The sequence below is a fragment of the Metapseudomonas boanensis genome, from assembly GCF_042232855.1.
GTDB classification, from domain to species: domain Bacteria; phylum Pseudomonadota; class Gammaproteobacteria; order Pseudomonadales; family Pseudomonadaceae; genus Metapseudomonas; species Metapseudomonas boanensis.
On sequence record NZ_CP113889.1, the window covers coordinates 1 to 57671 of the forward strand.

The 57671-nt window shown below is 61.3% G+C and carries 43 protein-coding genes and 7 pseudogenes (1 of these 50 running past the window's edge); 24 read left to right on the plus strand and 26 right to left on the minus strand.

Translation table 11 applies throughout. The features are described from left to right. Position 1: 1 nt before the first annotated feature. Positions 2-779 (plus strand): annotated as a pseudogene (locus OXH74_RS00005) (protein BatD); the annotation flags it as partial. A 374-nt stretch (positions 780-1153) separates the two neighbouring features. Here the strand turns inward: OXH74_RS00005 and OXH74_RS00010 are convergent. From OXH74_RS00010 to OXH74_RS00025, 4 genes and pseudogenes are all read right to left on the minus strand, one after another. Next, positions 1154-3530 (minus strand): annotated as a pseudogene (locus OXH74_RS00010) (RND family transporter). Between the two features lie 18 nt (positions 3531-3548). Continuing rightward, positions 3549-4636, minus strand: a pseudogene (locus tag OXH74_RS00015) (WD40/YVTN/BNR-like repeat-containing protein). 377 nt (positions 4637-5013) lie between these two features. After that, positions 5014-6398, minus strand: a pseudogene (cysS, locus tag OXH74_RS00020) (cysteine--tRNA ligase). After that, a complete protein-coding gene (locus tag OXH74_RS00025; protein WP_375739552.1) occupies positions 6398-8065 on the minus strand; it encodes a glutamine--tRNA ligase/YqeY domain fusion protein in 1668 nt (555 codons plus the stop codon). The pseudogene cysS and the gene OXH74_RS00025 overlap by 1 nt, the downstream one beginning before the upstream one ends. Positions 8066-8186: 121 nt before the next feature. Here OXH74_RS00025 and OXH74_RS00030 point away from each other — a divergent pair, with 121 nt between their 5' ends. Next, positions 8187-8681, plus strand: coding sequence for a peptidylprolyl isomerase (locus OXH74_RS00030; RefSeq protein WP_215381646.1), 495 nt, complete (start codon positions 8187-8189; stop codon positions 8679-8681). Further along, positions 8678-9400, plus strand: coding sequence for a UDP-2,3-diacylglucosamine diphosphatase (lpxH, locus tag OXH74_RS00035; RefSeq protein ID WP_375739553.1), 723 nt, complete (start codon positions 8678-8680; stop codon positions 9398-9400). The genes OXH74_RS00030 and lpxH overlap by 4 nt, the downstream gene beginning before the upstream one ends. A 167-nt stretch (positions 9401-9567) precedes the next feature. Here the strand turns inward: lpxH and OXH74_RS00040 are convergent, their stop codons facing one another. Further along, positions 9568-10170, minus strand: coding sequence for a tRNA isopentenyl-2-thiomethyl-A-37 hydroxylase MiaE (locus OXH74_RS00040; RefSeq protein ID WP_215381648.1), 603 nt, complete (start codon positions 10168-10170; stop codon positions 9568-9570). 204 nt (positions 10171-10374) lie between these two features. On the opposite strand from OXH74_RS00040, the gene OXH74_RS00045 reads away from it, so the two are divergent. After that, a complete protein-coding gene (locus tag OXH74_RS00045; RefSeq protein ID WP_375739554.1) occupies positions 10375-11238 on the plus strand; it encodes a universal stress protein in 864 nt (287 codons plus the stop codon). A gap of 46 nt (positions 11239-11284) precedes the next feature. Here OXH74_RS00045 and OXH74_RS00050 read toward each other — a convergent pair whose 3' ends face one another. Then, on the minus strand, positions 11285-11761 hold the full coding sequence (locus OXH74_RS00050) for a DUF1289 domain-containing protein (protein WP_375739555.1): 477 nt from the start codon (positions 11759-11761) through the stop codon (positions 11285-11287). Positions 11762-12162: 401 nt separating this feature from the next. Between OXH74_RS00050 and acnB the strand changes: the two genes are divergently transcribed. The 14 genes and pseudogenes from acnB to cobA all read left to right on the plus strand — a co-directional run bounded on the left by acnB (position 12163) and on the right by cobA (position 31362). Next, positions 12163-14772, plus strand: a complete 2610-nt coding sequence (gene acnB / locus OXH74_RS00055; protein ID WP_375741691.1) for a bifunctional aconitate hydratase 2/2-methylisocitrate dehydratase — start codon at positions 12163-12165, stop codon at positions 14770-14772. A gap of 216 nt (positions 14773-14988) precedes the next feature. After that, positions 14989-15198, plus strand: coding sequence for a YgdI/YgdR family lipoprotein (locus OXH74_RS00060; RefSeq protein WP_375739556.1), 210 nt, complete (start codon positions 14989-14991; stop codon positions 15196-15198). Between the two features lie 198 nt (positions 15199-15396). After that, complete coding sequence (locus tag OXH74_RS00065; protein WP_375739557.1) at positions 15397-16611, plus strand: CmpA/NrtA family ABC transporter substrate-binding protein; 1215 nt, start codon at positions 15397-15399, stop codon at positions 16609-16611. A gap of 21 nt (positions 16612-16632) precedes the next feature. Further along, a complete protein-coding gene (locus OXH74_RS00070) occupies positions 16633-17211 on the plus strand; it encodes an ANTAR domain-containing response regulator (RefSeq protein ID WP_215378452.1) in 579 nt (192 codons plus the stop codon). A gap of 162 nt (positions 17212-17373) precedes the next feature. Continuing rightward, entirely contained in the window at positions 17374-18747 is a 1374-nt protein-coding gene (locus OXH74_RS00075) for a pyridoxal phosphate-dependent decarboxylase family protein (RefSeq protein WP_375739558.1), read from the plus strand. Between the two features lie 135 nt (positions 18748-18882). Beyond that, a complete protein-coding gene (gene alaC / locus OXH74_RS00080) occupies positions 18883-20118 on the plus strand; it encodes an alanine transaminase (protein ID WP_375739570.1) in 1236 nt (411 codons plus the stop codon). 461 nt (positions 20119-20579) lie between these two features. After that, positions 20580-21233: a hypothetical protein gene (locus tag OXH74_RS00085; protein ID WP_215378459.1), complete on the plus strand. Its 654-nt coding sequence runs from the start codon at positions 20580-20582 to the stop codon at positions 21231-21233. A 286-nt stretch (positions 21234-21519) separates the two neighbouring features. After that, positions 21520-22206 carry a polysaccharide lyase family 7 protein gene (locus OXH74_RS00090; protein WP_375739560.1) on the plus strand — a complete coding sequence of 229 codons (687 nt, stop codon included), beginning with the start codon at positions 21520-21522 and terminating at the stop codon, positions 22204-22206. A 189-nt stretch (positions 22207-22395) separates the two neighbouring features. After that, positions 22396-22839 carry a thioesterase family protein gene (locus OXH74_RS00095; RefSeq protein ID WP_375739561.1) on the plus strand — a complete coding sequence of 148 codons (444 nt, stop codon included), beginning with the start codon at positions 22396-22398 and terminating at the stop codon, positions 22837-22839. A gap of 419 nt (positions 22840-23258) precedes the next feature. Beyond that, positions 23259-24469: pseudogene (locus OXH74_RS00100) on the plus strand (MFS transporter). 94 nt (positions 24470-24563) lie between these two features. Next, positions 24564-26234 carry a protein kinase gene (locus tag OXH74_RS00105; protein ID WP_375739563.1) on the plus strand — a complete coding sequence of 557 codons (1671 nt, stop codon included), beginning with the start codon at positions 24564-24566 and terminating at the stop codon, positions 26232-26234. Between the two features lie 262 nt (positions 26235-26496). Then, positions 26497-27696, plus strand: a pseudogene (locus tag OXH74_RS00110) (NAD(P)/FAD-dependent oxidoreductase); the annotation flags it as partial. Between the two features lie 186 nt (positions 27697-27882). Further along, positions 27883-30614: pseudogene (locus OXH74_RS00115) on the plus strand (molybdopterin-dependent oxidoreductase). 10 nt (positions 30615-30624) lie between these two features. Further along, positions 30625-31362, plus strand: a complete 738-nt coding sequence (gene cobA / locus OXH74_RS00120; RefSeq protein WP_375739565.1) for a uroporphyrinogen-III C-methyltransferase — start codon at positions 30625-30627, stop codon at positions 31360-31362. Between the two features lie 399 nt (positions 31363-31761). Here cobA and OXH74_RS00125 read toward each other — a convergent pair whose 3' ends face one another. The 9 genes from OXH74_RS00125 to ppsA form a co-directional block, all read right to left on the minus strand. Next, positions 31762-32814, minus strand: coding sequence for an OmpA family protein (locus OXH74_RS00125; protein WP_215378472.1), 1053 nt, complete (start codon positions 32812-32814; stop codon positions 31762-31764). A gap of 109 nt (positions 32815-32923) precedes the next feature. Continuing rightward, positions 32924-33514, minus strand: a complete 591-nt coding sequence (gene sigX / locus OXH74_RS00130) for an RNA polymerase sigma factor SigX (protein ID WP_215378474.1) — start codon at positions 33512-33514, stop codon at positions 32924-32926. Between the two features lie 96 nt (positions 33515-33610). Next, a complete protein-coding gene (locus OXH74_RS00135) occupies positions 33611-34435 on the minus strand; it encodes a mechanosensitive ion channel domain-containing protein (RefSeq protein WP_215378476.1) in 825 nt (274 codons plus the stop codon). Between the two features lie 2 nt (positions 34436-34437). Then, positions 34438-34689, minus strand: a complete 252-nt coding sequence (locus OXH74_RS00140; RefSeq protein ID WP_215378478.1) for a CrfX protein — start codon at positions 34687-34689, stop codon at positions 34438-34440. A gap of 48 nt (positions 34690-34737) precedes the next feature. Beyond that, positions 34738-35733, minus strand: a complete 996-nt coding sequence (locus tag OXH74_RS00145) for a zinc transporter ZntB (protein ID WP_375739571.1) — start codon at positions 35731-35733, stop codon at positions 34738-34740. A gap of 46 nt (positions 35734-35779) precedes the next feature. After that, complete coding sequence (gene rraA, locus OXH74_RS00150; RefSeq protein ID WP_375739566.1) at positions 35780-36268, minus strand: ribonuclease E activity regulator RraA; 489 nt, start codon at positions 36266-36268, stop codon at positions 35780-35782. A 20-nt stretch (positions 36269-36288) separates the two neighbouring features. Continuing rightward, entirely contained in the window at positions 36289-36588 is a 300-nt protein-coding gene (locus tag OXH74_RS00155; RefSeq protein WP_375739567.1) for a Rieske (2Fe-2S) protein, read from the minus strand. 79 nt (positions 36589-36667) lie between these two features. Next, positions 36668-37651: an alpha/beta fold hydrolase gene (locus tag OXH74_RS00160; RefSeq protein WP_375739568.1), complete on the minus strand. Its 984-nt coding sequence runs from the start codon at positions 37649-37651 to the stop codon at positions 36668-36670. A 127-nt stretch (positions 37652-37778) separates the two neighbouring features. Further along, positions 37779-40148, minus strand: coding sequence for a phosphoenolpyruvate synthase (ppsA, locus tag OXH74_RS00165; RefSeq protein WP_375739569.1), 2370 nt, complete (start codon positions 40146-40148; stop codon positions 37779-37781). Positions 40149-40314: 166 nt separating this feature from the next. Here ppsA and OXH74_RS00170 point away from each other — a divergent pair, with 166 nt between their 5' ends. Further along, complete coding sequence (locus tag OXH74_RS00170) at positions 40315-41133, plus strand: pyruvate, water dikinase regulatory protein (protein WP_375739572.1); 819 nt, start codon at positions 40315-40317, stop codon at positions 41131-41133. Between the two features lie 93 nt (positions 41134-41226). Here the strand turns inward: OXH74_RS00170 and prpF are convergent, their stop codons facing one another. From prpF to OXH74_RS00195, 5 genes are all read right to left on the minus strand, one after another. After that, positions 41227-42420, minus strand: coding sequence for a 2-methylaconitate cis-trans isomerase PrpF (prpF, locus tag OXH74_RS00175; protein ID WP_375739573.1), 1194 nt, complete (start codon positions 42418-42420; stop codon positions 41227-41229). 158 nt (positions 42421-42578) lie between these two features. Then, a complete protein-coding gene (gene acnD, locus OXH74_RS00180; protein ID WP_375739574.1) occupies positions 42579-45167 on the minus strand; it encodes a Fe/S-dependent 2-methylisocitrate dehydratase AcnD in 2589 nt (862 codons plus the stop codon). A 1-nt stretch (position 45168) separates the two neighbouring features. Then, the gene (gene prpC, locus OXH74_RS00185) at positions 45169-46332 is read right to left on the minus strand and encodes a 2-methylcitrate synthase (protein ID WP_215378497.1); all 1164 of its coding nucleotides are present in this window, start codon (positions 46330-46332) and stop codon (positions 45169-45171) included. Positions 46333-46405: 73 nt separating this feature from the next. Next, positions 46406-47290: a methylisocitrate lyase gene (gene prpB, locus OXH74_RS00190; protein WP_215378499.1), complete on the minus strand. Its 885-nt coding sequence runs from the start codon at positions 47288-47290 to the stop codon at positions 46406-46408. Next, on the minus strand, positions 47287-48009 hold the full coding sequence (locus OXH74_RS00195) for a GntR family transcriptional regulator (protein WP_215378501.1): 723 nt from the start codon (positions 48007-48009) through the stop codon (positions 47287-47289). Before OXH74_RS00195 ends, prpB begins: the two co-directional genes overlap by 4 nt. A 303-nt stretch (positions 48010-48312) precedes the next feature. On the opposite strand from OXH74_RS00195, the gene OXH74_RS00200 reads away from it, so the two are divergent. Genes OXH74_RS00200 through OXH74_RS00210 form a run of 3 tightly spaced genes read left to right on the plus strand, consistent with a single transcriptional unit; the run spans position 48313 to position 51371 of the window. Beyond that, the gene (locus tag OXH74_RS00200; RefSeq protein ID WP_375739575.1) at positions 48313-48849 is read left to right on the plus strand and encodes an ATP-dependent zinc protease; all 537 of its coding nucleotides are present in this window, start codon (positions 48313-48315) and stop codon (positions 48847-48849) included. A gap of 5 nt (positions 48850-48854) precedes the next feature. Further along, positions 48855-50381 carry an inactive transglutaminase family protein gene (locus OXH74_RS00205; protein ID WP_375739576.1) on the plus strand — a complete coding sequence of 509 codons (1527 nt, stop codon included), beginning with the start codon at positions 48855-48857 and terminating at the stop codon, positions 50379-50381. Positions 50382-50384: 3 nt separating this feature from the next. Continuing rightward, on the plus strand, positions 50385-51371 hold the full coding sequence (locus OXH74_RS00210) for an alpha-L-glutamate ligase-like protein (protein WP_375739577.1): 987 nt from the start codon (positions 50385-50387) through the stop codon (positions 51369-51371). Between the two features lie 280 nt (positions 51372-51651). On the opposite strand, the gene speE is transcribed toward OXH74_RS00210, so the two are convergent. Next, positions 51652-52512 carry a polyamine aminopropyltransferase gene (speE, locus tag OXH74_RS00215; protein ID WP_375739578.1) on the minus strand — a complete coding sequence of 287 codons (861 nt, stop codon included), beginning with the start codon at positions 52510-52512 and terminating at the stop codon, positions 51652-51654. Between the two features lie 226 nt (positions 52513-52738). Between speE and OXH74_RS00220 the strand changes: the two genes are divergently transcribed. Together OXH74_RS00220 and OXH74_RS00225 are read left to right on the plus strand one after the other, a co-directional pair. Then, on the plus strand, positions 52739-53599 hold the full coding sequence (locus tag OXH74_RS00220; protein ID WP_375739579.1) for a DNA-3-methyladenine glycosylase family protein: 861 nt from the start codon (positions 52739-52741) through the stop codon (positions 53597-53599). A 3-nt stretch (positions 53600-53602) separates the two neighbouring features. Then, positions 53603-54103 (plus strand): methylated-DNA--[protein]-cysteine S-methyltransferase, encoded by a 501-nt coding sequence (locus OXH74_RS00225; RefSeq protein WP_375739580.1) that lies wholly within the window; start codon positions 53603-53605, stop codon positions 54101-54103. Between the two features lie 6 nt (positions 54104-54109). On the opposite strand, the gene OXH74_RS00230 is transcribed toward OXH74_RS00225, so the two are convergent. From OXH74_RS00230 to OXH74_RS00250, 5 genes are all read right to left on the minus strand, one after another. Continuing rightward, positions 54110-54667, minus strand: coding sequence for a histidine phosphatase family protein (locus OXH74_RS00230; protein ID WP_375739581.1), 558 nt, complete (start codon positions 54665-54667; stop codon positions 54110-54112). Between the two features lie 212 nt (positions 54668-54879). Then, positions 54880-55563, minus strand: a complete 684-nt coding sequence (mtnC, locus tag OXH74_RS00235; RefSeq protein ID WP_375739582.1) for an acireductone synthase — start codon at positions 55561-55563, stop codon at positions 54880-54882. 94 nt (positions 55564-55657) lie between these two features. Continuing rightward, a complete protein-coding gene (locus tag OXH74_RS00240; protein WP_375739583.1) occupies positions 55658-56203 on the minus strand; it encodes an acireductone dioxygenase in 546 nt (181 codons plus the stop codon). 87 nt (positions 56204-56290) lie between these two features. Beyond that, the gene (locus tag OXH74_RS00245) at positions 56291-56905 is read right to left on the minus strand and encodes a methylthioribulose 1-phosphate dehydratase (RefSeq protein ID WP_375739584.1); all 615 of its coding nucleotides are present in this window, start codon (positions 56903-56905) and stop codon (positions 56291-56293) included. Next, a protein-coding gene (locus OXH74_RS00250) for an MFS transporter (protein WP_375739585.1) crosses the window boundary here: on the minus strand, positions 56902-57671 show its 3' portion. 382 nt of this gene lie beyond the right edge of the window; 770 of the gene's 1152 nt are visible here — the last part of the coding sequence; its start codon lies off the right edge, out of view; the stop codon is at positions 56902-56904. The genes OXH74_RS00245 and OXH74_RS00250 overlap by 4 nt, the downstream gene beginning before the upstream one ends.

The window sequence follows — 57671 nt, forward strand, 5'->3', positions numbered from 1 at the left end:
CCTGACCCGTAGTCTGATGCTTCAGGTCGACGGCCTTTCCAGCGCACCAGCTACCCCGCTACCAGCCACGCAGGTCAAGGGACTGCGTCGCTACCCCGACCAACCTCAGCTGAGCAGCCAGAATGGCGAACGCGGAATGATTGGCAGCCGGGAAGAACGCGAAGCGCTGGTGCCAACGGCCAGTGGCCGCCTGGAGCTTCCGCCGGTGGAAGCGTAACTTGGTGGAGCACCAGGGACGACCGGCTGATGCGCAGCGAACTGCCTGCACGCACTCTGGAAGTCGCCATCAATCCCGAACTGGAGGCTGCCAACGATGCCACGAAGCCGAAGCCTCCACCGACGCTCCGTCCACACAGGTCCGACTGTGGCCCTGGCAACTCGCCAGTGCGCTGTTCGCTTGCACGACCTTCCTGGGATTCAGCCTCTGGTGGCGCGCCCGCCGACAGCCGGCGATCCTGCCAACCGCCCAGACAGGACCGAGTCCTCGGACACTCCTCGATGACCTCAAACGTGCCTGCCAGTCGAACGACCCGCACGCCACACGCCAGGCCTTGGACGCTTGGGCCCGTCAGCAACCAGAAACCCTGGCCGACATGGCCGCACGCTTCGTTCCGCTGTCCGACGCCCTGGATGAGCTGAACGGAGCGTTATACAGCGAGGCAGGCCAGCGCTGGCAAGGCGAGGATTTGTGGAAGGCCATCCGGGCACTGCCTGCACAACAGACAGCGCAACAAGTTACGGTCGAGGCCAGCCAACTGCCGCCGCTCTACCCGCGTTGACCGTTGGACCGCTCCTCCCTGTGGGGCGAATTCATTTGCGAAGCAGACCGCAGGCCTGCCCTACGGGTCCCCGCCATGACTCGGAATCCCTATCCCCCGTCACGCTCGAACGCATGGCGTTCCAGCGCATCTAGACCCACATAAGCGGGCCTGCGTGCCCCTTCAGCGGGAAATCGCTGACCATACGCAGAGAATGGCCTTGCGGCCGTCGCTTCTGGTGAACGAATCCATTCACCGTGTTTGCCTCAGCTGTTGCTACGACCCCAACACCTAACGCGAACAGCGCTGATCCATTCGCCAAGCGCCCCAAGAAAAAATTCAGCCATAAAAAAACCGCGGCCCAGAGCCGCGGTTTCTTCGTCGAGCTATCAGGCTCAGTGGGCGAACAGTGAACCACCGACCTTGCCCGCCAGCTTCTCGGGCTTGATCAGGAACCGTGCCAGGGCCGGCAGCAGCCACAGCGCACCAAACATGTTCCAGAGGAGCATGAAGGTCAGCATCAAGCCCATATCAGCCTGGAACTTGATCGCCGAGAAGATCCAGGTTGCCACGCCAATTGCCAGGCACAACCCGGTGAACAGCACGGCCTTACCTGTGGACTTCAGGGTCTGGTAGTACGCCTCTTGCAGCGGCAGGCCCGCGCGCAGGAAGCTTTCCAGGCGGCTATAGATATAGATGCCGTAGTCAACGCCAATACCCACACCCAGCGCAATCACTGGCAGGGTCGCCACTTTCACGCCAATACCCAGCCAAGCCATCAGCGCGTTACCCAGCACGGAGGTGAGGATCAGCGGCAGCACGATGCACAGGGTTGCAGCGATGGAGCGGAAAGTGATCAGGCACATCACCGCCACACAGATGTACACCAGGATCAGGATGGTCAGTTCAGCCTGGGCGATCACCACGTTGGTGGCCGCCTCGATGCCCGCGTTACCGGCAGCCAGGAGGAACTGCAGGCCCTCCTTGTTGTGCTCCTTGGCGAACGCCTCGACCTCTTTGACAGCGCGGGACAGGGTTTCGGCCTTGTGGTCGTTGAGGAAGATCAACACCGGCGCCAGCGAGCAGTCGGAGTTGTACAGGCCTTCTGCACGGCTGATCGAGTTGTTCAGCACGTCCTGATTGCGCGACAGGGTTTCCCATTTCAGGTTGCCCTCGTTCATCCCTTTGATCACCTGCTTGGAGACGGTGACCATGGAGATGGCGGACTGCACGCCAGGAGTGTTCTCCATCTTCCACATCAGCTCGTCCACTGGCGCCAGCGCCTCATGGGTCGAGCAGCCCTCAGGACCGGTCTTGACCATGACCACCAGCACATCGGAACTGGTGGAGTAGTTGTTGATGATGAAGTTGTTGTCCTGGTTGTAACGGGAATCAGGACGCAGCTCGGGGGCACCCTGGTCCAGGTCACCGATCTTCAGGTTCTGGCTGTACCAGAGGCCACCACCGAAAGCGATCAGCGCAATGACAACGGAGATCGGAGCCACGACCGGGTGAGCAAAGTTAGATAGCAGGCGCCAGAACGGATGATCGCGTACGGCGTCCTTCTTGCTCCGCTCGATGGCCTTCTTGCTGATGCCCACATAGGAGATCGCTACGGGCAGCAGGATCAGGTTGGTGAACACAATCACTGCCACGCCGATGGAGGCGCCAATCGCCAGCTCACGGATCACGCCGATGTCGATGATCAGCAAGGTGATGAAGCCCACCGCGTCCGCCAGGATGGCTATCATGCCCGGCAGGAACAGTTGTCGGAACGTCCGACGTGCCGCCGTCAGGGCGTTGTCGGCATCACTGGACTGCAGAGCGATACCGTTGATCTTCTGCACGCCGTGGGAAATCCCGATGGCGAAGATCAGGAACGGCACCAGCATCGAGTAGGGATCGAGACCGAAACCGACGCTGTGCATCAGGCCGAGCTGCCAGACCACCGCCACCAGGGTGGTGGACAGCACGGCGATGGTGCTGCGGATACACCAGGTGAACCAATAGAGCAGCACCAGGGTGATCAGGAAGGCGATGCCGAAGAACACCACCACCATGATCAGACCATCGATCAGGTCACCGACCTTCTTGGCGAAGCCCACCACGTGGACCTTCACGTTCGGGTTCTGCGCCTGGTACTTCTCGCGAATCTTCTCTTCCAGCTCATGGGAGAACTGGCGGTAGTCGAGCTTGAGCAGTTTGCCCTGATCGTTCGGGTCCGGGTAGGACTCGAGCAACGGCACGTCGATGATGCTGGACTTGAAGTTGTTCGCCACCAGACGACCGATCTGGCCGGACTTGAGCACATTGTTACGCAGATCTTCGAGAGTAGCCGTGGAACCATCATAGGTCTGTGGAATCACCTCGCCACCGGCGAAGCCTTCTTCCGTCACTTCGGTCCAGCGCACACTAGGACTCCACAGCGACTTCCAGGCCCGAGCGATCGACGCCGGAGATGTAGAACACCTCGTCATGGATCTGGCGAAGGGTCTCCATGTACTCCTTGTTGAAGATGTCGCCGTTGACCGCTTCCACCGAGATACGCACGGTGTTGCCGAGGTTGGCCAGGTCATTGCGATGCTCGATCATCTTCTGGATGTAGGGGTGATGCAGCGGGATCATCTTCTCGAAGCTGGTCGAGGGCCGCACTTGCAGGGCCTGCCAGAATAGGAAGACGCTGACCAGCAGGCAGATGATGATCACCGCCGGCCTGTTGTTGAAGATCAGGCGCTCCAGGAAGGTCGCCTTGTCCTGGTGATGGGTACTCATAAAACGCTCCCGCCTTTCTTATAGTTGGCCCAGCTCGGCGCCGGTCGGTGATGCCACACGCACGCCGCCCTGTCCCACCAGGATCAGGTTGCCCTTGTCGTCGGCGATGACGCCGGCCAGCGACATGCGATCAGCGCGGTTGACCACACTGAAACTGCGACCGCTGTCATTGCTCTTGAGGACGCTACCGCCGTGGCCGACCACCACAAGGCTGCCATTGGGCAGCAAAGCGCCCCGGACAGTCCGAACTCCAGCTCGCCACCGGTGGTTTTCAACGGAATGGTTTCCCAGGTGGTTCCGAAGTCGGCAGAGCGGAATAGATGGCCACGCAGGCCATAGGCAATCACCACGCCGGAGTCGGCCGCCCCCAGAACGCCGAACAGAGAGCCCTCATAGGGGCCCTGGATGCGCTCCCAGGTTTCACCCCAGTCCGCGGAGCGAAACATGCTGCCCATCTCGCCGACCACAAACAGACCAGAGTCCTTGACCGCTGTGATGGCGTTGAGGTGGTACTGGTCCTCGTTGTCGAGGCGGTCACTGACGTCATCCCAGTGCTTGCCGCCATCTGCGGTGGTCAGCAAGGCGCCGTAGGCCCCCACGGCGAAGCCGGTGTTGGCATCCTTGAACCAGACATCCAGCAGCGGGGCTTCACGCTGCAGGTCTTCGAATTGCAGCGTCCAGGTAGCGCCGCCATCCTCGCTTGCAAGAATCTGCGCGTCGTGCCCGACTGCCCAACCCTTTTTGTCATCGATGAAGTAGACAGAAGTCAGCATCTGACGAGTCGGCACCTTGGCCTGACTCCAGGACTTTCCATCGTCATCGGAGTACAGGATGTGGCCACGATCGCCTGCAGCCACCAGGCGTTTGCCGGCATGAACGACATCCAGCAGCAGGCTGCTGACGGCCTTGGGAGATTCGATTGAGGAAGACGAAGCATCGGCGGCAAGCGCGGATGCGGTGATTGGCACAGCGGCAACGGCGACGACGGACAGCACACTGAACAGCGAGAGCGCTTTGGCCAGCGGCGAGTGGAAGCGAAACGTCGGCGCGCGGAAGGACTCCACAGGCAGGCCGAACTGGGTGCGCCGCATGACGGGCTCACTCATACACCTTTCCCCTTTTTGTTATAGGTAAAGCTGCCCAGGGAGGCAGCAGCGACCTAATCCTAGCCAGCTTTGGAAAGGCTGCACAATCAGCGGGACGTTATGTTTTGTTAAGCAAGAAAGACGCTGTGTAACCGACAAGACAATTCCAACTCGGCCCGTCGGAGGCGCAAAGCGCAGGATGGGTCACGCTTCAGCGATCCATGCTGCGGCCAGTGCGAGGCGGATTGATGACACATCGCCACCCAACACTGGGGGCAAGTGATACCGGCAGCCAAGAAAAAGGCCGCTAGGAGTAGCGGCCTCTTGCTTGGTTCTGCGCGGACATCTGCCCGAGCCGCGGACCTGACAGGAACGGACTCCCGCAGGTCACACCGCACTCAATCAGCCAAACGCCAGGTTGTGCCACCCTTGCTGTCCTCCAGGACAACGCCCATGGCCGTCAGCTGATCGCGAATTCGGTCGGATTCCGCCCAGTTCTTTTCCGCGCGGGCCTGGAGGCGAGCCTGGATCAATGCCTCCACCTCGGCCGCATCCACCTTGCCCTCAGCCCCCGCACGCAGGAATGCGTCCGGTTCCAGTTGCAACACGCCGAGCAGGCCAGCCAGCTCCTTCAGCCGGGCGGCCAGGGCGGCAGCAGCTTGCAGATCGGTATCGCGCAGTCGGTTGACCTCACGCACCATCTCAAACAGAACCGCACAGGCTTCAGGACTGTTGAAGTCATCATCCATGGCCGCACCGAAGCGCTCGACGAAGGCCTCTCCGCCTGCCGGTGCCGCATCAGGCAGCCCTCTCAATGCATGATAGAAACGCTCGAGCGCACCCTTGGCTTCCTTGAGGCTTTCCTCGGAATAGTTGATGGGGCTGCGATAGTGGCTGGACACCAGCAGATAGCGAACCACTTCCGGGTGATACTTTTCCAGCACTTCGCGAATGGTAAAGAAGTTGCCCAAGGACTTGGACATCTTCTCGCCATCTACCCGAACTGCACCGGCGTGCATCCAGGCCTGGGCATAAAGCTTGCCAGTGGCCGCCTCGCTCTGGGCGATCTCGTTCTCGTGATGCGGGAACACCAGATCCGGGCCACCGCCGTGGATATCGAACGTTTCGCCCAGACAGCAGGTGGACATCACCGAGCATTCGATGTGCCAACCGGGACGCCCCGCCCCCACGGTGACTCCCAACTCGGCTCGCCAGGCTTGGCGCCCTTCCATAGCACGAAGTCCAGCGGATCTTCCTTGGCCTCATCCACCTCGATACGGGCACCGATGCGCAGATCCTCGATCTTCTTGCGCGACAACTTGCCATAGCCGACGAATTTGCCGACCCGGTAATAGACATCTCCGTTGCCGGGCGCATAGGCGAAACCCTTGTCGATCAGGGTCTGGATCATGGTGTGCATGCCGGCGATATGGCCGGTGGCACGTGGCTCGATATCCGGACGCAATACGGAAAGGCGTGCCTCGTCCTCATGCATCGCAGCGATCATGCGCTCGACCAACGCCTCGAACGGCTCGCCGTTCTCGTTGGCACGCCGGATGATCTTGTCATCGATGTCGGTGATGTTGCGCACATAGGTCAACTCAAAGCCGCGGTGACGCAACCAGCGCGCCACCACGTCGAAGGCCACCATTACACGGGCATGGCCGATGTGGCAGAAGTCATAGACCGTCATACCGCAGACGTACATGCGCACCTGATTGCCCACCAGGGGCTTCAGCGCTTCCTTGGTCTTGTTCAGCGTGTTGTAGATCGACAGCGTCATCATTGGCCCCAGGAGTCACGCAGGGTCACGGTACGGTTGAACACCGGCTTGCCGGGTTGCGAATCCTTCAGGTCGGCGCAGAAGTAACCTTCGCGCTCGAACTGGAAGCGGTCTTCCGGCTGGGCCTGAGCCAGGGACGGCTCGGCACGACAACCCGTCAGCACTTGCAGAGACCCCGGGTTGATGTTGTCGAGGAAGCTACCGCCCTCCTCCGACTTCTCCGGGTTAGCCGAGCGGAACAGGCGATCATAGAGGCGAACTTCGCACTCCACGCTGCCCTCGGCAGGCACCCAGTGGATAACACCCTTGACCTTGCGACCTTCAGGGTTCTTGCCCAGGGTGTCCGGGTCGTAGCTGCAGCGCAGCTCGACGATGTTGCCGTCGGCATCCTTGATCGCCTCATCAGCACGGATGACGTAGCTGCCGCGCAGGCGTACTTCGCCATTGGGCTCAAGGCGCTTGTAGCCCTTGGGCGGCTCTTCCATGAAGTCTTCACGGTCGATGTACAGCTCACGGGCGAACGGCAGGACGCGAACACCCATGTCTTCCTTCGGATGACGTGGAAGTTCGAGATTCTCCACCTGACCTTCCGGATAGTTGGTGATCACCACCTTGAGCGGGCGCAGTACACACATGGCGCGCGGGGCCGTGGCATCCAGATGATCACGGATGCTGAACTCGAGCATGCCGATGTCCACCACACCGCTGGCACGGTTGACGCCGATCATCTCGCAGAAATTACGGATGGACTCGGGCGTGTAGCCACGACGGCGATAACCGGACAGGGTGGACATGCGTGGATCATCCCATCCGCTCACATGCCCCTCGTCCACCAGCTGCTTGAGTTTGCGCTTGCTGGTGATGGTGTAGTTCAGGTTGAGGCGCGAGAACTCATACTGGCGCGGTTCTGCGGGTACCGGCAGGTTGGCCAGGAACCACTCGTAGAGCGGACGATGGTCTTCGAACTCCAAAGTGCAGATGGAGTGGGTGATGCCTTCGATGGCGTCCGACTGACCATGGGTGAAGTCGTAGCTCGGGTAGATGCACCATTTGTCGCCGGTCTGGTGGTGATTCGCGTGGCGGATGCGATAGAGGATCGGATCGCGCAGGTTCATGTTCGGCGACGTCATGTCGATCTTGGCTCGCAACGAACGGGCACCATCGGGGAACTCGCCCGCCTTCATGCGTGCGAAAAGGTCCAGGTTCTCTTCTACCGAGCGATCACGGAACGGGCTGTTCTTGCCTGGCTCAGTCAGACTACCGCGGAATTCGCGTGCTTCTTCCGGGGACAGGTCGCAAACGAAGGCTTTGCCAGCCTTGATCAGCTCTACTGCCCAAGCATGCAGCTGGTCGAAATAGTTGGAGGCATAGCGCACTTCGCCGGCCCACTGGAAGCCCAACCACGTCACATCGCTTTCGATGGCATCGATGTATTCCTGGTCTTCCTTGGCCGGGTTGGTGTCATCGAAGCGCAGGTGGCAGTCGCCGCCGAACTCCTTGGCCAGGCCAAAGTTCAGGCAGATAGACTTGGCATGACCGATATGCAGGTAGCCGTTGGGCTCCGGCGGGAATCGGGTGACGATCTTCGTGTGCTTGCCGGCATCCAGATCGGCCTGGACGATCTGGCGCAGGAAGTTGGAGGCGGCGGGAGTCTCTGGCTTGCTCATGGTGTCCTTGGTCATGCTGGTGCGCGGCTCAGGGTAGGCCGGCCAAATCAAAGCGCTTATCATAGCCGAAGCTGTCAATCCCCTGACAGGCCTTGGATTTCTCGACAGAGCGAATACCCCAATGATCAAGCTGCACACCAACCATGGCGTCATCACCCTGAAACTCTTTGAAGACAAAGCCCCGGAAACCGTGGCCAACTTCAAGGAGTACGTGAAGTCCGGCCATTACAACGGCACCATTTTCCACCGTGTGATCGGCAACTTCATGATCCAGGGTGGTGGTTTCGAGCCGGGCATGAAGCAGAAGCCGACTCGCGCGCCTATCAAGAACGAGGCCAACAACGGTCTGTCGAACAAGGTTGGCACCATTGCCATGGCTCGCACCATGGAGCCGCACTCGGCTTCTGCCCAGTTCTTCATCAACGTCGCTGACAACAGCTTCCTCAACCACAGCGCACCGACTGTCCAGGGCTGGGGCTACGCCGTATTCGGTGAAGTGGTCGAAGGCATGGACGTAGTGAACAAGATCAAGGCCGTCTCCACGACCATGAAGGCCGGCCACCAGGACGTACCGGTCGACGACGTCATTATCGAGAAGGCCGAGATCGCTGAGTGATATTGCTGATCTCCGATCTGCACCTTGAAGAGGAGCGCCCGGACATAACCCGGGCGTTCCTTCATTTCCTGCAGACGCGCGCGCCCCAGGCGGAAGCTCTCTACATCCTCGGCGACTTCTTTGAGGCCTGGATCGGTGACGATGCCATGACCTCCTTCCAGCGCTCGATCGCCCAAGCGCTCCGTCAGCTTTCCGACACCGGCACCCGCATCTACCTGATGCACGGCAATCGCGACTTCATGATTGGAAGCGCCTTCTGCCGCGAGGCCGGTTGCACGCTGATCCCGGACCCGAGCCTGGTCCAGCTGAACGGCGAACCCGTCCTGCTGATGCACGGCGACAGCCTGTGCACCCGCGACGAGGCCTACATGCGCCTGCGTCGATGGCTGCGCAACCCTGTCTCGCTGTGGATACTGCGCAACCTGCCGCTGAGAACCCGCCACAAGCTGGCCCGGAAGTTACGCAATGAAAGCCGCATGCAGACCCGGCAGAAAACGACCGAGATCACCGATGTCACTGCCGAAGAGATTCCGAAGATCCTCCGCGAACATGGCGCCAGGACTCTGATCCATGGCCACACCCACCGCCCGGCATGCCACGACTTTGCTCTCGACGGCCAGCCTGCGCGGCGCATCGTGCTTGGCGACTGGGATCGACAAGGCTGGGCCCTCCAGGTAGACGAACAAGGTTTCCAGCAAGCGCCCTTCAGCCTTGCCTGATTCGCTCGATACCGCGCATTGGTGCCGACCCACGGGCAGCATTTCCGCACAAGAAAGTGCGAGCCAGAAGGACACCGTTCATCGTCAGGAATAAAGAAGCGCCCACTTGGGCGCTTCCTTTTGAGCAGCTGTCGACTGTCAGCGCGACGGGCCTGATGCCCTGACCTTCAAGCGGGCACGCCGCTGTGGAAACGGAACTCGCTATCCGGCGACTCGATCAACTCTCGCTCGACCGCGCAGACCTTCTCGATCACCAGATCGACGTCAGCCGCATCCCCGTATTGATAGGCAAGCTTCAGATAACCCTGGAAATGGCGGGCCTCGGACCTCAATAGCCCACCGTAGAACTTGCCAAGGTCCTCATCCAGATGAGGCACAAGCGCCTCGAAACGTTCGCAGGAGCGCGCTTCGATGAACGCCCCCACAACGAGGGTATCGACCAGCTTCTGTGGCTCATGTGTGCGCACCACCTTACGCAAGCCAGACGCATAGCGTGCAGCGGAAACCGGCCGCAGGCCAATCTTCCGGCGCTTCATTATCCGCAGCACCTGCTCATGATGTACCAGCTCCTCGCGGGCCAGTCGCGACATGAAGTTGATCAGATCCAAATGAGTGCTGTACTTGGCAATCAGGGCCATCGCCGTCGAGGCTGCCTTGAACTCGTTGTTCTTGTGGTCGATCAGCATGGTCTCCTGATCGGCCAGCGCGGCCGCCACCCAGGCGTCGGGCGTACGGCAACCAAGAAAGTCATGAATTTCAGGCAAGGTCACTGGCGGGTCTTCCGTTATGCAGATGCGTCACTGATTCGACGGGGCGGGAGTTCTTGGCTGCTGGCCGCTCCCGCAAAGGCGGAGCATTATACGAATGCGAGTCGCAACGACTAGTCCGGCGCTCTGACATATGTCAAGAACACCAAAGCTTGATCGGTACTACATTTGCTTTGGCTATAAGCCATCGACAGGGAGATGAGGACCATGCAAGCCATTCGCAGCATCCTGGTAGTACTGGAACCGGACCGACCAGAGGGCCTGGCCCTGAAGAGGGCGAAACTGATCGCTAATGTCACCCAGTCGCACCTGCACCTGCTGATCTGCGACAAGAAGAGCGACCACAGCGCCTACCTCAGCGACCTGGCAGCCTCGCTCACAGCCGAGGGTTTCAGCGCCACCACCCAGCAGGACTGGCTGGACAACCTGCACCAGACCGTCATTGCTGCACAACAGGCAGAAGGCTGTGGCCTGGTGATCAAGCAACACTATCCCGACAACCCGCTGAAAAAGGCGCTGCTGACACCGGATGACTGGAAGCTCCTGCGCTTCTGTCCCGCCCCGGTCCTGATGGTCAAGACGGACCGCCCCTGGACCGGCGGAGTAATCCTGGCTGCTGTCGATGTGGGCAACAGTGATGGCGAGCATCGTACCCTGCATGCTGGCATCGTCAGCCACGGCTACGACATTGCCAGCTTGGCCCAGGGCACCTTGCACGTGATTTCCGCGCACCCCTCGCCGATGCTGTCGGCGGCCGACCCGACCTTCCAGCTCAAGGAGACCATTGAGGCGCGCTATCGCGAAGAATGCAGGGCTTTCCAGGCCGAATTCGATGTCAGCGACGAGCGTCTGCATATCGAGGAAGGCCCAGCCGATGTCCTCATTCCTCACATTGCCCACAAGCTACAGGCAGTGGTCACGATCATCGGAACCGTTGCGCGGACCGGCCTCTCCGGAGCCCTGATCGGCAATACGGCCGAAGTGGTGCTCGACACGCTGGAAAGCGATGTCCTGGTCCTGAAACCTGACGACATAATCAGCCATCTCGAAGAACTGGTAGCCCAACGCTGACAATATGAAAAAAAGCGCCGCCCATCGGGCGGCTCTCTTTAAAGCGTCATAGGCGAATTTCCATCCCTTCCCTAAGAAAGCGCGGAGCGATGTAACGCTCGTAATGTGCCTCGGAGAGCAGGAAAAACTCCCGATCAATGGCTTCGCGAAGATTTGGCAAGGCCCAGTCACGAAACTCGGGAAGCAGCGCAACCCCGTAAGCATCCAGACGATTGATCATCCGTGCGGCCCTGGCAATCAGCTGGTAGGCCCAGCAGTAAGGCGACTGTTCAGGCACGAACCGCACCTGATGCTGCTCGAGCTGCGCACGCAGGCGCGAAGGGTCGAACACTTCCAGCTTGGCGGTCATGACCTGCACCAGGAGAATCTCAAGACGTCGCCATACCGCGCGCTTCTCTTCCTCGCCATAGAGATTCCAGTTCACCACTTCGTGATGAAAGCGCTTGCAGCCCCGACACACCAGGTCGCCATAGACAGTGGAGCAGAGGCCGACGCAAGGCGTCTTGATTCGCTGGTTGGACATGGTGATGGCAGGTTCGACGGGTGAATCAGGCGCGCCATCTTAGCCCTTTGTCTAATCGGGGTCACCCATGGCGAGGAGGGGGTTTTGTCTTAACTTTGCCGAACCTTTCCAGTAGAATCAGCCCGCCATTTAAGGCGCCGATATCCGTTGGAAGCTGTTTTCAAAGCGTCACGAGCACAGTTCATCCGGCAGGAAAAATTGGCGCTGGCCCCCTCATTTGAGGTGTCCAGCGCCAGCCCTCATCAGGCCTTCCTGACGGCGTAAAACTTTGAAAACAGCTTCTCGATGGAGGCCGCCGAAACCTTGGCCAGACAGCTCACAAAGCTGTGCGGCGCATGCGTTCGGCGGATTCCTGGATGAGCGCCCTGGAAGAATCCAGGGCCACTGATGAGGGTAAAACTGTGCTTGAAGCCTATCGCAAACATGTAGAAGAGCGTGCCGCCCAGGGCGTTGTGCCCCAGCCGCTGAACGCCGAACAAACCGCAGGCCTGGTCGAACTGCTGAAGAACCCGCCGGCCGGCGAAGAGGCCTTCCTCCTCGACCTGATCACCAACCGTGTTCCGCCGGGCGTCGACGAAGCCGCCTACGTCAAAGCCGGTTTCCTCTCCGCTATCGCCAAGGGCGAAGCCAATTCCCCGCTGATCAGCAAGGCCCGCGCCACCGAACTGCTGGGCACCATGCAGGGCGGCTACAACATCGCCACCCTGGTGGAACTGCTGGACGACGCTGCACTGGCTAACGTCGCCGCCGAGCAGCTGAAGCACACCCTGCTGATGTTCGACGCCTTCCACGACGTCGCCGAGCGCGCCAAGCAAGGCAACGCCGCCGCCCAAGCCGTGCTCAAGTCCTGGGCCGATGGCGAGTGGTTCGTCAACAAGCCCGCCGTGCCGGAAAAAGTCACCCTGACCGTGTTCAAGGTCCCCGGCGAAACCAACACCGACGACCTGTCCCCGGCCCCGGACGCCTGGTCCCGCCCGGATATCCCGCTGCATGCCCTGGCCATGCTGAAAATGGCCCGCGACGGCATCGAACCGGTCCAGCCCGGCTCCATCGGCCCGCTGCAGCAGATCGAAGCGGTCAAGGCCAAGGGCTTCCCGGTCGCCTACGTCGGTGACGTGGTCGGTACCGGCTCTTCCCGCAAGTCCGCCACCAACTCGGTGCTGTGGTTCTTCGGCGACGACATCCCGTTCGTGCCGAACAAGCGCGCCGGTGGCTTCTGCTTCGGCACCAAGATCGCCCCGATCTTCTACAACACCATGGAAGATGCCGGCGCCCTGCCGATCGAATTCGACTGCACCAACCTGGCCATGGGCGACGTCATCGACGTCTACCCGTACGAAGGCAAGGTCGTTCGCCATGACAGCGGCGAAGTCGTCACGACTTTCGAACTGAAAACTCCGGTGCTGCTCGACGAAGTCCGCGCCGGCGGCCGTATCCCGCTGATCATCGGCCGTGGCCTGACCGAGAAGGCCCGTGCCGAGCTGGGCCTGGGCGCTTCCGACCTGTTCAAGAAGCCGGAGTCCCCGGCCGACAGCGGCAAGGGCTTCACCCTGGCGCAGAAGATGGTCGGCCGTGCCTGCGGTCTGCCGGAAGGCCAAGGCGTGCGTCCAGGCACCTACTGCGAGCCGAAGATGACCACCGTCGGTTCCCAGGACACCACGGGCCCGATGACTCGCGACGAGCTGAAAGACCTCGCCTGCCTCGGCTTCTCCGCCGACCTGGTGATGCAGTCCTTCTGCCACACCGCCGCCTATCCGAAGCCCATCGACGTCAACACCCACCACACCCTGCCGGACTTCATCAAGACCCGCGGCGGTGTGTCCCTGCGTCCGGGCGACGGCATCATCCATAGCTGGCTGAACCGCATGCTGCTGCCAGACACCGTCGGCACCGGCGGTGACTCGCACACCCGCTTCCCGATCGGCATCAGCTTCCCGGCCGGCTCCGGCCTGGTGGCCTTCGCCGCTGCCACCGGCGTAATGCCGCTGGACATGCCGGAATCGGTACTGGTGCGCTTCAAGGGCAAGATGCAGCCCGGGATCACCCTGCGTGACCTCGTACACGCCATCCCCTACTACGCCATCCAGGCCGGTCTGCTGACCGTCGAGAAGAAAGGCAAGAAAAACATCTTCTCCGGCCGCATCCTCGAGATCGAAGGCCTCAACGACCTGACCGTCGAGCAGGCTTTCGAACTGTCCGACGCCTCGGCCGAGCGTTCCGCTGCCGGTTGCACCATCAAGCTGCCGGAAGAGGCCATCGCCGAGTACCTGAGGTCCAACATCACCCTGCTGCGCTGGATGATCGGCGAAGGCTACGGCGATGCCCGGACCCTGGAGCGTCGCGCCCAGGCGATGGAAGCCTGGCTGGCCAAGCCGAACCTGCTGGCAGCCGACCCGGACGCCGAATACGCCGCCGTCATCGAGATCGACCTGGCCGAGGTCAAGGAGCCGGTACTCTGCGCCCCGAACGACCCGGACGACGCCCGCCTGCTGTCCAGCGTGCAAGGTCGCAAGATCGATGAAGTGTTCATCGGCTCCTGCATGACCAACATCGGTCACTTCCGCGCCGCCGGCAAACTGCTGGACAAGGTCAAAGGGGGCATTCCGACCCGCCTGTGGCTGGCCCCGCCGACCAAGATGGACGCCCACCAGCTGACCGAAGAAGGCTACTACGGCATCTACGGCAAGGCCGGTGCGCGCATGGAAATGCCGGGCTGCTCGCTGTGCATGGGTAACCAGGCGCGCGTACAGACCGGTTCCACCGTGGTCTCCACCTCCACCCGTAACTTCCCGAACCGCCTGGGCGACGCGACCGACGTGTTCCTGGCCTCCGCCGAGCTGGCGGCCGTTGCCTCGATCCTGGGCAAACTGCCGACCGTCGAGGAGTACATGGCCTACGCGAAGAACATCGACAGCATGGCGGCCGATATCTACCGCTACCTGTCCTTCGACCAGATCGCCGAGTACAAGGAAGCCGCTGCGAACGCCAAGATCCCGGTCGTTCAAGCCTAAGCCCTAACCGGCCATGAAGAAGCCCCGCCCCGTGCGGGGCTTTTTCTTGGTCGTTGTCGCAACGCCGCGTAGCCCAACAAGACCCCGAGCCACTGAACATTGGGCTTCGCTAGCCCAGTGGCAACCGGCCGCAAGCAATCACGCGCCCCGCCTTGCAGACGTACCTGCAGCAGCTATGTTCCATGTAAGGGCGGACAATCGTGACGGAGCTAAGTGATGAAACAGGCGGTGTTGATTGTGATCTTCGTGCTGGGCCTTGCTGCGTGCTCCAGCGAATACCTGATTGCCACGGCCGACGGCCAGATCATCACCACCCATGAGAAGCCCGAACTGGACCGGGACACCGGCATGATTGAGTTCGAAGACGACGAGGGCCGCACCCAACAGATTCCCCAATCCCAGGTGAAGCAGATCATCGAACGTTGAGGTAGCTCCAGCCTCAAATCCTTGACCCCGCCCTGGCGGGGTTTCTTTTTTTTGAGCCACTGGCACATCGCTTGCTTTAGCCAGTTCACCAATACTCACTCCAACAGCGGAGCGGGTTGATGACGATGGCGTCGATGCCAGTGGCAGCTCCGGCAGCTCTGGGGCGACGCCATTTTGCTGATTAGGTGGCAAGAAACCATGACCGACAAGCAGACCCCTACACGATCGGACAGCCTGGACTGGGTGGCAGGCAGCGATGCCCCGGAAAAGTGCATGCTCAACCTGGGCTTCATGCCCCTGACCGATTCGGCCTCCCTGATCGTCGCCGCCACTCAGGGATTCGCGCAGCCATACGGGCTGACACTCAATCTGCAACGCCAGGCATCCTGGGCAACCCTGCGCGACAAACTGCTGGGCGGGGAGCTTGATGCCGCGCAGGCGCTCTACGGTCAGGTCTATGGCATCCAGTTCGGGATCGGTGGCCCTACTGCCGACATGGCGATCCTGATGACCCTGTGCCAGAACGGTCAGGCCATCAACCTCTCGGAACCCCTCAAGCGCACCGGCGTGACCAGTTCAGAGGCACTGACCCGCCACGTGCTCCATGGCGGTGCACGCCTGACCTTCGCCCAGACCTTTCCTACTGGCACCCATGCCATGTGGCTCAACTACTGGCTGGCGGCCCAAGGCATTCATCCGCTGCATGACGTCGACACAGTGGTGGTGCCGCCCTCGCAGATGGTCACTCACCTCAAGGCTGCCCGCATCGATGGCTTCTGTGCTGGCGGTCCCTGGGGCGCGCTGGCCGTGGAGCAAGGCCAAGGCTTTACCCTCGCCACAAGCCAGATGATCTGGTCCGATCATCCGGAGAAAGTCCTCGCCGTTACCCAGGCATTTACCGAGCAATACCCCAACACAGCCCGTGCCCTGACCATGGCCCTGCTGGAGGCCAGCCGTTTCATTGAAGACAACCCGGAGAATCGCCGCAGCACGGCCCAGCTGATCAGTGGCAGCGACTATGTCGACGTCCCTGTTTCAGCTATCGAACCACGCTTTCTGGGGCACTACGAAGACGGTCTCGGCAACGCGTGGGAGGACGCTCATCCCTTACGGTTCTTCGACCAGGGAAGGGTCAACATGCCTTACCTATCGGATGGCATGTGGTTCATGACTCAATTCCGTCGCTGGGGCCTGTTGCGTGACGATCCAGACTATCTCGGCATCGCACGCCAGGTTCAGCGGATCGATCTTTACAAACAGGCCGCTGGAGCACTGGGCATCGAGGTGCCCGAACCCATGCGCAGCGCCACACTGCTCGACGGCAAGCACTGGGACGGTAGCGATCCAGCAGGCTATGCCCGCAGCTTCCCGATCCATGCACTGGCTGGCAGCACCCAGGCCATGGCCCTGTAGCCGCGAGGGAAGACCGACATCATGTTGCGCATTCTCCTGATCAACGATACCGCCAAGAAAGTCGGCCGCCTGAGAGCCGCTCTGGTCGAAGCCGGCTTCGAGGTCATCGACGAGTCCGGCCTTACCATCGATCTGCCGGCGCGGGTCGAGGCAATTCGCCCGGACGTGATCCTCATCGACACTGAGTCCCCTGGACGGGACGTCATGGAGCAGGTCGTACTGGTAAGCCGTGACCAGCCTCGCCCCATCGTCATGTTCACCGACGAACACGACCCCAATGTCATGCGCCAGGCCATCCAATCCGGCGTCAGCGCTTACATCGTCGAAGGCATTCAGGCCGATCGCCTCCAGCCTATTCTCGACGTCGCCATGGCCCGTTTCGAAAGCGACCAGGCGTTACGCGCCCAGCTCACAGCCCGCGACCAGCAACTGGCCGAACGCAAGCGCATCGAACTGGCGAAAGGGCTGCTGATGAAGATGAAAAGCTGCAACGAAGAGGAGGCCTATACCCTAATGCGGCGCCAGGCCATGAGTCGACAGCAGAAGCTGATCCAAGTGGCCGAACAGATCATCGCCATGCACGAGATGCTGGGGCACTGACCTCAGACTCTGGCAACTGTATCGCTCACCGGCACCGCTGTACTGCTCCAGTCACGTCGTACAGCAAAACTGTACGACTTGCGTTGTACGGCCGTGTATCTGCAAGCCGTCAACGTTAATCGCTAATGTTGTGGGCACTACCCACTGCCTGCGAGCTCCCCGATGACCACTCAGCCGCCCGAACGCCAGTTGCTCGAGGACGCCGACCAGCGCGCTCTGCGCTATCTCGACGGTACTGACTGCCGCAGGGTCTTCCCCTCCCAGGCAGCCATCGAGGCATTGCGGGGATTCGATGAGCCCATGCCACAAGAGGGACGCCCAGCCAATGAGGTGCTGCGCCAGCTTGACGAACTGGGTTCGCCGGCCACCACCGCCTCCAACGGACCACGCTATTTCGGCTTCGTCATCGGCGCGACGCTGCCGGCCGCGGCCGCGGCAGAGCGGCTGCTACTGGCCTGGGATCAATGCGCCTCGTCCTTCGAAAACTCACCGGCTGCCCACCGCATCGAGCAAGTCGCTGCCCGCTGGGTCCTGGAAACCCTTGGCTTGCCCAGAGAATGCGCCGTGGGCTTCGGCACCAGCGCCACCGCCTGTACTCTCGCCGCACTATCGGCTGCGCGCCGTAGCCTGCTCGCCCGCCAAGGCTGGGATTTCGACGCCGACGGCTTGATCGGCGCACCGGAGATTCGAGTAGTGGTCTCGGAAACCACCCACATTACGGTGAAGAAGGCCCTGCGCATTCTAGGTTTCGGAATGCGGCGCCTCATAGTCGCACCCACCGACGCCCAAGGGCGCGTAGATGCCTCCCGGCTCCCGGAGCTGGATGCCCGCACTATCCTCTGCTTACAGGCCGGCGAGGTGAATACTGGCGAATTCGATCCCTTCGCAGAACTCATTCCCCGAGCCAAAGCAGCGGGCGCGTGGGTTCATGTCGATGGCGCCTTCGGACTCTGGGTGCGCGCTTCGTCAAGCTCGGCGCTGGCGGCAGACGTGGAGCAGGCCGACAGCTGGACCACCGACGGCCATAAGTGGCTGAACACCCCCTATGACGGCGCCATGGCCATCTGCCGCGACGCCGATGCCCTGGCCAGCGCGATGAACAGCGATGCGGCCTACGCCACCGCCTCGCGCGACGCGCAGAAGAACCTGACCCTGGAATTCTCCCGCCGTGCCCGTGGCATCCCGATCTGGGCAGCTCTGGCAGCCCTTGGCCGCGACGGCCTGCGGTCGATGATCGACCGGCACCTGCGACAGGCCGCTGAGTTAGCGGCCGGGCTGCGCGCAGCAGGTTTCGAGGTACTCAACCGTCCTGTGCTCAATCAGGTGCTAGTGCGTGCCACCAGCGACGCACACACGGTGGCCATCCGCGAAGCCGCGCAGCGCTCAGGCGAGGTCTGGTTCGGGCCCACGCTCTGGCAAGGGCGTCCGGCGTTCCGCCTCAGCTTATCCTCATGGCGCACCACCGATGCCGACGTCCAACAACTGGTTAGCCTGCTGGCTGCACTGCGCCAAGCGAGCGCCTCACCCGCGAGCTGAAGCGACAGGGCCTGCCATGAAAAGGTGCCGCAAGCACTCGACAGGCCCCTGCATTGCGCTTATCTTCCCCGCCAGGCCACCGCAGTGGCCGACGTCGCTCGGACGGTTCCGGGCGCTTACGTATCCGAGGAAAGCATGGCTGACCAGCGTTCTCCGCGCCGTTTTGCGCGCATCGATCGTCTCCCCTACGTCTTCAACATCACCGCCGAACTCAAGATGGCTGCCCGTCGTCGTGGCGAGGACATCATCGACCTGTCCATGGGCAATCCCGACGGCGCTACCCCGCCGCACATCGTCGAGAAGCTCGTGCAAGTCGCCCAGCGTGAAGACACCCACGGATACTCCACTTCCCGCGGTATTCCCCGCCTGCGCCGAGCCATCTCGCGTTGGTACAAGGACCGTTACGACGTGGAGATCGATCCGGAAAGCGAAGCCATCGTCACCATCGGCTCCAAAGAAGGCCTGGCACACCTGATGCTCGCCACCCTTGACCACGGCGACACGGTGCTGGTGCCCAACCCAAGCTACCCGATCCACATCTATGGCGCCGTGATCGCCGGTGCCCAGGTGCGCTCCGTGCCCCTGGTACCGGGTGTGGACTTCTTTGCCGAACTTGAGCGGGCCATTCGCGAAAGCATCCCGAAACCGAAGATGATGATCATCGGTTTCCCCTCCAACCCTACGGCGCAGTGCGTGGAGCTGGATTTCTTCGAGCGTGTGGTGGCCCTGGCCAAGCAGTACGACATCCTGGTAGTCCACGACCTGGCCTACGCCGACATCGTCTACGACGGCTGGAAGGCGCCCTCGATCATGCAAGTCCCGGGCGCCAAGGACATCGCGGTGGAGTTCTTCACCCTGTCCAAGAGCTACAACATGGCTGGCTGGCGCATCGGCTTCATGGTCGGCAACCCAGAACTGGTCAGCGCCCTGGCGCGGATCAAGAGTTACCACGACTACGGCACCTTCACCCCGCTGCAGGTGGCGGCCATCGCCGCACTCGAGGGGGACCAGCAATGCGTACGGGATATCGCCGAGCAATACCGGCAGCGTCGCAACGTTCTGGTGAAAGGCCTGCACGAGATCGGCTGGATGGTTGAGAACCCCAAGGCCTCGATGTACGTCTGGGCCAAAATCCCCGAGGCCTATGCCGAGCTTGGCTCGCTGGAGTTTGCCAAGAAACTGTTGGCTGAGGCCAAGGTCTGTGTCTCACCGGGCCTCGGTTTCGGTGATTACGGTGACGACCATGTGCGCTTCGCCCTGATCGAAAACCAGGACCGCATCCGCCAGGCAGTACGTGGTATCAAGAGCATGTTCCGGGCAGACGGCCTGCTCCCGCTCCCCGCCAGGGCACGGAAAAACGAGCAGCAATGACGCTGACCCGCGCCCCCGAGTCACAGGGGGCGCATTTTCCCTTCATTTGCCTGAAACGCCCGCCTGGCAAGGGTTTCCGCCCTCACGGACAGCCTTTCGAGTAGAACAAAAAATAACCACTCGTCGGCTTTTAGATCATTTTTTGAACAAAACAGGGCTTAATAGGTTCTCATGTAAGCCTTAGTACATCGCGCTGTTCTCATCCATGGTCGGCTTACGGCGCGCATACCTTTTTTCCCCTTGAGTCCGGAGAGATTCCCAAAGCACCCAATCTGGTGCGGGAGACTTTTTTGTCTCAAAAAAGGAGGAACGGCGTATGAAGACATGAAAGCAACTGTGCGACGTGACAACAAAGAACCATGACTCAAAGCCCAAAGAGGCTCACGAGTAAGCAACTAGATCTAATCGGTGCCCTTACTGCATCAGCACACCAACTTACTTTGTAGAACAAGAGGTAAACCATGGAGCTGTACCATCTGATGACTTCCCTGTTCCAACAGGAAGCAACCATGGAACTAATGCGCATGGGTATTGTTTATGCCCACCTTATTGCTTGCTGCGTAGCGATCGGTCTTGTCCTCACAAGCGACGTCGCCATGATCAAGCAACTGGTACAAGGCAACGACGCGGCTCATAGCGACAAAACCCATCTTGATACGCTGAAGAAAACTGTACTGTTTGCACTTGCGGCACTCTGGGTAACTGGGATAGGTATCGTCCTACTGGACTACTCTGTCAAAGGCGCGGTGTATTTCCTCAACCCCAAACTCCAGGCCAAGATCCTGATCGTAATGCTCCTGACCATCAACGGCTTCCTGCTCCACAGCGTTGTAATGCCTGCCTTGGTCAAGGCTGGCACGCTGCTCAAGCTGGAAGCGAATGCTCGTACCCTCGCGGTATTCTCGGGCGTCGTCTCCGGAGTTTCCTGGTTCTATGCGGCCATGCTGGGCATCGCCCGCCCGCTCAGCTGGAAATACTCCCTTGGCGAAATCATGTTTGCTTACCCGCTGTTCATTTGCGCTGGCTTCATCATGATGACACTGCTGGTCAGTTGGGCAAGCAAGCGAGCTGAACGTGTCACTCGTGCTCGAGTGGCCCCCGCACTCGCCTCCTGACAGGAGCTGACTGGGCAGGGATGCCCAGTATTAAGAAAAACTATTTTTCGCGACATCCACTCAGTAATTCTCCGTAAGACTTTCTCCTTTCATATCCCCTGCAATAAACTTTTCTTAATGTTTCGAGTACATGCAAGTACTCCTCATAGAAAAGACCACAATCCCGCCCACGAATACTCGTACTTCCGTACCAAACTCCGCGACCATCCGTCGGTCGACTCGGTAGAACTTTCTGTCTGTCTCGCACACGAACTGCTGCAACTCCAAACAACGCTAAGGAAATGCAGTGATCGACCTGACGACCTGGAACCTGACCGTTCCCGCTTATGACTCGGCAACCCTGATCAGCACCGAGCGCCTCAATAACGGCTATGAAAGTCAGTACTTTCGCCGTAATGACGACGGCAGTATCACTTTCTGGGTTCCGGTAACCGGCTCCGTTACCGAGGATGCCCGATATCCCCGTACAGAACTTCGCGAAACCCAGGCTGACGGAACGCTGAGTTACTGGTACCACGGCAGTTCGGATAGCTACCTGAGTGCCGTCCTCTCCGTAGAGCAGGTGCCCAGCGAAGGCAAGATCATCATTGGCCAGATCCACAGCAAGGACGAGCCCGGCAGCGAGAACGACCCGCTGCTTAAATTGCAGTACCACTACCTGCGCGGCAAAGGTCGCATCGAGGCACTGCTGCGCAAACGTCCCGGTGACACCGAGGTGGAGAACATCCTGCTGGTTGATGATGTGCCGCTTGGTCAACGCTTCGGCTACGACTTCCGCCTGACGCCTACGGGCAAACTGGGTATCGTGATCACCAGCCCCGACGATGACGGCAATCACTACCGTGAACTCAGTGGCTACTGGAGCGTGCAGCAGCTCTACTTCAAGGCCGGCGCCTATATCCAGGACAACTATGGCCCCGTCAACGAGGGTGGGCGGGTAACCTTCTACTGGCTCAACGGCCTGCACCGCTGACTTCCTGCACCTCGCGCCCTTCGGCACGGAGCCCGGGCCCTCCATCCGGTGAAGTCCCGGACTGAAGCCCGGGCTACCACTGAGCGAGCCCATTGAGCAGCGGAATGAGTCATCAATCGGGCCGTGCCAGCGTAGAATCAACCTTCTGCCGCATCCCCCTTCAACACATGCCTGAAGAGTTCCTGCGCAATGGCCCGACTGTCGCTTGAATTTCCTGAAGACCAGTATTGCTACTCGACCCACCTCACCGTCCGGGTTACCGACATCAACGCCGCCAACCACCTCGGCAATGACTCGATGATCTCGATGATCTCCGAAGCCCGCGCGCGCTTCCTGTTCGAGTATGGCATCAACGAAGCGACGGAAGACGGCACGGGCATCATCGTCACAGACCTGGCCACGACCTATCGGGCGGAAGCCCATGCCCGCGACCAGCTGCTGTTCGAGGTCGGCGTCATGGACTTCAACAGATACGGTGGGGACATCACCTTCCGCATCAGCCGACCCGCCGATGGCAAACTCATCGCTATGGCGAAGTCCGGTTTCGTCTTCTTCAACTATCAAACCTCCCGCGTCGTGCCGATGCCCGACGGCTTCCGCGATACCTTTCCCAAGGTGAACTGGCTGGATTGAATCCCGCACCGGCCCAACTCGGTGCACACACGACCACCTCGCCCCCTTTTGAGCCAGCCGACTCAAGCCGTGCTTTCCCGAAACCGCTCTGAAACAGGCCTTTCCAGAATATGGCCCAGCTCTTGCTCAGCAATTGCCAAAGGTAGCCAACGTCGGCTGCCCGACTAAACGACAAAGGCGTCGCGTCACTCCGCATCAATGCGGGCAGTGATGCGGCGCCTTTTTCGTTTCAGCCCCAGCGATGGGGCCGGTGGACGGGCCGGGATCCGGACGTTCGCATGCAGCTAACTCAATCCCGCTGCGGCTCCAGCCGCAGAACGGAGCGCCACAAGCGCGACGTTTTACCGGGAGGCACGACCGCCGTGCCCACGATCACGGCGGACGCGCCTCCCGGCCCCTAACTGCAGATGAGGTGTTCGATGACTACGAGTTTCTGGAAGGCCGGCCACACGCCCACCCTGTTCTCCGCATTTCTCTACTTCGACCTGAGCTTCATGGTCTGGTACGTACTTGGCCCCCTGGGTGTTCAGATCGCCGCCGACCTGCAACTGACCACGCAGCAGCGTGCCCTGATGGTCGCCACCCCGATCCTCGCTGGCGCGGTACTGCGCTTCCTGATGGGCCTGCTGGCCGATCGCTCCTCGCCGAAGACCGCCGGCCTGCTGGGCCAAGTGGTAGTGATCTGCGCATTGTTCGGTGCTTGGCAGTTGGGGGTCCACAGCTATGAGCAAGCCCTGCTGCTCGGCCTGTTCCTCGGCTTTGCCGGCGCCTCCTTCGCAGTAGCGCTGCCGCTGGCTTCCCAGTGGTACCCGGCAGAACATCAGGGCAAGGCCATGGGTATTGCCGGCGCAGGCAACTCCGGCACAGTGCTGGCCGCCCTGTTCGCTCCCGGCCTGGCAACCATGTTCGGCTGGAACAACGTTTTCGGACTTGCCCTCATCCCACTGGTGCTGACTCTGGCGATCTTTGCCCTGGCCGCCCGTAACGCGCCCAACCGCCCGGCGCCCAAGGCCCTCGGTGACTACCTGAAAGCACTGGGCGACCGCGACAGCTGGTGGTTCATGTTCTTCTACAGCGTGACCTTTGGCGGCTTCCTCGGCCTGGCCAGCACCCTGCCCGGCTACTTCCACGACCAATACGGCCTGGCGCCTGTCACGGCTGGCTATTACACCGCCGCCTGCGTCTTCGCCGGCAGCCTGATGCGCCCGCTGGGGGTGCCTTTGCCGACCGTGTTGGCGGTATCCGTACCCTGCTTGCGGTCTATACCGTCGCCGCACTGTGCATCGCCGCCGTGGGCTTCCACATCTCCAGCCCCACCGCAGCGCTGGCCCTGTTCGTGGTCGCCATGCTCAGCCTCGGCGCAGGCAATGGCGCCGTGTTCCAACTGGTACCGCAGCGGTTCCACAAGGAAATCGGCGTCATGACCGGCCTGATCGGAATGGCAGGCGGCATTGGCGGTTTCTGTCTGACGGCTGGCCTCGGCGCCATCAAGCAACACACTGGGGACTACCAGCTCGGTCTGTGGCTGTTCGCCAGCCTTGGCGTGCTCGCCTGGTTCGGTCTGCACGGCGTGAAAATGCGCTGGCGGACCACCTGGGGCTCGGCTGCCGTGACCGCTGCCCGCGTCTAACCCCTGCCCTGCGGCCCGGAAACGATCCGGGCCGCTTGCACGTGGTAGGTTGGCACGCCAGCCCAACAGCTCCTTCAATCCCCAGGACGCGCGCATGCCCCTGCAACTCAGCTTCGGCGAAGCCAGCGCCACCGGCCCCCGGGCCGAAAACCAAGATGCCCTGCGCGTGGTCACCCCGGCCCCGGCACTCGCAGCGAGCAAGGGCTACCTCTTCGCTCTCGCCGACGGTGTCAGCCAGTGTGCGGACGGTGGCCTGGCCGCCCGCGCCACGTTGCAGGCCCTGGCTCTGGACTACTACTCCACGCCGGAAACCTGGCCCGTCGCGCAATCGCTGGATCGCCTCCTGGTCGCCCACAACCGCTGGCTTCAGGCAAGCGGCGCCGGCCAATCGCTGCTGACAACCCTCTCCGCCCTGGTATTGCGCGGCCGTCGCTTCACCCTCGCGCATGTCGGAGACTGCCGGGCCTATCGCTGGCATGCCGGCCAACTCGAACGCCTCAGCGAGGACCATGTCTGGGAACAACCAGGCATGCAGCATGTGCTCAAGCGTGCGTTGGGGCTAGACCAGCATCTGGTGGTGGATTACCTGGATGGCGAACTACAGGAGCAGCAGCGCTTTCTGTTGGTCAGCGACGGTGTCTGGGCGGTGCTGGGGGACCGCGGTATCCAGAGCATCCTGCAGGACGAGTCAGACTTGAGTGGCGCTGCCAAGGCGCTGGTCAGCGCGGCGCACCTGGCCGGCAGTCAGGACAATGCCAGCGCCTTGCTGATCCAGGTCGACCAGTTGCCTGAGACCGGACTGGCGGACACCCTTGCCCAACTGGATCACTGGCCGCTGCCCCCTCTGCTGCAGCCCGGGCAGGATTTCGAAGGCTGGCAGGTGGACCGCCTTCTGGCCGAGTCCCGCCAGTCGATGGTCTACCGCGTGCGCGATGCCCAGGCCCGCCGCTGGTTACTGAAAACCTTGCCGCCCAGCCGTCGCGACGAGCTTCAAGCCGGACCAGCACTGATGCAGGAGGAATGGTTCCTGCGCCGCGTCGCCGGCCGGAACTTTCCGGAAGTCCACCCGCTGCCGCACCGCCAACACCTTTACTACGTCCAGCGCGAGTATCCTGGCCGGACCCTGGCCGAACACCTGCATATCAGCGGCCCGGTGGCGCTGCCGGAATGGCTGGACATCGCACCCCGGCTGATCAAGGCCCTGGGCATGCTGCACCGGCGCAATATCCTGCACCGCGACATCAAACCAGAGAACCTGCTCTGGGGCGATGATGGCGAGCTTCGCCTGCTGGACTTTGGCCTGGCCTACTGCCCCGGCATCTCCCAGGACGAACCCAACAGCCTCCCTGGAACCCCCAGTTTCATTGCCCCCGAGGCCTTCAGCGGCGCAGCCCCGACAAGCCGCCAGGATCTCTTTGCTGCGGGCGTTACCCTCTACTACCTGCTAACCGGTCACTATCCCTACGGCGAAATCGAGCCATTTCAGCACCCAAAGTTCGGCACCCCCGCCCCAGCCAGCCGCTACCGTCCGGATCTCCCGAACTGGATTGATGAATGGCTGCTCCGGTCACTCAGTGCCGATCCGGAAAAACGCTACGAAACAGCCGAAGAATGGCTGCTGGCGCTCGAACAGGATGAACGCAAGTCGCTCAACACGCGACCACGTCCCTTGCTGGAACGAGAACCACTGAAGGTCTGGCGTGGCATCGCCCTGATATCGCTGTTGGTGAACCTCGCGCTGGCCTTCCTGCTCGCCAACACCTGACGCACCAACCCAGGGCAAGCAGGCTGCAATAAGGTGCGCCAGCGGCCCCAGCAAACACTGAGCCTCTGGTGGAACCCACTAACCATGCGGCCTTGCAGAGTTGGCACAGCACCTGCAAAGACAGATTCGACAATCTACAAAAGCGCCCACCTCAACGACGAGGTGGCACTTTCCCGATCGAACGGGACTTGGACAAAGGCGTCCTGCTGGCAACAGCAGGCGCCTTTTTTGTTTGCGCGATTGAAATGCAGGAGCCTCCCGCATGAAGAAACTCAAGCTGGTGATGATCGGAAATGGCATGGCTGGGGTCCGTACGCTGGAGGAACTGCTCACGCTTGCCCCAGAGCGCTACGACATTACCGTGTTCGGCGCGGAGCCGCACCCGAACTACAACCGCATCCTGCTCTCCCCCGTATTGGCTGGCGAGCAAGCGTTCGAGGACATCGTCCTCAACGATCTCGACTGGTATTCGCGGCACGACATCAAGCTGCTGCTAGGCCGCGAAGTGGTGAAGATCGACCGAATCAAGCGCCAGGTGATCGCCCAGGACGGTACAGTCGCTGACTACGATCGCCTGGTCATCGCCACGGGCTCCACTCCATTCGTTCCTCCGGTACCGGGTAATCGCCTGGAGGGCGTGTTCGGCTACCGCGACATCGCCGATACCCGCGCGATGATCGAGGCCGCCCGTACCCACAGCCACGCCGTCGTCATCGGTGGCGGCCTGCTCGGCCTGGAAGCTGCCAACGGCCTGCGCCAGCGCGGCATGGACGTCACTGTAGTGCATCTCGGTGACTGGCTGTTGGATCGGCAGCTCGACGCAACCGCCGCAGGCCTACTGAAGGAGGCCCTTCAGGCCCGTGGGATCCACTTCCGCCTGGGAACCAACACAGAGGAACTGGTCGACAACGGCGAAGGCCAGGTCTGCGCCGTCCAGTTCAACGACGGCGACATCATACCCGCTGACCTTGTCGTGCTGGCCGCCGGTATCCGCCCCAATTTCCGGCTCGCGGAAGCAGCAGGCCTGCCCTGCAACCGCGGCATTCTGGTCAACGACACGCTGCAAACCTATGATCCGCGCATCTATGCCATCGGCGAGTGCGCCAACCATCGCGGTGTCGCTTACGGCCTGGTGGCGCCCCTTTTCGACCAGGCCAAGGTTTGCGCCAACCACCTCGCAGGCCTCGGCTTCGCCCGCTACCAGGGTTCGGTGACGTCCACCAAGCTCAAGGTCACCGGCATCGACCTGTTCTCCGCCGGCGATTTCATGGGCAGCGCGGGTTGCGAAACCATCACCTTCTCCGACCCGGTTGGCGGCATCTACAAGAAGCTCGTGATCAAGGACAACCTGCTGGTAGGTGCCTGCCTGTATGGCGACATCGCCGACGGCGCCTGGTACTTCCGGCAAATCCGCGAGCAGCAGGATATCGGCGCCATTCGCGACCACCTGATGTTTGGCGAACCGTCACCGGAATCGGCCTACGCGCAGGAAACCCGCAAGGTCAGCATCAGCCCCATGGTTCCGGCGGCCCCGGCCAGTATGCTCCTGACAGCCACCTTGACCCGGCTGCATGCCCAGCAAACCGCTCTGAGCGCGTGATTGGACGCTTCGATACCTCCTCAAGCCCAGACTTACGGAAGCTTCAACATGTCCCTGAACAGTGAAACCCAAACCACCGCCTCCACCTGCTGCTACTGCGGCGTTGGCTGCGGTGTGCTGATCGAGCACGACGGCGAGCGGATCCTGGGTGTGCAGGGCGACCCCGCGCATCCGGCCAACTTCGGCCGGCTCTGCAGCAAGGGCTCCACCCTGCACTTGACCGGCGATATCGACGCGCGTGCGCTGTACCCGGAACTTTGTCTCGCCAAGGGCCTGGCAAGAGCACGAACCGACTGGAGCACTGCCCTGGACCACGCGGCCAGCCGCTTCGCCGAAACCATCCGCGAGCACGGTCCGGACAGCGTGGCCTTCTATATCTCCGGGCAACTACTGACCGAGGACTACTACGCCTTCAACAAGCTGGCCCGGGCACTGGTCGGCACCCACAACATCGACAGCAACTCCCGGCTGTGCATGTCCTCGGCTGTAGTCGGCTACAAGCGCAGCCTGGGCGTGGACGCGCCGCCCTGCAGCTACGAAGACCTCGAACAGAGCGATTGCGTGCTGATTGCTGGTAGCAACATGGCCTTCGCCCACCCGATCCTGTTTCGTCGCCTGGAAGCGGCCAAGGCGCAGCGCCCCGACATGCGCGTCATCGTCATCGACCCGCGCCGCACTGACACCTGCGACCTGGCGGACTTGCACCTGGCCATTCGTCCCGGCACCGACGTGGCGTTGTTCCACGGCATCCTGCACATCCTGATCCAGGAAGACTGGGTCGCCCGGCGCTTCATCGCCGAACACACCGAAGGCTTCGAGGCGCTCGAAACGCAGGTTGCCGACAGCACCCCGGAGGCGGTTGCAGAATTCTGCGGTATCACCGAGAGCGACCTGCGCCGCTGCGCCGAATGGATCGGCAAGTCGCCAACCTTCCTCTCGCTCTGGTGCATGGGCTTGAACCAGTCCACTGCCGGTAGCGCCAAAAACAGCGCACTGATCAACCTCCACCTGGCCACCGGCATGATCGGTCGCCGCGGTTGCGGCCCCTTCTCCCTCACCGGCCAGCCTAACGCGATGGGCGGCCGCGAAACCGGTAGCCTGGCCAACTTGCTGCCCGGGCATCGGGAGGCTGGCAACGCCGAGCACCGTGCCGAGGTCGCTCAATACTGGGGAGTCGACTCGCTTCCCGTGCGCCCGGGCCTCACGGCCATCGAACTGTTCGAAGCGGTCCGTGACGGACGAATCAAGGCACTCTGGATTGCCTGCACCAATCCGGCCCAATCGCTGCCCGATCAGCAGAAAATCCACGAAGCGCTGGCAGCCTGTCCCTTTGTCGTGGTCCAGGAAGCTTTTTCACCACCGAGACCTGCCGCTATGCCGACCTGCTTCTGCCCGCCGCCAGCTGGGGCGAGAAGGAAGGTACCGTGACCAACTCCGAGCGTCGCGTCAGTCATGTGCGGCGCGCGGTCCCAGCGCCCGCAGAGGCGCGACCGGACTGGGCAATCGTCTGTGACTTCGCCCAGCGCCTGGAATCCCAACTCCGCCCCGGCCTGCCAAGCCTGTTCGACTTCAACAACGCAGAAGCCCTGTTCGAGGAATACAAGCAGCTGACCTCCGGTCGCGACCTCGATCTCACCGGCATCGACTATGCCCTGCTGGACAACCAAGGCCCCCAGCAATGGCCTCTACCCGTGGGGGCCACCCAGGGCACCCCACGGCTCTACGTCGATGGCCGCTTCCCCACTGCGAGCTCACGTGCGCGATTCGTGGCCGACGCTTATTGCGCACCACAGGAACCACGTGATGATCGCTATCCGCTGACGCTGAACACCGGCCGCCTGCGCGACCAGTGGCATGGCATGAGCCGCACCGGCACCGCTGCCCGGCTGTTCGGCCATGTCGAAGAAGCCATGCTGAGCCTGCACCCGGACGAACTGCACCAGCGAGGCCTGCAGGACGGCCAGTTGGTGCGCGTCACCAGCCGGCGCGCTAGCCTGATCCTGCCGGTGCAGAGTGATGACGCAATCCAGCCCGGTGAAGCCTTCCTTCCCATGCATTGGGGCGACCGTTTTCTCAAGGGCCTCGGCTGCAATGTGCTGACACTCCCCGCCTTCGACCCGCTGTCAAAGCAGCCGGAACTGAAGCACGCGGCTGTTGCGATAGAAAAAGCCGAACTGCCCTGGCAATTGTTCGCGCTGATCGAAGGTGACGTTCAGCAACGCTTCGAAGCACTACGCCCTTTGTGCGAGGACTTCGACTATGCCAGCTTGAGTCTGGCAGGCAGGGAGCGTCCCGCCCTGGTACTGCGCGCCGCACACCATGGCGCAATCGCCAAGGAGCTGCTCGACCGGATAGACGTGCATCTGAACCTGTGCGATGGCCCTGTCATCGCCTACGACGACCCCAGCCAAGCCGTCGGCAAGCGCGCGCGCGTCGACCAGGGTCGCATCACAGCCGTACGCCTGGCAGGCGAAACGGCAGCACGGCACTGGCTCAAGGATCTCTGGCAGAGCGGGCAGATGGACGAGCAGATGCGGCGCTGGCTCCTCGCTCCGCTCAGCACCCCGCCCTCGGCCGCTGGCGCTTCAAGCGTCCCAAGCAAAACCCTGTGCAACTGCATGAATGTAAGCCAACAGGCCGTCTGCGCGGGAATCGAGCGCGGGCTGGACCTGGCCGGCCTGAAGCAGGAACTGGGCTGCGGCACCAGCTGCGGCTCCTGCGTTCCGGAAATCAAGAGACTGCTGGTGGCGCACGCGGCGCCCTCCGCAGCGTTTGCCTGAGGAGACCGTTATGAATGGCAAGGTATGGTTGGTAGGCGCAGGCCCAGGAGACCCGGAACTGCTGACGCTCAAGGCGGTACGAGCATTGAGCCGGGCGGAAATCGTGATGATCGACGACCTGGTCAACCCCGCAGTTCTTGAGCACAGCCCTAACGCACGCGTCATCCGCGTCGGCAAACGCGGCGGTTGCCGTTCGACACCCCAGGCGTTCATCCATCGGTTGATGTTGCGCTATGCCCGCCAAGGTAAGGCCGTCGTACGCCTGAAAGGCGGTGACCCTTGCATCTTCGGCCGCGGCGGTGAAGAGGCTGAATGGCTCGCGGCCCATGGCGTGGAAAGCGAGCTGATCAACGGCATCACCGCGGGTCTAGCCGGTGCCACCAACTGTGGCATTTCGCTGACCCTGCGCGGCATCAGTCGCGGCGTGACCCTGGTCACCGCGCATACCCAGGACGACAGCGAACTCAATTGGCATGCCCTCGCCCAGAGTGGAACCACTCTGGTGGTGTACATGGGTGTGGCCAAACTGGCGGACATCCGCAACGGTCTGCTGGCGGGCGGCATGTCCGACGGAATGCCAGTCGCTATGATCGAGAACGCCTCCCTGCCCTTTCAGCGCGAATGTCGAAGCACGCTTGGCCGGATGCAAGCTGATGCTTTGGTCTTCCAGCTCAAGAGCCCTGCGATCCTGGTGATCGGTGAAGTGGCAGCCGATACCTCGGCCCTGCCCCAGGCCCTGAGCGCCTAGTCCCCATCTTCGCTCCTGCGAAGTAGTGCTTGCCCGGCCTTGGCCGGGCTTTTTTATGGCACGATCAGCCCTTTCGCCCACCAGGAAAGCACCGAGGTGAGGAATGTACTTCATCACCGGCGGTGAATTGGCTTTTTCTGGGCTAGCAATTGCTCGCCAGCGTCCGTCGGGACGAAGAGCCATCCAGAAAAACAGACACGTAGGTTGGCCGGTGCTCCGCTGAGCCCGAGAAGCCCGACGGCCCTGAGCACTGCCAATATCCCCCGCCGGACAGGGTAGCCTCCACCGGACAGGTCGCCCCCCCTGCAAGCCGACCGTCCGACCGGCCGACCTGGCTCAACCTTTTTCCAGGCAAAGAAAAACCCGGCCGAAGCCGGGTTTTCCTCAAGCGCAACCCAACTACTTGGCTTGGGCTTCTACTTCAGCCTCTACGCGACGGTTGATCGCGCGGCCATCAGCAGTGGCGTTGTCGGCAACCGGGCGGGACTCGCCGTAGCCAACAGCTTCGACGCGCTCACCACCTACACCGTACTGGTTGACCAGAACTTCACGAACGGCGTTGGCACGACGCTCGGACAGCTTCTGGTTGTAGGCGTCGGTACCAACGGAGTCGGTATGGCCTTCAACGGTGGTGGAGGTAGCCGGGTACTGGTTCATGAAGTCAGCCAGGTTCTTGATATCACCGTAGCTTTCTTCCTTGACCTTGGACTTGTCGAAGTCGAACTTCACGTCCAGCTCGACGCGAACGACTTCAGCAACAGCCGGGCAGCCATCGGCGTCAACGGTGACGTTGGCCGGGGTGTCCGGGCACTTGTCGACGTTGTCGCAAACGCCGTCGTTGTCGCTGTCAGCACAGACTTCGGCTACCGGAGCCGGAGCCGGCTCAGGCTGCTTGGTGGAGCCACCGAAGTTGACGCCGACACCTACGCCAGCCATCCACTCGGATTCCTGGGCGTCCAGGTTGTACATACCGTCCAGGCTAGCCTTGGCGAAGAAGTTCTCGGTGAAGTAGTACTTCAGACCGGTGCCAACGTTTGCGAAGGTGCTGTGGTCGCGGCCGGTGCGCGGCGGGATGTTGCTGATGTTCTGATGGGCGAAACCGGCAGAAACGTACGGACGCAGACCAACACCCGGGGTGCCGAAGTGGTAGACGGCATCGAGGGAAGCCAGGTTGCCCTTGATGTCCTTGTGGCCGTTCGGTGCGAAGGCGTCGTCGGAGGTCATGTCGTGGTATTCACCGTACGACAAGGCCAGGGCGACGTCGTCGGTCAGGTAGTAACCAACGGAACCGCCGTACAGGTTGCCGTCCTCGAGGTTGCGAGAACTGTCAGTGAAGTAACGCTTACCGAAAGCTTCCACCTCAACTGCGCCTTGGCCCTGAGCCAACGCGTTCAGCGAGATAGCGGCAACAAGAGAGCCAACGGCTACGCCCAAGGTGTTTTTCAGTTTCATCCGTAAATCCCCATCATTGGTGGTAAATAAGTTGTCAATCAATCGCTGGGACAACTTCGGGCCGAAGTCTAGCAGAACTTGCCGTCCCTTAAGAGATAATTTTCCCAAACTAAGTTTCGGAGAGGCCCGAGAATTTCTCACGCAGGCGATCCAGCGCACGCTTGTATCGCATCTTGGTCGCACTCAGGCCCATGTGCATGATGTCGGCGATTTCCTGGAACTCCAACTCTGCGACAAAACGTAGCACCAGGATTTCTCTGTCAATGGGGTTGACATGCACAAGCCAACGTTCTAGGCCGCCACGCTCCTCGACTTTGGGAGACTTTTCTTCAGAGGCTTCCTCAAGCGGATCAAGACTCAGAGCATCTAGCAGACGACGCTTTCGCCGCTCTTTCCGATACTGGGTAATGCACTCGTTGTACGTGATGCTATACAACCATGTCTTGAACTTGGACTTGCCCTCGAAGTTCTTCAGGCCGTACAGAACCTTCAGCATGACCTCCTGACAGACATCATCCGCATCACGATCGTTCCCTAGATAACGAGCGCAAACGTTGAAAAGAGTGCGCTGATAACGTCGCATCAACTCTTCATAAGCGCGCGTGACGTGAAACAGCTCGACGTGCGCACGCTCCACCAGCTCCTCGTCAGAAAGCTCGCGTGGGTCATAGCGCAAGGACAGCGATTGGGGCTTGTTCAAAGCGGGTCGGGCCGACAGTCAGGTCAAAAGCCGCCGGAGCACGAAGGTTCGCGCTCCAATTCTGGCGGCATACATTAGCAGGGAAATGCCGTCGTGTTAGCGGCTGGTTACCCGTTGATCAAGTAATGCGCGGTTCGACAGCGAAACCAGCTCACCATCCTCGGTAAGCAGGAGCGTTTTCACCGTGCCGATCTCTTCGATCTGCCCTTCGACATCGCCAATCTTGACTTGTTGCCCGACTTGATAAAGTTCTCGCACATAGATGCCGGCCAGGATCTGGCCTGCGATCTCGCGACTTCCCAATCCCAACGCCAGGGCAGCCGCCAAGCCGATGGAAATCAGCACGATAGCGATGACGTTGTTCAGCAGGTCGGTCTTGACCTCGAGCTGACCGATGGCCACTGAAATGCTGATGATGATGACCAGACCCTGGGCGAGGCGCCCAAGGCCGTGTGCGTACTCAAGGCCAACACCCTCCGCCGCACCGCGCACCACGCCGCTGAGCAGCTGGGCCAGCAATACGCCAGCCAGCAATACCAGGGCAGCGCCAAGAACCTTGGGCAGGTATAGGGCCAGCACATCCAGAGTCGCCGACACTCGATCCAGGCCCAGGGATTCGGCAGCGGACACCAGGAAGATCAGCAATACGAACCAGTAGACGATCTTGCCGATCAAGGTGGAAACCGGGACCTGGATACCGGCACGGGCAATCATCTTGGTCAGGCCGGTGCCGCCCATCAGGCGATCAAGCCCGACTTTGGCGAGCAGCTTCGACAGCAGCGTATCGAGCAGCTTGGCCACCACGAAACCGAGCAGCACTACGACCAGCGCGCCGAAAAGACGCGGAATGAAGCCAGCCACCGGTGCCCACACCGAGGTCATGGCGTTAACGAGTCCTTGGGTCCAGGGGTCGAATTCCATGTTCAATCAGCCTTATCTGCAGAGCGGTCAGGAGCATTACGGCGCGAAACAGGCGCCAGGTGAGGTGAACCATTGTTCAGGGCAATCATCATGGCCTCTAGCCAATGCCCCATCAGGCCGAACAAGTCCCCCGCGCCGACCTGGCGGTTGGCGGTCTTGAGTACCCGCCCCAGGGTCGCATCGTCATCATGATCAGACGACGGCGCCTTGAGCAGGTCTCGCAGGGATTCTTCAAACGGATCGTGCATGCGCACCTCACGTGGATATGTCGGCTAGACGCAGCCGACCTTGGGCAGGTCACATCAGAGCCAGCGCAGGCGACGGAACAACCACCACTGAAACAGAACCATTCCACCAATCAGGGCGCAAACGACATAGAACCCATAGCTCGTCCCTGCACCGGGAATTCCGGCCACGTTCATACCCAGCAACCCAGTGACGAAGCTCATCGGCAGGAAAAAGCCGGTCGTGATACCCAGCAAATACATGGTCTTGCCCATTCGCTCGCTCTGGCGGCGGCTTTCCGACTCCAGCACCAGTCCAACCCGTTCACGCGTCAGCTCTAGCTCTTCCAGATAGCGAGTAAGGCGGTTGTTCAGCTCGTTCCAGTACCCGGTATCGTCCTCGACGAACCAGGGCAGGCGATTGCGCCCCAATTGAGCGTAAAGGTCGCGTTGCGGCGCAAGGAATCGCCGCAGGGCTGCTGCACGGCGACGCACCTGGAGCATGAGGTCATGGTCCGGGCGAAAACGCTCGTCCACATCCAGGCGCTCCTCCTGCTCGTCCACCCGCTCGGCAAAATCACTGACCAGGGTGTCGACCTTGTCCGTCAGGTGCTCCGCGAGATAAAGCAGTACCTCCGAGCCGGTTTTCGGGCCAGAGCCACGACCCCATTGCTCGATGAGCGCATCAGTGGCGTGCAAGGGCCTAAGTCGCAACGAGATGACTCGCTGCGCATCGGCGAAGATGCGGACTGCAACCATGTCCTCGGGCTCAGACCCCGGATTCAGATTGATGCCCCGCAGGAACAGCAGGAGCTCGTCGCCAGGCAGGGACAGCAAACGTGGCCGCGTACTTTCCTCAAGCAACAGGTCGCAGGTGAACTCGGCCAATCCGCTGCGTTCCCTCAGCCAACGCTGCGCTTGAGGATGGCTTCTGTCCCAGTGCAACCAGAGGCTCTGCCCCGGCTGCAGGTCCAGACTCTCCAACGCCAGTCGGGAGATGGGAGCTGCCCCGCCCTGGCCATCGAGCACAAAGGCATGGACCAGCCCCCATTGGGCGTTCTGCTCCTCGAACATGACGACTCCTGCCCCCAAGACTCCAGGCGATGCTGATGGACTTGCCTTACTGAGGCATCTCAAGGGCCTTGGGCGAGACAATTACGCCATTGTTGTCGGCGTAGATGAATTCGCCTGGGCGAAAGGTTATCCCGCCAAAGGTAACCGGCACATTGAGGTCGCCAATACCGCGCTTGTCGGTTTTCATCGGGTGAGTGGCCAGCGCCTGCACACCCAGGTCGGTCTGGGCGATGACATCGACATCACGGATGCAACCATAGACCACGATGCCCTCCCAGCCGTTCTTCGCCGCTTTCTCGGCCAGCATGTCGCCAAGCAGTGCACGGCGAAGCGAGCCGCCACCATCCACGACCAGGACCTTGCCCTTGCCCGGCAGGTCGACCTGCTCTTTCACCAGGGAGTTGTCTTCGAAGCACTTCACGGTGACGATTTCACCACCGAAGGAGTCGCGGCCGCCGAAGTTGCTGAGCATCGGCTCGACAACCTGCACGAGGTCGGGATAGGCGTCACACAAGTCAGGGGTAACGTATTGCATGGTCATCTCCTTGATAGCAGTTACAGGTCGAGCCCGACGCGATCACCATCGTACGCCAGCGGCAGTCGCTGAAGAGGCGCACAAGGTGCGTTGATGGCGCAACCAGTGGACAGGTCGAAGGTTATCCCATGCCGGGAACAGCGCAGCATCGTTCCTTCGAGGGTTCCGTTGTGCAGGGGAGCGCCTTGGTGTGGGCAGCGATTTTCCATGAGGATCGGCTGCCTATCAACGACGATCAACAGCAAATGACGACCCTGCACCTGAAAAGTGCCGCGATAGCCTTCGTCCAGATTGATCAATCGTTCCAACTCTACGAACATAGAGCCTCCGAACCCCTGCGGTTCTGTGCATATTTGCATATGCCCCATTGAGCCGAAATCGAAAACCTGCTGTATTCGACTAGCCCGCTGCGATTTCCGTCCCGACCTGCGCAGGCAGCTGCCGATCCTCAAGCCAACGCGCAACGAGCGGCCAGACTTCACGCTGGGCATCCTTGCCGATGAGCATTTCGACATGCCCGTAATCACCAGCGAAACCTTCCTGCCGAGACAGGCATAGAAAATGCCGACTCTCCTCAGGAAACTGCTCCAACAGCTTGCGGCAGGCCCAGACGGGATCTTGCCCGTCACCCGCAGCAGCAACTGCCAGCACAGGTACGGGCACTTCGGACAAGCCCGCCCACCAGTCGCTCTCGGCGTCACCAAAGCGGCCGAACAGCCCGTGCCAACGCAAACTCTCGAGGGCAAGCCCGATCGGTTCGTCCTCCGGACCGCGCTTCAGCAAAGAGCCGGATAGCACCTCGAAGCGCTTGAGTAGTAGACGACCGCCCCACTCCACCGGCGGCATTTTCAACGGCCAGTAGGTACGACTGACCTGACTTCCGAACAGCGCCACCGATGCGACCTGCCCTTCGCCAAGATAGTGCCCACCGAGCGCCGCAGCCAGGGTCGTTCCCCCAAGGGAATGCCCGATCCAGTGCGGAACCTCGCCCGTCTGCTCGCACACGAAATCGGCGATGGCGGGCAAGTCATAGCGCGCGTAATCAGCCACGCGATTGCGTCGATAGTGCTGGTTGCGCGGCGAAAGGCCATGCCCACGCATTTCCGCTATCCAGATATCGAAGCCCGCCCTGGCCAGGAAAGGCCCCAGGCCGATTCCCTTGGGCGAGTACCAGAATCGCCGGTTTGAAAAACTGCCATGCAACAGGATGACTGGCGCGCCACGCGCACCCTCACGGCCAAATATCCCAAGTCGGGTCAAAACCAGTTCAACACTGGGGTCCGGGCTATTGCCTGGCTTCAGACGATAGACATCCTCGGTCAGGTCGCCACGAAGTTCCGCGCTCATCAGCGCAACGGGAAATAGATCGCTACTGCTCTGCATGATTCTGCTTGCACAAAAAAGGGCGGGACTTACGCCCGCCCTTTTCGAGATGACTTCTGGAGCCTGCTTTCAGGGCCGTTGAGCGCGCCTAAGCTGCGCTCGCAAAGCCTTTAAGCCACTCCAGGTATCAGGCCTGCCCTTCAGCCAGGAAGAACCAGGTATCCAGCACGGAGTCGGGGTTCAGCGAAACGCTCTCGATGCCCTGCTCCATCAGCCACTTGGCCAGATCGGGATGGTCCGACGGGCCCTGTCCACAAATACCGATGTACTTGCCTGCCTTGTTGCAGGCAGTAATGGCGTTGGCCAGCAGCTTCTTCACGGCAGGATTACGCTCGTCGAACAGGTGCGCAACGATGCCAGAGTCCCGGTCCAGGCCCAGGGTAAGTTGGGTGAGGTCGTTGGAACCGATGGAGAAACCATCGAAGAACTCCAGGAACTCATCGGCCAGCAGGGCGTTCGACGGCAGCTCGCACATCATGATGACCTTCAGGCCATTCTCACCGCGCTTCAGGCCATTACTGGCGAGCAATTCGACAACCTGCGAGGCCTCGCCGAGGGTGCGAACGAAAGGCACCATGATCTCGACGTTGGTCAGACCCATCTCGTTGCGCACCTTCTTCAGCGCACGGCACTCCAGCTCGAAGCAGTCACGGAACGACTCGCTGATATAGCGCGAGGCACCGCGGAAGCCGAGCATCGGATTTTCTTCTTCCGGCTCGTAAAGCTTGCCGCCGATAAGGTTGGCGTATTCATTGGACTTGAAGTCCGACAGGCGCACGATGACCTTCTTCGGCCAGAAAGCAGCAGCCAGGGTACTGATGCCCTCGACCAGCTTCTCGACGTAGAAACCAACCGGGTCGTTGTAGCCGGCAATGCGCTTCTCGACGCTGTCCTTGATCTCAGCCGGCAAGCCGGCGAAGTTCAGCAAGGCCTTGGGGTGCACGCCGATCATGCGGTTGATGATGAATTCCAGTCGGGCCAAGCCAACGCCTTCGTTCGGCAATTGGGCGAAGTCGAAAGCGCGGTCCGGGTTACCGACGTTCATCATGATCTTGAACGGCAGCTCGGGCATGGCATCGACCGAGTTCTTACGAATGTCGAAACCCAACTGGCCTTCGAATATGAAGCCGGTATCACCTTCGGCACAGGAAACGGTAACGCCCTGGCCATCCTGCAGGACATGAGTGGCGTTGCCGCAACCCACAACAGCCGGAATACCCAGCTCACGAGCGATGATCGCAGCGTGGCAGGTACGCCCCCCGCGGTTGGTGACGATGGCGCTTGCGCGCTTCATCACCGGCTCCCAGTCCGGGTCAGTCATGTCGGAGACCAGCACGTCACCCGGCTGGACCTTGTCCATCTCGGAAACGTCGTGGATCACCTTCACCGGGCCGGCACCAATGCGCTGGCCAATAGCACGGCCTTCGACCAGGACCTTGCCCTTTTCCTTCAGCAGGTAGCGCTCCATGACGGTGGCGCTGGTGCGGCTCTTCACGGTCTCGGGACGAGCCTGGACGATGTACAGTTTGCCGTCGTCACCGTCCTTGGCCCACTCGATGTCCATCGGGCGGCCGTAGTGCTTCTCGATGATCAGCGCCTGTTTGGCCAGCTCGGTGACCTCGGCGTCAGACAGGGCAAAACGGGCACGATCGGCACGATCCACCTCGACGGTCTTGACCGATTTGCCGGCCTTGGCCTCCTCGCCATAGATCATCTTGATAGCCTTGCTGCCCAGGTTACGGCGCAGGATCGCGGGACGGCCCGCCTCAAGGGTCGACTTGTGCACGTAGAACTCGTCCGGGTTCACGGCGCCTTGTACGACGGTTTCACCCAGGCCATAAGCGGCAGTGATGAAGACCACGTCACGGAAGCCGGACTCGGTGTCCAGGGTAAACATGACGCCGGCGGTGCCGGTTTCGGAGCGGACCATGCGCTGCACGCCGGCGGACAGGGCGACGAGCTTGTGATCGAAGCCCTGATGCACGCGGTAAGCAATGGCTCGGTCGTTGAACAGGGAGGCGAATACCTCCTTGGCTGCGCGGATCACGTTATCCACGCCGCGGATGTTGAGGAAGGTTTCCTGTTGACCGGCAAAGGAAGCGTCCGGCAGGTCTTCGGCGGTAGCGGAAGAGCGAACGGCTACAGCCAGGTTGTCGCTGCCCTGGGCCAGTTCGGCGAAGGCAGTGCGGATTTCCGCATCCAGACGCGCAGGAAACTCGGCATCCATCACCCAGCCGCGGATCTCCGCGCCGGTCTTTGCGAGGGCATTGACGTCATCCACATCGAGCTGATCCAAGGCAGCATGGATACGGTCGTTCAGGCCGCTCTGCTCGAGGAAGTCACGGTAGGCCTGGGCGGTCGTGGCGAAACCACCGGGGACAGAAACACCGGCGCCAGCCAGATTGCTGATCATCTCGCCCAGGGATGCGTTCTTGCCCCCCACATGCTCAACATCGTGGACGCCGAGCTTATCGAGGGAAACTACGTACTCTACCAAGGTGATCTCTCCACTAATGTGTTGGAAAAGCTCAAACGGAGCAGGTCCGCTGCGTTCTGGCCTTGAGCCAGAAAAATAAGTCACAATGCCGACCGGCTGGGGCCCAGCGAAAAAACGCGGCCTATCATAGCCAAGAATTGATCCTGACTTAAGGCCCTTGGCGCAAATGAAACGTACCGCTTTCTTTATTTCAGATGGCACTGGCATCACTGCAGAAGCCTTGGGCCAGAGCCTCCTTGCGCAGTTCGAAACCACCACCTTCAGCAAGATCACGCGCCCCTACATCGACAACGTCGAAAAGGCGCGCGCCATCGTACAGCAAATCAACAAGGCTGCCGAGGCAGACGGGGCGCGCCCCATCATCTTCGACACCATCGTCAACCAGGACATCCGCGACGTCCTGGCGACCTCCAACGGGTTCATGATCGACATCTTCTCGACGTTCCTTTCCCCGCTGGAACAAGAGCTTACGACGCACTCATCCTACTCGGTCGGTAAATCCCACTCCATCGGCCAACACAGCAATTACATGGAGCGCATCGAAGCTGTCAACTTCGCCCTGGACAATGATGACGGTGCCCGAACTCATTTTTACGAGAAGGCCGACCTGATCCTGGTTGGAGTGTCACGCTGTGGCAAGACCCCGACCTGCCTGTACATGGCCATGCAGTACGGGATTCGCGCCGCCAACTATCCGCTGACAGAGGAAGACATGGAGCGCCTGCAGCTGCCATCTGCCCTCAAGCAGTACAAGAGCAAGTTGTTCGGCTTGACCATCGACCCCGACCGCCTGACCGCCATCCGTCACGAACGCAAACCCAATAGCCGCTATGCCAGCTTCGCCCAGTGCGAGTTCGAAGTGCGCGAAGTGGAGAGCCTGTTCCGCCGGGAAAACATTAATTTCATCAATTCCACGCATTTCTCGGTGGAGGAAATCTCCGCCAAGATCCTGGTGGAAAAAGGTATTGAGCGCCGCCTCAAGTAAACAGCTCGAAGATCCTGTGAAAAAGCCCGCCTCGGCGGGCTTTTTCATCAGCGCATGCTCTCGCCGCGTTCACGGATCCAGCAGTCGCGCACCTTAGAACGCATCACCAGGCACGCGAACCCACCCTTCCATCAAGACACGGGCGCTGCGACTCATGATCGCCTTGGTGACTGTCCATTCGCCGTCGATCTGACTCGCTTCCGCGCCCACTCGCAGGGTGCCCGAGGGATGGCCGAAGCGCACGGCGCTACGCGCGCTGCCACCAGCGGCGAGATTCACCAGCGTGCCCGGAATCGCAGCAGCGGTCCCAATAGCCACAGCGGCGGTGCCCATCATGGCGTGATGCAATTTACCCATGGACAACGCACGCACCAGCAGGTCGACGTCAGAAGCCGCTACCGGCTTGCCACTGGAAGCAATGTAATCGACCGGCTTGGCGACGAAGGCCACCTTGGGCGTGTGCTGACGCTTGGCGGCTTCATCCACGTCATCGATGAGGCCCATGCGCACCGCCCCATAGGCGCGGATCGTCTCGAACATGGCCAGCGCCTTGGTATCGCCGTTGATCGCGTCCTGCAGCTCGGTGCCCGTGTAGCCGATGTCTTCTGCGTTGACGAAGATCGTCGGGATGCCGGCGTTGATAAGGGTCGCCTTGAAAGTACCGACACCCGGCACTTCCAGGTCATCCACCAGGTTTCCGGTGGGGAACATGGAGCCGCTGCCCTCGCCGTCACCCTCGTCGGCGGGGTCAAGGAACTCCAGTTGCACCTCGGCTGCGGGGAACGTCACACCATCGAGCTCGAAGTCGCCGGTTTCCTGGACTTCACCGTTGATGATGGGGACGTGGGCAACGATGGTCTTGCCGATATTGGCCTGCCAGATTCGCACAGTGCAGACGCCGCTCCGCGGGATTCGTGCGGCATCCACCAGGCCGGAGCTGATGGCAAAGGAGCCTACCGCAGCGGACAGGTTGCCGCAGTTGCCGCTCCAGTCGACAAAGGCCTTCTCGATCGACACCTGACCGAAGAGGTAATCCACGTCATGGTCCGGCTTCGAGCTCTTGGACAGGATGACCGTCTTGCTGGTGCTCGAGGTCGCCCCGCCCATGCCGTCGATCTGCTTGCCATAGGGGTCTGGACTGCCGATAACCCGCAACAACAGGGCATCGCGCGCCGCGCCTGGCACTTGCGCGCGCTCGGGCAGATCGTGCAGGCGGAAGAACACGCCCTTGCTGGTGCCGCCACGGATGTAGGTGGCGGGTACTTTGATCTGAGGTACATGAGCCATAAAGCGTCTTTCCTGTTGGGCTGGGGCGGGGCATTGCAGCCCCGCTCAGCCAGGTCTAACCCGCAGGATGGATTGAGCAAAGCGATATCCATGGAGCCTGGGCTCGCTGGGTCTCACTGTGCTCAACGCCAACCTGCGACCTCATTGCGCTGGGCAGCTCAGACAGCCGCCGCCTCCAGGAAGTCCTGAGCAAAGCGCTGCAACACGCCGCCGGCCTCGTAGATAGAGACTTCCTCGTCGCTATCCAGTCGGCAGGTCACCGGCACCTCGACGCTCTCGCCGTTCTTGCGACGAATGACGAGCGTGAGGTCAGCGCGCGGCTTGCGCTCGCCTACCACATCGAAGGTTTCGGTGCCGTCGATACCGAGCGTCTTGCGGGTCACGCCCGACTTGAACTCCAGCGGCAACACGCCCATCCCAATCAGGTTGGTGCGATGGATACGCTCGAAGCCTTCGGCAACGATGGCCTCGACACCCGCCAGGCGCACGCCCTTGGCTGCCCAGTCACGCGAGGAGCCCTGACCGTAGTCGGCACCCGCGATGATGATCAGCGGCTGCTTGCGGTCCATGTAGGTCTCGATCGCTTCCCACATGCGCATGACCTTGCCTTCCGGCTCGACGCGGGCCAGGGAGCCCTTCTTGACCTGGCCGTCGACCACGGCCATCTCGTTGACCAGCTGCGGGTTAGCGAAGGTGGCGCGCTGCGCAGTCAGGTGGTCGCCGCGGTGGGTCGCGTAGGAGTTGAAGTCCTCTTCTGGCAGACCCATTTTCGCCAGGTACTCACCCGCTGCACTGTTGGCCATGATGGCGTTCGACGGCGACAGGTGGTCGGTGGTGATGTTATCCGGCAGCACCGCTAGCGGACGCATGCCCTTGAGCGTGCGCTCACCCGCCAGTGCACCCTCCCAATAGGGCGGGCGGCGAATATAGGTGCTCATCGGGCGCCAGTCGTACAGCGGCTCGACTTTGGGACCGTTGTCTTCCTGAATCGCGAACATCGGGATGTAGACCTGGCGGAACTGCTCCGGCTTCACCGAAGCCTTGACCACGGCATCGATCTCTTCGTCACTTGGCCAGATGTCCTTCAGGCGGATTTCCTTGCCATCCACTACGCCCAGCACATCCTTCTCGATGTCGAAGCGAACGGTACCGGCAATCGCGTAGGCCACCACCAGCGGCGGCGAGGCGAGGAAAGCCTGCTTGGCATAGGGATGGATACGGCCGTCGAAGTTGCGGTTACCGGAGAGTACGGCGGTCGCGTAGAGGTCGCGATCGATGATCTCCTGCTGGATTTTCGGATCCAGCGCACCAGACATGCCGTTGCAGGTGGTGCAGGCAAAGGCGACCACGCCGAAGCCGAGCTTCTCCAGTTCCGGCAGCAGCCCCCCCTCTTCCAGGTACAGCTTCACGGTCTTGGAACCCGGTGCCAGGGAGGACTTCACCCAGGGCTTGCGGGTCAGCCCAAGCTTGTTGGCGTTACGTGCCAGCAGGCCGGCAGCGATCACGTTGCGCGGGTTGCTGGTGTTGGTGCAGCTGGTGATGGCGGCAATGATCACCGCGCCATCGGGCATCTGACCAGGAACTTCTTCCCACTCGCCAGCAATGCCTTTCGCGGCGAGATCGGCGGTTGCGAGGCGGGCATGCGGGTTGGACGGGCCGGCCATGTTGCGTACAACGGTGGACAGGTCGAACTTGAGCACACGCTCGTACTCGGCATTGACCAGGCTGTCGGACCAGAGGCCGGCCGCCTTCGCATAGGTTTCCACCAGCTTGACCTGCTCATCATCACGACCGGTGAGCTTCAGGTAGTCAATGGTCTGCTGGTCGATGGAGAACATCGCGGCAGTGGCGCCGTACTCCGGCGCCATGTTGGAGATGGTCGCGCGGTCGCCCAGGGTCAGCGCGGAAGCGCCCTCGCCGTAGAACTCCAGGTAGGCACCCACCACTTTGGCCTTGCGCAGGAACTCAGTCAGCGCAAGCACGACGTCGGTAGCGGTGATGCCCGGCTGCGGCTTGCCGGACAGCTCTACGCCGATGATGTCAGGCAGGCGCATCCAGGAAGCGCGGCCCAGCATCACGTTCTCGGCTTCCAGGCCGCCGACGCCGATTGCGATCACACCCAGCGCGTCAACATGCGGAGTGTGGCTGTCAGTACCCACGCAGGTGTCCGGAAAGGCTACGCCCTCGCGCACCTGGATGACCGGCGACATCTTCTCCAGGTTGATCTGGTGCATGATGCCGTTGCCCGGCGGGATCACATCGACGTTCTTGAACGCCTTCTTGGTCCAGTTGATGAAGTGGAAGCGATCTTCGTTGCGGCGATCCTCGATAGCACGGTTCTTCTCGAACGCCTGCGGGTCGAAGCCGCCGCACTCTACCGCCAGCGAGTGGTCGACGATCAGCTGCACCGGTACCACCGGGTTGACCTGAGCAGGGTCTCCGCCCTGGTCGGCAATGGCATCGCGCAGGCCGGCAAGGTCCACCAGCGCCGTCTGACCAAGGATGTCATGACACACCACGCGGGCCGGGAACCACGGGAAGTCCAGGTCACGCCTGCGCTCGATGAGTTGATTCAGGGAATCGTTCAGCGTGGCAGGGTCGCAACGGCGCACCAGGTTTTCCGCCAGCACACGCGAGGTGTAGGGCAACGTGTCATAGGCACCAGGCTTGATTGCCTCGACCGCAGCGCGTGCGTCGAAGTAATCCAGCGCAGCACCCGGCAGATTCTTGCGGAATTGTGTGTTCATCTTATTTGCGATCCTTGAGCGGCACGAACTTCAGGTCCTCGGGACCGACGTAGTTGGCGCTCGGGCGGATGATCTTGCCATCGATGCGCTGCTCGATGACATGGGACGACCAGCCGGAGGTGCGGGCGATCACGAACAGCGGGGTGAACATGGCAGTAGGCACGCCCATCATGTGGTAGCTGACTGCGCTGAACCAATCCAGGTTGGGGAACATCTTCTTGATCTCCCACATCACGCTTTCCAGGCGCTCGGCGATGTCGAACATCTTGGTATTGCCCTGCTCGGCGGAAAGCTCGCGAGCCACTTCCTTGATCACCTTGTTGCGCGGATCGGAGACGGTGTAGACCGGATGGCCGAAACCGATGACTACTTCCTTCTTCTCTACGCGGGCACGGATGTCAGCCTCGGCTTCGTCCGGATTGTCGTAGCGCTTCTGGATCTCGAAGGCCACTTCGTTGGCGCCGCCGTGCTTGGGCCCACGCAGCGCGCCGATGGCGCCGGCAATGCACGAGAACATGTCGGAGCCGGTACCCGCGATCACCCGCGAAGTAAAGGTGGACGCGTTGAATTCGTGCTCGGCATAGAGGATCAGCGAGGTGTGCATGGCGCGCACCCACGAGTCACGTGGCTTCTCGCCGTGCAGCAGATGCAGGAAGTGGCCGCCGATGGAGTCGTCGTCGGTTTCCACTTCGATGCGTTTGCCGTTGTGGCTGTAGTGATACCAGTACAGCAGCACGGAACCCAGGGAGGCCATCAGCTTATCGGCGATGTCGCGAGCGCCCGGGTGATTGTGGTCGTCCTTCTCCGGCGACAGGCAACCCAGCACGGAGACGGCAGTACGCATCACGTCCATCGGGTGAGCGGAAGGCGGCAGCTGCTCGAGAGCAGCCTTGACGCCGGCCGGGAGGCCACGCAGGGCCTTGAGCTTGGCCTTGTAACCAGCCAGCTCGGCAACGTTGGGCAGCTTGCCGTGGACCAGCAAGTGGGCGATTTCCTCGAACTCGCAGGTGGTGGCGAAGTCGAGAATGTCATAGCCGCGGTAGTGCAGGTCATTGCCAGTGCGGCCAACGGTGCACAGGGCGGTATTGCCAGCGGCAGTGCCACTCAGAGCCACCGATTTCTTCGGCTTGAAGGCTGTGGTGGTGGTTTCGGCGGTAGCGCTCATCGCTTGGATCTCCTCATCTTTTCCGGTTGTTTCTCTTGCTTTCCACCGGCAGCCGGAGCCACCGGCGGACCGGTCATTTCTTGGCGGCGAACAGGGCGTCGAGTTTCTGCTCGAAAGCGTGGTAGCCGATGCGGTCGTACAGTTCGGCACGAGTCTGCATCAGGTCGATGACTTCTTTTTGGTGACCGTCGCGGCGAATGGCTGTGTAGACAGCCTCGGCCGCCTTGTTGGCGGCGCGGAAGGCCGACAGCGGGTAGAGTTGGATGGCCACGCCGACCGAGGCCAGCTCGTCGCGCGAGAACAGCGGGGTCGCGCCGAACTCGGTGATGTTGGCCAGGACCGGCACGCCCAGCGCATCGACGAAGCGCTTGTAGGTCGGCAGATCGTAGGCGGCTTCAGCAAAGATAGCGTCGGCACCAGCCTCCACGTATTGCAGGCAACGTTCGATGGCGGCATCGACACCTTCGGCCTGGATGGCGTCGGTACGCGCGATCAGGAAGAAGTTCGGGTCGGTCTTGGCATCGGCAGCGGCCTTGACGCGATCGACCATCTCCTCGACGGAGACGATTTCCTTGCCAGGACGATGGCCGCAGCGCTTGGCGCCGACCTGGTCCTCGATGTGGGCGGCAGCAGCACCAGCCTTGATCAGGCTCTTCACTGTGCGTTCGATGTTGAAGGCGCTGGGGCCGAAGCCGGTGTCGATGTCCACCAGCAGCGGCAGGTCGCAGACGTCGGTGATGCGACGCACGTCGGTGAGCACGTCGTCCAGGGTGTTGATTCCCAAGTCCGGCAGACCCAGCGAGCCAGCGGCGACACCGCCACCGGACAGGTAGATGGCCTTGAAGCCGGCACGCTTGGCCAGCAGCGCATGGTTGGCGTTGATTGCGCCGATGACCTGCAGCGGACGTTCCTCGGCGATGGCGTCGCGGAAGCGCTGGCCGGCGGTTTTCTGACTCATGACTCACCTCGTGTTTTGGACGGGTTGGCGAGCGCTTCCTGGTAGTGGCGCTCGATATTGCGCTTGGAGGCGCCGATGTGACGGCGCATCAGCAACTCGGCCAGTTCGCCGTCTCGGTCGGCGATGGCATCGAGAATCCGGTGGTGTTCATTGAAGGCCTGGCGCGGCCGGTTCGGTACGCCAGAGAACTGGATGCGATACATGCGAACAAGTTGATAAAGCTCGCCACAGAGCATCTGGGTCAGGGTGCGGTTGCCGCTGCCCTGGATAATCCGGTAGTGGAAGTCGAAATCGCCTTCCTGCTGGTAGTAACCACGACCCGCCTGGAAGGCCTCGTCGCGCTCGTGGGTATCCAGTACGCGGCGCAGCTCATCGATCTCGGATTGAGTCATGCGCTCGGCGGCCAAGCGGCAGGCCATGCCCTCCAGGGATTCCCGAATTTCGTAGAGCTCGATCAGCTCGGCATGACTCAGGGAAACCACCCGAGCACCGACATGAGGCACCCGAACCAGCAGCTTCTGTCCTTCCAATCGATGGATCGCCTCGCGCAGCGGGCCCCGACTGATGCCGTAGGTACGCGCCAACTCCGGTTCGGAGATCTTGCTGCCCGGGGCGATCTCACCTCGAACGATGGCTGCCTGGATGCGTCGGAAGACGTGCTCGGCGAGGGTTTCCGAATCCAGAGATTCCGCTATAGGGCCTTCAGATACTTCAAGCATGATTGTCGACACATTGTTTGTCAGTTGCGCAAAACTAGCGCTACAACCCCAAGCTTGTCAAACGCCGCCGGGCAGATTGTCAACAATCTGCCCGCCTAACAAAATGCTTGAAGCGCCACACACGCCCGGCAGCCGAGCCAAAAGCGTCTGTCGCAGCGGAAAATCCCCGTGTTAGAATGCGCGCCGCCAGCGCCAGTCTGGGCGCCATTGACTTGCCTGCTAGACTCCCAGACCAGGCGCCGCAGCCACGAAGGCCGTGGGCCGGGCTCCTGGACCGATGACCGCGTTACGCTCAAAGGACTTATGACACTCAAGCCCTTCGCCCTCTTTGCCTGTCTGATTGGCCTCCCCGGCCTCGGCTTAGCCACCGAAAAGACCGTTTACGGTCTGAACGAATACGCCAGGCTGAAAGACCTCGATCTGATAGTAGCCGCCAAGCTGGACACAGGTGCCAAGACCGCCTCCCTCAGCGCCCGCGACATCAAGCGATTCAAGCGCGACGGCGAACCCTGGGTACGCTTCTACCTGGCCATCGACGATGCCCACGAACACCCGATCGAACGCCCCTTGGCGCGCATCAGCAAGATCAAGCGACGCGCCGGCGACTTCAACCCCGAAGAAGGCAAGACCTACACTGCACGCCCCGTGATCGAGCTTGAGGTGTGCATGGGCGATGCCCTGCGGCAAATTGAAGTGAACCTCACTGACCGCAGTGCTTTCCAATACCCGCTTCTGATCGGTTCCGAAGCGCTCAAGCGCTTCGACGCACTGGTCGACCCGAGCCTTAAATACGCTGCCGGCAAGCCCGGCTGTGCCACTGACGCAAACTCTGACGAGTAACCCACATGCGCTCTCTTACCCTGCATCTGAAAGTCCTGATCACCCTCCTGGTGAGCCTGGGCATTCTGATAACGGCCTACCAGATATTCATCCAGGGCATTCCGATTACCGAGGATGCGACCGACGACCTGTGGAACATCGATGCCAAGGTCGAGTTCCAGGCCAACCCGCGCGACCCGATCAAGGTGCAAATGTTCGTGCCGCCCTTGAACCGGGACTACGTCAGCCTCAATGAGAGCTTCATCTCCAACAATTACGGGGTGAGCATTAATCGCGTGGACGGCAACCGCAAGGTGACCTGGTCCGCGCGTCGCGCCAGCGGCAACCAGACGCTCTACTACCGCCTGGTGCTGACCAAGCGCTACAGCGGCGAGAAGCCCAAGGACAAGGGGCCGATCTTCCGCGACAGCATCCCCGTGGAAGGCGCCGAGAAAATCGCGGCCGAAGCCCTGCTCGCCCCCATCCGTCAGCACTCGGCGGATGTCGAGACCTTCATCACCGAGACCATCAAGCGCGTCAACAACATCAACGATGACAACGTCAAGCTCCTCCTGGCCGGCGATCCCTCGACCTCCAGGAAGGCCCAGGTCATCGAGCTGCTGCTGTCCATTGCCCACGTCCCCATGGAGCGCGTGCACACCATCCGCCTGATCAGCGAGCAAGCGCAGAGCCCAGAACTCTGGCTGCGCAGCTTCAACGGCGAAAACTGGCTGTACTTCAACCCCGAGACGGGTGAGCAGGGCTTGCCCACAGACCGCTTGATCTGGTGGACCGGTGACGACAACCTGGTCAACGTGGACGGCGGCAAGAAGGCCCAGGTGACCTTCAGCATGAACAACAGCGAGATGAACGCCATCCGCCTGGCCAAGCTGACCGACGAGAACACTGACGCCGACTTCCTCGAGTACTCGCTCTACGGCCTGCCGCTGCAGACCCAGCAGACCTACCAGATCATGATCATGATCCCGATCGGCGTGCTGGTGATCCTGATCCTGCGCAACCTGATTGGCATCCAGACCCTCGGCACCTTCACGCCGGTCCTTATCGCCCTTGCCTTCCGCGAGACCCAGCTCGGCTTCGGTATCGTGCTGTTCACCATCATCACCGCGCTCGGCCTGTCGCTGCGATCCTACCTGGAGCACCTGAAGCTGCAGATGCTGCCACGCCTATCGGTGGTGTTGACCTTCGTGGTGGTGCTGATCGCGGTCATCAGCCTGTTCAGCCACAAACTCGGCCTGGAACGCGGCCTGTCCGTTGCCCTGTTCCCGATGGTGATCCTGACCATGACCATCGAGCGCCTGTCCATCACCTGGGAGGAACGCGGCGGCGGCCATGCCTTCAAGGTCGGTGTGGGCACCATCATCGCGGCGTCCCTGGCGCACGTGCTGATGAGCATTCCGGAGCTGATCTACTTCATCTTCACCTTCCCGGCCGTGCTGATGATCCTGGTGGGCTTCATGCTGGCGATGGGTCGCTACCGCGGCTACCGCCTGACCGAACTCTTCCGTTTCAAAGCCTTCCTGAAGGACTGAGCCATGTTCGGCCTGATCAAGACATGGAAAGCCCTGAGTGCCCGCGGCATCATGGGCATCAACCGACGCAACGCGGACTACGTGCTGAAGTACAACAAACGGCACCTGTACCCGATCGTCGACGACAAGATCATCACCAAGCAGCGCGCCATCGAGGCGGGGATCCACGTACCCGAAATGTACGGGATCATTTCCACCGAGAAGGAAATCGACAAGCTCGACGAGATCATCGGCGAGCGTAACGACTTCGTGATCAAGCCGGCGCAAGGCGCCGGCGGGGACGGCATTCTCGTGATCGCCGACCGTTTCGAAGGCCGCTACAAGACCGTATCCGGGAAGATCATCAGCCACGAGGAGATCGAGCACCAGATCTCCAGCATCCTGACCGGGCTCTACTCGCTCGGCGGGCACCGCGACCGTGCACTGATCGAGTACCGCGTAACCCCTGACCAGATCTTCAAGAGCATCAGCTACGAGGGAGTACCGGACATCCGCATCATTGTGCTGATGGGCTACCCGGTCATGGCCATGCTGCGCCTGCCGACCCGCCAGTCCAACGGCAAGGCCAACCTGCACCAGGGCGCCATCGGCGTCGGTGTCGACCTGGCAACCGGCGTCACTCTGCGTGGCACCTGGCTGAACAACAAGATCGCCAAGCACCCGGACACCACAAACGCGGTGGATGGCGTGCAATTGCCGAACTGGGATGGCTTCATGAAGCTCGCGGCCGGCTGCTACGAGCTGTGCGGTCTTGGATACATTGGTGTCGATATGGTGCTGGACCAGGAAAAGGGCCCGCTGATCCTTGAGCTCAACGCCCGTCCCGGCCTGAATATCCAGATAGCCAACGACTGCGGCCTGACCCATCGCGCCCACGCCATCGAGGCTCGCATCGAAGAGCTGAAGGCCAAGGGTGTCCAGGAGACCCCGGAAGAGCGTGTCCGGGTTTCCCAGGGACTGTTCGGCCACGTTCACCCGGCTGAGATCTGATCGCCTGCTCCTTGAAAATACCCGGCCAAGTGCCGGGCTTTTCTTTGCCGGGCAGACTACTAGCCTGCGGAACCCCTTTCCTTAAGCCATCCGCCTCCCGGTTTCGTCGGGGGATCACCCCTCACCGAGCCACCATCGGCGCCACGCCTGGCTACACGGGTGGATGTGAAAAGCAACATCCACCCTACACCCCATAAACCACACTCCTCCCCGGCAGCCCACGCACTCCCCAAACCAATAAAAAAGGGCCTTTCGGCCCCTTCTTAATGCATCACACCCCTCAATCGTTACTCGGCTTGCCCACGGCCTGCAGCACATACTGCGGGAGGGCGAAGGCACCGAGGTGGATTTCCGGGTTGTAGTAACGGGTCACGATACCGCTACCAGCAAAACGCTGACGCAAGGTTTCCAGCGGCAGCTTGCGTAGTTCCGGGTCGGTAGCGCCCCAGGCAAAAGTCATGGCACCGCCGATGTATGTCGGCACAGCCGCCTGATAGAAGTGCCAATCCGCGAATAAGTCGTTCATCCGACCGGCGGTAGTCTGTACTTCGGCAAGCTGCATGAACGGCGTGCCGTTTTGCGTGACCAGGATGCCGCCATCATTCAGGCAACGGCAGCAGGCCTGGTAGAAGTTCTCGGAGAACAGCACTTCGCCCGGACCGATCGGATCCGTGGAGTCGGAAATGATGACGTCGAACTTCTCCTCGGTCGTGGCGACGAAGCGCATGCCGTCATCGATCACCAGGTTCAGGCGCGGATCGTCATATGCACCCTTGGAGTGGTTGGGTAGGAACTCCTTGCACATATCGACCACAGTGCCGTCGATCTCGACCATGGTGATGCTCTCGACATCACGGTGCTTGCTCACTTCGCGCAGCATGCCCCCGTCACCGCCACCGATGATCAGCACGCGGCGCGCTGCGCCATGGGCCAGGATCGGCACATGGGTGAGCATCTCGTGGTAAATGAACTCGTCGGCCTCGGTGGTCTGGATCACGCCATCCAGCGCCATGACGCGGCCCATGCGCGCGTTCTCGAAGATCACCAGATGTTGATGCTCGGTGCGTACCTCATGCAGCAGGCGATCCATGCGAAAACGCTGGCCGTAACCGTCATAGAGGGTTTCCTGATAATCGCTCATGGGTCATCTCTCCTGGTAGCTGCATTGACGGACGGCGCCTTGGTGAGGCGCCCGCCCCCATGAAAGGCGCGCATTCTACGATGGCTTCGATGTCAGGTCGAACCGCACGCCGGGTAGAATTTGAAAGTCAGTTTTGCAGAGACAGTTCAGACACCTACAGCTATCGTCGAACCACAACCAAGCGGAGACACCTCTTTCGCGACCGCTGACCGACTGGATCGAGCCGATGCACCTTGACTATTTCGAGCCCTGGAGCTGGCAGCAGTTCCAACGTCATTTTGCCCTGCGCCGACTAGCGGGCGTCGAGCGCCTGACGGCAGACAGCTACAGCCGCAGCTTTCGCCTGGATGGATGCACCGGCTGGTTTCGGCTGACGGCCGCATCCAGCTCCCTTACCCTGGATGTCAGCCCCTCTGCCAAAGACCTGGAATCACGACTCGCAGCGCGAGTGCGGCGCATGTTCGACCTGGACAGCGACCCAGCCGCCATCGCCCACCATCTGGCGCAGGACCCACTCCTGCACACTCTGCTGCAACGTTATCCCGGACTGCGACTGCCGGTCGCATTCGACCCCTTCGAGCAAGCCGTTCGCACCATCATTGGTCAACAGGTGACCGTGAAGGCCGCCGTGACCATTGCCGGACGTCTGGTGGAGCGCCTTGGCGAGTCGCTGAGCGACGCTCCTGTGGACGGTCCACTCAGGCTTTTCCCAACCCCACAGGCCATTGCTGACGATCCTCTGCCCGGTATCGGCATGCCTGGCAAACGTGTCGACACCTTGCGCCGGCTGGCCAGCGCCGTAGCTGACGGCACGCTTGAACTGACTACCGCTGACGGTATCGAAACACTGATCGACAGGCTCTGCGCATTACCCGGCATCGGCCGCTGGACCGCCGAGTATATTGCCTTGCGTGCCTTTGGGGAGCCCGACGCCTTCCCAACCGCTGACTTGGGCCTCCTGAAGTCTCCCTTGTGGGGCGCCGAGGGAATCAGTGCACGTGAGCTGCAGAAGCGCGCGGAACTCTGGCGTCCCTGGCGCGCCTATGCTGCCGTCTATCTCTGGCAAAGTTACGCCGACGAGGACTGAACCATGCTCTACCGCTATTACGACAGCCCCCTGGGCCCGCTGCTGCTGGCCGGGGACGACGTCGGCCTTCGCCTGCTGCACATGGACGCCGCTCAACCCTGGCAACTGGATGCCGACTGGCACGCAGGGACGAATGAATTCGACGAAGTCTGTCGCCAACTCGACCACTACTTCAGTGGCCGACTACGCCGCTTCGATCTTCGCCTGGCACCTCGCGGCACCAGCTTCCAGCAACGGGTCTGGCAAGCCTTGCAGTCGATCCCTTATGGCACCACCACCAGCTACGGCGAATTGGCCCAACGCATTGGCAATCCCAAGTCCGTGCGGGCCGTCGGCACCGCCAACGGCGCCAATCCTATAGCCATCATCATTCCCTGCCATCGGGTGATCGGCCGTGACGGCAGCCTGACCGGCTACGCCGGTGGCCTGGAGCGCAAGGCACTGCTGCTGAAACTCGAAGGGGTGAACCTGCTGCCCGAGCAGGACCAACTGATGCTGGTCTGATGGCATTCACGGCTGGCGAATACGTGCCAGCACCTTGGCCGGTTCCGACAGCGGCAAGGCGATGATCACCCCTTCCCCGTTTCGCGGTGAAACGCCCGTGAGGGCCTGGATGTTCACCTGATGGCTGACCATGATCACTGGCCGGTCGGCCGGTAACTGCTGGATCGCCTTGCGCATCTCGGCGGTCTGGGCGGCCTGACTGGAGGGGTCGCTGAAGAAGGAATCCAGCGCCGGAAGGGTCTCAACCGCGCCGAATCCCATCTCCAGAGCGGTGTCCTGGGCGCGACACCAACTGCTGGCATAGAGACGAGGCTGCTCGACCTTGCGCTTGCGCAGTAACTGCCCCCACCTACGCGCCTCACGGCGCCCACGGTCATTGAGATTGCGCTGGGTGCTGCAGTCCCCTAGTCGAAAACCCTCCGGGTCACCTGTTCCAGGGGCCGTGGTATGACGCATCAACAGCAGTGCCTGGCCTTCGCGCAATGCCGCCCACGCTGCTCTCTGGTCAGCCTGGACAGGCAAAACGAGCAACCCCAACAGCAGGAGCGCGATTACGCGGAGCATGCTGTGACCACATGCTCGAAATGCTGCCTGTAAAACGCCCGACTACGCCGAACTGCAACGACACAAGGGCGAAACCCCATGGCGTAACGCTCCCAAGGAAGACGCTGTACCAACAGGATAGATCGCGCCAGGCGAGCCTTCCTGGCGACCCATCAGATAAGGTCGCCCACGAAAGACGCGTGTGCCCGGTGCCTTTCGCGCAGACCGCTAATTTACAGGCGCGACAGATCGATGACCGCGAAGCTCGCCACCGTTTCATGACCGGGCAACTCGCCGCCATCACGCGCCAGTCCGATGGTCTGCATGCCCGCTGCCTGGGCCGCATCCAGTTCCTCCACGACATCGGAGAGGAACAGGATCGCGTCAGCCGGCATTGCAATTACCTTAGCGATGCGCTCGTAGGAAGCCGCCTCGCGCTTTGGTCCCGATGTGGTGTCGAAATAACCGGAAAACAGCGGCGTCATATCACCCGTTTCCGAGCAACCGAAGATCAGCTTCTGCGCTTGGATCGAGCCCGAGGAATAGACATACAGCTCATAGCCTTCCTGTTTCCAGCGACGCAGCGCCTCGACAGCATCGGGGTAGACATGTCCCTTTAGCTGGCCAGCCTTGTAGCCCTGTTCCCAGACCATTCCCTGCAGCGCCTTTAACGGCGTCGCCTTGCGATCCTCGGCGATCCAGCCGAGAAGAATCTCCACGACTCGCTGGATGCTTGCATCGGTCTCCCCGCTTTCGACCCGGACCGCCTCGATCTGCACCGCGACTTCAGGAACAGCAGCATGCTCCACGACGAACGCGGGCAAATGACGAGCGGCGAAGGGAAAGAGTACGTCGAAGACAAAGCTCACCGCGCTGGTGGTGCCTTCGATATCAGTGAGGACGGCCTTGATTGGCATGGGGAACTCCAGGTAAATCGGTAATTGCCAAGCGCCGCAGACAGGCGGGTCTGGGCGGGAAACCGCTGCAGCCCAACCTACCGTGGCTCGTGGCTCAGTCTTCTAGTTGTGGAAAGCGGCCGGCGATGTCGTCGCCGGTGAACTGCGCCACCCAGCCCTCGGGATTGTTGAACAACCGAATGGCCACGAAGTGCGGGTGCTCGCCCATGTCGAACCAATGGCGTGTACCGGCGGGCACGGAAATCAGGTCATTCTTCTCGCACAGTACGGCGTAGACATAATCATTGATGTGCAGGGTGAACAGGCCGCGGCCCGCTACGAAGAAGCGCACTTCGTCTTCGCCATGGCGGTGCTCGTCGAGGAACTTGGCCCGCAGCTCGGCTTTCTGCGGATGGTCGCTGGTGAGGCTGACCACGTCCACGGTGACGTAACCTTGCTCCTGCATCAGCCGGTCGATCTGCGGGCGGTAGGCAGTGATCACCTCGTCCTGGCTAGCGCCCGGCGCAATACGCGCGGAGGCCTCCCAACGCTCGAAACGCACTCCCACCGTGGCAAGGGTGGAGGCGATGTCCTCCAGGTGGGTCAAGACCTTGTTTGGCTGGTCCGGACTGGATTCGTGGTAAACGGTCAGGCTGCTCATCTTAGGAACTCCTTGCAGGCGGCCTCCCAGCTCTCGGGCGGGTCGGCACGCCATCAATCGGTCAGGCATCCTTGTGCAAAGGAAGCATCAGCGGTTGGTGATCGAGAGGGTCTTCAGCTCGCACTCGAACAGGAACTCGAAGGCTTCGACCTGGCGCAGGGCGTCGCTCATGCGCGGCCCCCAAGTATAGAGGCCGTGCCCGCGGATCAGATACCCGACGCAATCGGGGTGCTGATCGAGCCAGGGCTGTACTTTGCTGGCCAGGCGCGCAATGTCCTGGTCGTTATCGAAAATCGGCACCAGCACTTGAGACTCGTGGGTCGAAATGCCACTGAAAGCCTTCTGCAACTCGTAATCGGCAAACACCAGCGAATCGGCCAGGGTCAGGCGCGACAGCACGGTGGCGTTTACCGAGTGGGTATGCAGCACCGAACCGATCTCCGGTTTCCAGCGGTACAGCTGCGTATGCAGCAGGGTTTCCGCAGACGGCTTCTTGCCCGGCTCCAGGCTCTTGCCATCGAAGTCCGTGGCCAGCACGTCATCGAGACCAAGCTGCCCCTTGTGCTTGCCGGATACGGTTAGCAGCGCCTGGCTTTCAGACAGGCGCACCGAGTAGTTGCTGCTAGTGGCCGGCGACCACCCGCGCCCATAAAGGAAGCGGCCGGCATCGATGATTTCCTGGGCGAGTTGTTGGCGATTCATGCCCGCTCCTCTTGCAAATGGGTGGCAATGATAACGGTTGCAGCCAGCGCCGCTAGACTGGCGATGGCAAAGGTGCAGAACGGCCCGAGCGAGCTCCAGCTGTAGCCCGAGTACAAAGCCCCGAGCGCCCCACCAGTGCCGGCCATCGCTGCATAGAGCGCCTGCCCCTGGCCTTGCTGGCCGGGCCCGAAGCGACGCTGCACGAAATGGATGGCCGCCGCATGAAAGCTGCCGAAGGTAGCGGCATGCAGCAACTGGGCGAACAGCAGCACCAAAAGGTGATCGGCGAAACCGCCCAACAGCAGCCACCGCAGCGCCGCGATGAGGAAGCTGGCCATCAGCACCCGGCGCACAGAGTAGCGGCTGAGTATCCTCGACATCACCAGAAACAGCAGGACCTCGGCCACCACCCCCAACGCCCAGAGTTGGCCAATCAAGCCACGGGAATAACCGAGGGACTCTAGATAGATGGTCTGGAAGCTGTAGTAGGGGCCGTGGGAAAGCTGCATCAGCCCAACACAGAGGTAGAACGCCAGCATGGCCGGGTTGAGCAACTGGCGAAAGAATCCTTCATCACTGCTCATGTCGTCGCGGGCCAAAGGCAAAGCGTTTGGTACCCACAGGCTGGCCATGACGATGCCGCCCATTATCAGCACCGGCGCCCAGGGATACAGGTCCAGGCTGTAACGCTCGAACAACTGGCCCAGCCCGATCACGGCGAGGATGAAGCCAATCGAGCCCCAGAGACGAATCTGGCTATAGCGCG

Bases quoted from the DNA above. Each gene is read 5' to 3' on its own strand.
- OXH74_RS00085 (WP_215378459.1), top strand. From the start codon at position 20,580: ATGGAGCTGTACCATCTGATGACTTCCCTGTTCCAACAGGAAGCAACC.
- OXH74_RS00050 (WP_375739555.1), bottom strand. From the start codon at position 11,761: ATGTCCAACCAGCGAATCAAGACGCCTTGCGTCGGCCTCTGCTCCACT.
- OXH74_RS00030 (WP_215381646.1), top strand. From the start codon at position 8,187: ATGATCAAGCTGCACACCAACCATGGCGTCATCACCCTGAAACTCTTT.
- mtnC (WP_375739582.1), bottom strand. From the start codon at position 55,563: ATGCCAATCAAGGCCGTCCTCACTGATATCGAAGGCACCACCAGCGCG.
- cobA (WP_375739565.1), top strand. From the start codon at position 30,625: ATGAATGGCAAGGTATGGTTGGTAGGCGCAGGCCCAGGAGACCCGGAA.
- OXH74_RS00200 (WP_375739575.1), top strand. From the start codon at position 48,313: ATGACACTCAAGCCCTTCGCCCTCTTTGCCTGTCTGATTGGCCTCCCC.
- OXH74_RS00160 (WP_375739568.1), bottom strand. From the start codon at position 37,651: ATGCAGAGCAGTAGCGATCTATTTCCCGTTGCGCTGATGAGCGCGGAA.
- OXH74_RS00210 (WP_375739577.1), top strand. From the start codon at position 50,385: ATGTTCGGCCTGATCAAGACATGGAAAGCCCTGAGTGCCCGCGGCATC.
- OXH74_RS00170 (WP_375739572.1), top strand. From the start codon at position 40,315: ATGAAACGTACCGCTTTCTTTATTTCAGATGGCACTGGCATCACTGCA.
- OXH74_RS00065 (WP_375739557.1), top strand. From the start codon at position 15,397: ATGACCGACAAGCAGACCCCTACACGATCGGACAGCCTGGACTGGGTG.
- OXH74_RS00145 (WP_375739571.1), bottom strand. From the start codon at position 35,733: ATGTTCGAGGAGCAGAACGCCCAATGGGGGCTGGTCCATGCCTTTGTG.
- prpB (WP_215378499.1), bottom strand. From the start codon at position 47,290: ATGAGTCAGAAAACCGCCGGCCAGCGCTTCCGCGACGCCATCGCCGAG.
- OXH74_RS00240 (WP_375739583.1), bottom strand. From the start codon at position 56,203: ATGAGCAGCCTGACCGTTTACCACGAATCCAGTCCGGACCAGCCAAAC.
- OXH74_RS00075 (WP_375739558.1), top strand. From the start codon at position 17,374: ATGACCACTCAGCCGCCCGAACGCCAGTTGCTCGAGGACGCCGACCAG.
- OXH74_RS00225 (WP_375739580.1), top strand. From the start codon at position 53,603: ATGCTCTACCGCTATTACGACAGCCCCCTGGGCCCGCTGCTGCTGGCC.
- OXH74_RS00135 (WP_215378476.1), bottom strand. From the start codon at position 34,435: ATGGAATTCGACCCCTGGACCCAAGGACTCGTTAACGCCATGACCTCG.
- OXH74_RS00245 (WP_375739584.1), bottom strand. From the start codon at position 56,905: ATGAATCGCCAACAACTCGCCCAGGAAATCATCGATGCCGGCCGCTTC.
- OXH74_RS00195 (WP_215378501.1), bottom strand. From the start codon at position 48,009: ATGCTTGAAGTATCTGAAGGCCCTATAGCGGAATCTCTGGATTCGGAA.
- OXH74_RS00060 (WP_375739556.1), top strand. From the start codon at position 14,989: ATGAAACAGGCGGTGTTGATTGTGATCTTCGTGCTGGGCCTTGCTGCG.
- OXH74_RS00220 (WP_375739579.1), top strand. From the start codon at position 52,739: ATGCACCTTGACTATTTCGAGCCCTGGAGCTGGCAGCAGTTCCAACGT.
- prpF (WP_375739573.1), bottom strand. From the start codon at position 42,420: ATGGCTCATGTACCTCAGATCAAAGTACCCGCCACCTACATCCGTGGC.
- alaC (WP_375739570.1), top strand. From the start codon at position 18,883: ATGGCTGACCAGCGTTCTCCGCGCCGTTTTGCGCGCATCGATCGTCTC.
- acnD (WP_375739574.1), bottom strand. From the start codon at position 45,167: ATGAACACACAATTCCGCAAGAATCTGCCGGGTGCTGCGCTGGATTAC.
- OXH74_RS00070 (WP_215378452.1), top strand. From the start codon at position 16,633: ATGTTGCGCATTCTCCTGATCAACGATACCGCCAAGAAAGTCGGCCGC.
- OXH74_RS00105 (WP_375739563.1), top strand. From the start codon at position 24,564: ATGCCCCTGCAACTCAGCTTCGGCGAAGCCAGCGCCACCGGCCCCCGG.
- OXH74_RS00230 (WP_375739581.1), bottom strand. From the start codon at position 54,667: ATGCTCCGCGTAATCGCGCTCCTGCTGTTGGGGTTGCTCGTTTTGCCT.
- OXH74_RS00205 (WP_375739576.1), top strand. From the start codon at position 48,855: ATGCGCTCTCTTACCCTGCATCTGAAAGTCCTGATCACCCTCCTGGTG.
- OXH74_RS00045 (WP_375739554.1), top strand. From the start codon at position 10,375: ATGCAAGCCATTCGCAGCATCCTGGTAGTACTGGAACCGGACCGACCA.
- OXH74_RS00095 (WP_375739561.1), top strand. From the start codon at position 22,396: ATGGCCCGACTGTCGCTTGAATTTCCTGAAGACCAGTATTGCTACTCG.
- OXH74_RS00025 (WP_375739552.1), bottom strand. From the start codon at position 8,065: ATGAGCAAGCCAGAGACTCCCGCCGCCTCCAACTTCCTGCGCCAGATC.
- OXH74_RS00155 (WP_375739567.1), bottom strand. From the start codon at position 36,588: ATGTTCGTAGAGTTGGAACGATTGATCAATCTGGACGAAGGCTATCGC.
- OXH74_RS00125 (WP_215378472.1), bottom strand. From the start codon at position 32,814: ATGAAACTGAAAAACACCTTGGGCGTAGCCGTTGGCTCTCTTGTTGCC.
- rraA (WP_375739566.1), bottom strand. From the start codon at position 36,268: ATGCAATACGTTACCCCTGACTTGTGTGACGCCTATCCCGACCTCGTG.
- speE (WP_375739578.1), bottom strand. From the start codon at position 52,512: ATGAGCGATTATCAGGAAACCCTCTATGACGGTTACGGCCAGCGTTTT.
- prpC (WP_215378497.1), bottom strand. From the start codon at position 46,332: ATGAGCGCTACCGCCGAAACCACCACCACAGCCTTCAAGCCGAAGAAA.